This is a genomic window from Haloferax prahovense (assembly GCF_000723845.1).
In the GTDB taxonomy this organism is placed as follows: domain Archaea; phylum Halobacteriota; class Halobacteria; order Halobacteriales; family Haloferacaceae; genus Haloferax; species Haloferax prahovense.
The window spans coordinates 346,029-403,286 of the sequence record NZ_LK053001.1; the positions used below are offsets into that span (position 1 = coordinate 346,029).

Here is a 57,258-nt window from a genome sequence, read left to right on the forward strand (position 1 = left end):
TGTACGGGTGCTGGGGGTTCTTGATAATCTCGTCCGCCGGGCCGATTTCGACGATGCGGCCGAGGTACATGACGGCGATGCGGCCGTCGGCGCGACCGGCGAGGTACCGGGCGTTCGCCATGTTGTGCGAGATGAAGACGAACGAGGTGCTGAACATCTCCTGCAGTTCGAGGAGGAGGTCCATCAGGTTCACCCGCAGCGACACGTCGAGGGCGCTCACGGCCTCGTCGGCGAGGATGAGGTCGGGTTCGAGGAGCATCGACCGGACGATGACGGTCCGCTGGGCCTCCCCACCGCTCAGTTGGTGGGGGTACCGAGAGGCGTAGTCGTCTGCGGGCGTGAGCCCGACCGTGTCGAGCATCTGGTGGACGAGCTCCCGGCGCTCGACGAGGTTGAGTTCCGGCCGCCACTTCTTCAGCGCCGGGTTGAGGTTCTTGAATATCGTCCGGTTGGGGTCCAGCGAGTTCCCGGCGTCCTGGTGGACCATCTGGAGCGACTTCCGAATCTCCTTGTACGGGATGTCGCCGGGTTCGAGGTCGGACTTCCAGATGTCCTGTCCGCGGAAGCGGACCGTCCCCGAGGTGGGGCGCTGGAGGCCGATCATGGCCTTTCCGAGCGTCGTCTTGCCACAGCCGGACTCGCCGACGAGCGCGACCACGTCGTTCTCGCCGATGTCGAGCGAGACGTTGTCGACGGCGCGGACGACGCCCTTGTCGTCGCCGAGGAAGCGGTCGAGGATGCCCTCGTTGCCGCCGAAGTGGACGCTCAGGTCGTCGACGCGGAGCAGGGGGTCGTCGCTCATTTCGAGACCTCCTTCTTGAGGGGAATCGTCTCGCGGGCTTCGTCCGTGTAGAAGCACGCGGCCCCGTGGTCCTCGGACACCTCGATGAGGTCCGGGTTCGTCGCCCGGCACTGCTCGTCGGCGAGCGGGCATCGCGTGTGGTACGAACAGCCCTTCGGGACGTTCAGCGGGTCGGGGCTCGTCCCCTCGATGGACGCCATCTCGTCGAGGTCGGCGTCGATGTCGGGTATCGAGTTGAGTAGCTCCCGCGTGTAGGGGTGGGCGGGGTCCATGACGATATCTTGGACCGGGCCGAGTTCGAGCAGTTCGAAGGCGTACATCACCGCGAGGCGGTCGGAGATGCGCGCGACGTGGCTCAGGTCGTGCGTCACGATGACGATAGTGAGGTCGTACTCGGCTTTCAGCTCCGAGAGGAGCTTCAGAATCGACTGCTGCATCAGGAGGTCGAGCGCGGCGGTCGGCTCGTCCATCACGAGCACGTCGGGGTCGAGGATGAGACTCAGCGCGATGAGCGCGCGCTGTTTCATCCCGCCGGACAGCTCGTGGGGGTACGCGTCGAGGACGCGGTCGGGTTCGAGGTGCACGTCGGAGATGAGCTGTCGGGCGCGTTCCATCCCCTCTTGGATGTCGTAGTCGTGCGCGCGGAGCGTCTCGACGAAGTGGTCGCCGATGCTGAGCGTCGGGTTGAACGAGTCGAGCGCCCCTTGGACCACCATCGAGACGCGCTCCCAGCGGAACCGGCGAAGCTCCTCCTTGCTCAGGTCGTTGACCTTGATGGGCTCGCCGCCCTCCGGCGGGTTGAACACCACGTCGCCGGTGAGCGTCCCCGGCGAGTCGATGGCGTCGAGCATGGAGTCCGCCAGCATCGACTTGCCGGAGCCCGACTCGCCGACGACGCCGAGGACTTCTCCCCGCCGGACGTTTATCGACACGTCGTCGAGGACTCGGGCGTCCCCGCGTTCCATCGCGAACGCGACGCTCGCGTTCGTTATCTCTAGCACGTTGTGCTCGGCCGTCGGCTCGTCTGGCATCTTCTGTTTGGTGTGTTGTGTCGCCATGGTCAGTCCCTCTCGTCGGTTCGTACGGCGGGCGAGCGACCCCACCCGTCACGCGTGCCTATCGTCAACATGTGACCGTAGTAGGAATCTATCACGTTCAATACTACTTAATACTTTCCGCCAGCGCAGTCCATGCGCGTCGATATCGGGGTCTTCGGGCGGTTCGGCTGCCGATACCGGCAAACTATAAGTTCGTCCGCGATGTCCGTGCTGACATGGCGCAAGCGCAAACGCGACAGAACGTGCTGTGGACAGTTCGCTCCAAAATCGGCGGTGTCACCTCGACGGTGGTTTTCCTCGGCGCGCTGTTGATTCTCTTCGGTGCCGCCCTTCAGACCGGCGTCTGGGCGGGAATGTTCGGAATAATCGGTGGATTGCTGGTGTTCGTCGCCGTCGCGTTCCGGGTACTGCTCTGGGCGTACCGACTGTTCTGATCACATCATGGTGAATCCGTAGTACACCCCGATGAGCAGGATTACGAGTATCACGAGGCCGAGCAGGTACCGCGTCGTATTTCCTTCTTTCTCCACTTTCATGGTTGAAGTCCGTTTCGTAGGTCGATAGCGCGTGTGTTAACCTTTTCCCTGAGACAGCGTGGCACGACCGCTCTCGGGTCGAGATAATCGAAAAAAGCAGCGACGCGAAACGGACCGGCTGGTCCGGTTGGTTAGTCCGCGGCCGATGCGGCACCGTCGCCGCCTTCCGAGCCGCCGCGACCGCCTTCCATGTCGTCGGTCGAGACGGTGGCCGCGTGCCGCGCGCGGAGGCGGGGGTTGAACAGTCGGTCCGTCCCCTGCGCGAACAGCTGGAGGCCGTACGTCATCGTGACGATGAACAGTATCGGCGCGAGCAGCCAGTGGAAGCGGTCCATGCCGGACAGCGCGCCGCCGTTGCGGGCGATGTTGAGGACGACGCCCCAGTTGCTCGTCGTGAACGGCAGCACGCCGATGAAGTACAGGCCGACGGACTCCATCAGGATGTTCCGCATGGAGCCGACAGTCCCCATCGTCAGCATCGGCATGAGCCGGGACATGACGTTCTTCGAGAGGATGCTCGACGTTGGCAGTCCGAGCACCCGCGAGGCCTCGACGTGGGACTCACTGCGGATAGTGAGCACCTGCGAGCGGAGCTGTCGGGCCAACCGTGGCCAGTTGTCGATGGCCAGCACGACCCCGACGAACACTGGGCTCTTCGGTTCGAGAATCACGGCGAGGACGATGACCAGCGCCAGGCCGGGGATGTTCATCATCACGTCCGTCACCGTCATGAGCACCTTGTCGATGACGCCGCCGAGGTAGCCGGCCGTGACGCCGAGAAGGATGGCCAGGCCGAGCGTCACCGCCGCGCCCGACAGCATCATGATGAGCATCGGGCGGGTCGCGAGCACCTGCTGTGCGAGGAGGTCGCGCCCGATGTCGTCGGTGCCGAGCGGGTAGCGCATGTTCTCCAGCGGTTGCAGGAGAATCGGCCCCTGCATCGGCCTGACCTCGGGGACGAGGAACTGCCCGAACAGCCCGAGGAAGCCGAAGATACCGAGGATTATCGCGCCGACCCGCGCCCGTGGCGAGGTCCAGATGATGCGGAACGGGGTCAGGAGGCTCTGGTCGATTCGCTCTCTGATGTACTCTCCGCGCGAGAAGTCGGAGCTATCGACGTCGAAGCTCATCGCGCCGCTGGCCGAGATGCGGTTCCCTTCGATGCGGTCGTCGATGGTTTCGGTCTCGTCCGCGCCGCCGCCCCGCAGGCGGTTGACGAACCGCTGGAGCGTTTCGCGGTACGACCGCGAGTAGGACTCGCGCTGGGTGTGCCCGGCGCGGGGGTCGATGAAGCCGTAGGTGAAGTCGGCGATGAGCAGGCCGATGACGGTGACGATGGTAAACAGGATGACCGCCGCCATGACCGTCGTGTAGTCCCGCGCCATCGTGGCTTCGTAGAAGTAGAAGCCCATGCCGCGGTAGCGGAATATCTGCTCCATAATGACCGACCCGCCGAACAGGCTGGCGAGGCCGGCCATGAGGCCGGTGTACATCGGCAGCATCGAGTTCCACCCGATGTACCGCAGTTGAATCCGGCTGTCGGGCAGTCCCCTGAGTTCCGCCACGTCGACGTAGTCCTCACCGATGATGCGGGTACAGTGCGCGCGGAACTCGAGGCCGCCCCACGAGGTCAGCGCGAACGACATGATGGGCAGCGCCGCGTGTCGCAGCACGCTGGCCATGAACTCGATGTTGAACCCGGGCGTGAGCGCGTTGTCGTACCGCCCCCCGTTGGGGAAGAACTCGGTACCGAATCCGAGCGTGAAAAGCAGTACGAGCCCGACGATGTAGTACGGGACGGCGTCGGAGAAGATGACGAAGTAACTCCCGACCACGTCCCAGGTGTCGCCCTCGTGGACGGCGAGGAAGCCGCCGATGAGAAACACCATGATGGTGCCGATGACGAGGGCGAAAAGCGAGACGAACATCGTCCACGGGATTGCCGGTCCGAGCACGTTCCAGACCGGGTCCGCGTAGAAGATAGACCGTCCGAAGTCCAGTTGCGCGACCGACACGATGTATTCGACGTACGCCTGCAGCATCGGCTTGTCCGGGTTGATGTTCGAGTACATCTCGACCATCTGGTTGAGGCGGGTCGACGAAACCGCCCCTCCGGACCGCTGTCTGATCTGCGCGGCGATGTAGTCCATCGGCCCGCCGGGAATGAGCCGAACCGTCACGAACGAGAACGTGATCGCCGCCCAGACCGTTATCAGGGCCTGCGCTATCCGGCGCACGTAGTAATTTTTCTCGACCATCCTTGCTAGTTCTTACCTCTCATGTGGGTACTTAATCATTATGAATAGGGCTACTTTCGTCCGCACTCGACCGAACCGACCTCGCCGTCGTCGCGTCCGGAGGCGGCGCGTTGCGCCTCCGGACGGGGAGTTCACCGTATGGCTGATACGTTCTGACTGACTCGGTGAGACGACGGTTTCTCGTTCAGGTGGCGGCGCTCGGCGCGGTTACTGGCCTCCCTCCGCCGGGTGGAAGTATTCGGTTCCCATCTTGGCCATGTACTGGCAGTAGGAGTACTGACCGATCTCGACGATCTCGTAGCGGTATGCCGGGTTCAGGTTGTCGTTCGGGGGCTTCGTCGCCCAGTTGTCGTGATTCAGCCAGTAGCCGCCCGTGCCGCCCTCCTCGTTGATGAGCATCATCGGCAGCGACTGGTTGAATATCCACGAGACTTCCGCGACCTTCTGTCTGCGCTCTTCGTCCGACATCTGCGTCCGGAGCTCGTTGAGCTTGTCGATGACGTCGACTTCCTGGAGGTCACCGGCCGGGTCGCCGATGGGGTACGGAACCTCGACGACGCGGTCCATCGCCCAGCTGTCGTTGCTCGGAAGCGGCTGTCCGGACAGCGACTCCTGGACTCTGAAGGAGTTCGAGAAGCCGAGGAACGGCGGGCCGGACTTCGCACCGCCCCAGTTGTCGAACAGTAACTCCCAGTCGCCGGACTCCATGGTCTTGCCGGCGCGGATGGTCGCTTCCTGTGCGGTCACTTCGGTCTGGAGACCGAAGTCGTCCAGGTAGGACTTCGCGATCTGTGCGAACCGTAGGGCCATCGGCTCCTCGTCGGACGTCGCCGTGTAGAACCGAAGGGTGACGTTCTCCCCGTTCGGGTCCTTCCAGCGGTTGCCCGACTTCGAGAAGCCGGCGGCCTCGAGGAGTTCGGTCGCCCGCTGTTCGTCCACGTCGTCTTCCGTGTGGGCGTACCGCTCGAGCTTCGCGAGGTCGCCGCTCGGCCAGTTCGAGTTCCCGCCGAACCATGGCACTTCCTTGTCCTGCCCGATGCCGGACGGAATGCGGTCTTCGACCCAGTAGGTGCCGTAGTCCGGAACCCACTCGACGAGCGGCTTCCGGGGGACGATGTGGTGAATCGCCTTCCGGACGCGCGGGTCGCCGGTGATGTCGCTCTGACAGTTGAGCAGGACGCCCATCGCCCCGCTGCGCATCTGCGGCGTAATCTGGTCCTCGGAGAGGCTGTCGGCCGGCCCCCACCCGTTCTCCTTGAGCCGGTCACGAGCGGACTGCGACTCCGGCGGGTAGCTCACGTCGATGACGCCCTCCTGCATCGCCTTGGTCCGCTGTTGCTGGTTCGGGTAGCGGTGCCAGTCGAGGCTGTAGTCTATCATGTCGCCCGTAATCTCGCCGTTCGACCACTCGGCGTCGCTGAAGGGGCTGACGTAGTCGTCGTAGGGTTCGAAGTGCGCGACGTTCTCCTCTCCGCTGACGAACTCCCAGACGGAGTTCCCCGGGACGTTCGCGTTGTCCCAGACGTTCTGTTGAACCGCCTGCATCATCTCCTGCTGGGCGGAGGTCCGTTCCGATTCGGTGGTGGCGTCGTCGAACATCTCGGCGTACTTCCCCCAGATGTCTCGGTGCGCCCAGAGCCACGCGCGGCGTTTCATGTGACCGAACTCGAATATCTCCCGGCTGATGTCGGGCTCGACCAGGTCGAACGTGAGTTCGTACTTCCCGGTCGTCTCCACGTTCTCGTACAGCGGTTGCGCGCCGTAGCCCTTGTGGACGGTCTGCATCAGCTTGCCGATTTTGAGCTGGGTCGCCACGTCCTCCGCGGTCAGGTCGTCGCCGTTGTGCCACGTGTAGGTGTCGCGGATGTTCCACGCGACCTGTCCGTTGTCGGCGTACTCCCAGTCCTCGACGACCATCCCTTTCGTCTTGTTCGACACCTTGTCGTGGACGGCCAGTTGGTCGAACATCGCCCAGTACCACCGGAACGAGAAGTTCGCGGCGTTGCCGTACGGATTGAACCGGGCGTTCGTCGGCGCGAGCGAGATGATGTGGTCGAGCGTTCGACCCGACGACTGGCTGGTCGAATCGCCGTCAGTCGTCGTGCTCCCGCCGCCACCGCCTTCGTTCTCGAGCGGCGTCGGCGTATCCTCGTTCCCGCCCTGACTACAGCCAGCCAGCGCAGCGGCGCCGGCCGTGGCACCGAACGCGTTTCGAAGCAGACGACGGCGCGTCTGTGGCGATACGTCTTCCCACTCGTCGTCGCTGATCCACTTGTCGGACTCAGCGCTGCTTTGCGAATCCATCACACAGTACCCATTATGACTATCCCATATATACCCATCGATAATGGTAATTATCTACTGACATTATTTGATTACGCGGCCGCGCCCGTGACTCTCGCGACGCGCGGGGCGGTCCCCCAAAGGACTATTATCCCGTTTTGCGAAATCGCCGGTAATGGGAACCTCAGAACGGTCGTACTTCAAATGTTGGATTTGCCGAAAGAAGATGCTGTGGACGAGCGTGCTCTCGTTTACGCTGCTCATCGTCGTCCTCGGCCTCCTCGCGATGACGGGCATCGAACGCGGGACCGCGTCGTACGTCGTCCTCATGATGGACTTCGCCCTCGCCGGCGTGCTCCTCGCGACCGTCGGCGTCGTCTTCTGGCGGTGCGGCTACCTGAGTGACGCCCTCGACTGAACGCTTTCGGCTTTCTGTTTTCTCCCGTCGTCTCTCCCGACTCGGCTCATCACTGTTCTTCATATCATAGTATCTCTTTCATCGCTATCTCGCCGCTGTCTTCCGATTTTCGTTCCTAATTTGTAATTGAGATGTTAGTTTTTGTTCGCGTATGGGGAACTCAACATCCGAATTCGGTTGGGCGTCCTCGCTGAGTGGCGTCCCAGTCGCCGCCGCGAACATCAGAATCGTGGCATTTGTGGCCTCTACTAGCGGAAATGGGGATTGACTCGGTTCGCCACGCGCCGTGACGACGCTACAACCGTAATGCTCATTCTCCCGATTTCAGGTCGGTTCGTTCTCCATCGAAAACGACCGAAAACCGACGAGTGATGGGTTTTACGCCCGATTTCATTCGCATTTAGGTTTGTTCGCCTACGGGGAACAATCCTCCGATCCGCGACGTCGACACGCACTTGTGAACCCGTTGCGTTCGTCGGAACGACACCGAATGACTGGCTTCGACTACGACGACTGGTTCGACGACGTCCTCCGAGCGACCGACGGCTCGGCCGCGTACGCGGGTGAGACAGGACAGGAATTCGAGGCGTGGCAGGAGTCGTTCCGCGCCGAACTGCGCGACGTGCTCGGATTTCCGGCGGTTCGCGACAGCGCCGTCGAGAACATCGACCCGAGGCGACGGGAGCATCCGGAAGCGACGGTTCGACACCGGAGTTACGAGCGACGGACGTGGAGCGTCCGCACCGAACGGGGGTTCCGCGTCCCGTTCTACCTGCTTCTCCCCGACTCGGTGGACCCGCCGTACCCCGTCGCCGTCGCGCTTCACGGCCACACCGAACACGGCAAAGACCTCGCCGCCGGCGTCGCCGAGGGCGAGGCGGCCGGCCGTCACATCGCCGACGACCGACGAGACATGGCCCGACAGGCGGCCCGGCGGGGCTTCGCCGTCGTCGCTCCCGACATGCGCGCCTTCGGCGAGCTGTCACCCGACACATCCGACGACTCGGACTCGTCCGACGCCGTCAGCGCGTGTACGCGCTGGCAGAAGCGCGCCCAACTCCTCGGCCGGTCGCTCGTCGGCGAGCGCGTGTGGGACGTGCGTCGTCTGGTCGACTTCGTCGAGGGGCACTCCGCGCTCGACGCCGACCGACTGGCCGTCTGCGGCCACTCCGGCGGCGGGACCGTCGCGCTGCTCGCGGGCGCGCTCGACGACCGAATCGGGCACGTCGTCGCCTGCGCGTCGGTCTGTCCGTTCGAGGACTCCATCGTCCCCATCGACCACTGCCTGTGCAACTACGTCCCCGGCCTCCGACGCCTCGGCGAAGTGTGGGATATCGCCGGCCTCGTCGCTCCGCGGTCGCTCCGCATCGTCGCGGGCGAATCCGACCCCATCTTCCCGATAGCCGGGACGAGACGGGCGTTCGACCGCATCCAGGGTCGGTACCGCGCTGCGGACGCCGAGGGAGAGTGCAGCCTCTTCGTCGGCGACGGCGGCCACCGCTTCTTCGAGGCCGGCGCGTGGCCCTTCCTGCGCGACCGACTCTGAGTCGGCGTGCTCTCTCCGCCCCCGCTTCCGTCTCTCGTCTCGCCTCTCGTCGCCGATTTCGGTGCGTCGTGGTACCTCGGCACAACGTTTATGAACGCGCTCGCGGATGCTTCAGGCGTGACTCTCGAACAGCGGAACGTGCGCGACTACGGTATCGAAGACGACGATTCGCTCGACACGGCGGCGATTCAGGCGGCGCTCGACGACTGCGCCGGCGAGGGCGGCGAGGTGTATCTCCCGCCCGGGACGTACCGCAGCGCCCCGCTCCGCGTCGGCGACGACACGACCTTCAGACTGGCAAACGGGGCGGAACTCCGGTTCGTCCAGGACTTCACCGAGTTCCCGACGGTCGAGAGCCGCTGGGAGGGGTGGGACCAAGACGGCTTCCACCCGTGTCTCCACGTGGCCGACGCCTCGAACGTCACCATCACCGGCGAGGGCGTCATCGACGGCGGCGGCTCCTACTGGTGGGAGTTCGTGTCGTTACCGCCCGAGCAGTACCCCTCCGAACTCGCCGCGCGACTCGAGGAGATTCGAAGCGGCAACCAGCAGGACGAGGTGAGCACGTTCACGGTGCGCCCGCCGCTGCTCCAGATAGACGGCTGTGAGAACGTGACCGTCTCCGGCGTGACGCTCCGGAACTCCCCGTTCTGGAACACGCACGTCGTCTACTCCGACGACGTGACGATTCACGACGTCTCGATTCAGAACCCGCCGGACGCCCCGAACGGCGACGGCATCGACATCGACTCCTCGCGCTTTGTCAGGGTCAGCGACACCCACATCGACGCCGGCGACGACGCCATCTGCCTGAAGTCCGGCAAGGACGAGCAGGGCCGCGAGGTCGGACGCCCGACCGAGAACGTCGTCGTAACCAACTGTACGGTCGAACACGGCCACGGCGGCGTCGTCATCGGGAGCGAGACTGCCGGCGACGTGCGGCACGTCACCGTCACGAACTGCACCTTCACCGACACCGACCGCGGCATCCGCATCAAGTCCAAGCGCGGCCGCGGCGGGACGGTCGAGGACCTCCGGTTCGACACCATCATCATGCGCCGCGTCGCCTGCCCGTTCGTCATCAACGGCTACTACCAGACGGACATCGACAGCGACCCCAAGCCCGTCACCGAGGCGACGCCGAACGTCCGAAACGTCGACTTCCACCACATCACCGCCGAGGAGGTCGAGTCGGCGGCGTTCCTCGCCGGCCTCCCCGAACAGCGGTTCGAGGGAATCTCCTTTACCGACGTGGACATCGACGCGACCCGCCCGTTCGACGCCTCGGACCTCTCGCCGGCGATGGCGAAGGGGTACGACCAGCGACACGGCGTCTTCTGTAAGTCGCTCGGTCGCGTCTCGTTCAAAGACGTTCGCGTGACGGTCCCCGACGGGAGCGGGACCCCGCTGACCGCGGAAGCGAGTTCGACCGTCGTCCTCGACGGTTTCGAGGCCGAGGCGGACGAGGGGCCGGCAGTCGAGGCAGACGGCGTCGAGAACCTCCGAATCGGCGGCTGCGTCGCCCCCGACGACGGCGAGCCGTTCGCCCGCGTCCGCGGCGAGAGCGACGGCGAGTCCTCGGTACTCCTCGCCGGCAACTACGGCGACATGGACGAGGCCGTCGTCTCGGTGCAGCCAGAAACGGTCGAGCGGTAGGCGACGCCCGACGCACTCGTTTTTCCGAAAAAGACGCGCTCGCGTTCTTCAGTCCCGGAGTGACGGCGCGGCGAACTGGCCGTCCTCGAACGCTATCGGTGTGGGATCTTCGACCACGCGCAGGTCGTCTCGCTCGCGGGCCTCCTCGACGAGCGCCGGCGAGGCGTACAGCCGGTGGAGATGCATGGTGTCGGCCGCGCGGACGACCCGGACCGTGTCGGGCTCGACGACGCCGATTGTCGACAGCGCGGCGACCACGCCCGCGCGGTCGGTCTCGACGACGGGCGGGAGTTTCACGCCGCGGATGGTGCTCGCGGTGAGCGCGTTGATGAGCGTCGTCTGCGCGTCCAACTCGGCGACGATGTCCTCGTGAATCACGTCGGCCGACCCGACGCCCATCGCGTTGCCGTGGGTCTTCTCGGTCAGCCCGTGGGTGTAGATGCGCTTGATGTTCGGCTTCTCGGGCGCGGGCTCGTTGATGGAAAACGGTCGGCGGCCGATGACGTTCGTGTCCATCCCCTGCCCGCTAATCTCCTTGCCCTGTCGGTCGAACACGACCAAATCGAGCTCCTCGAACGGGAGCTTCGGCATCAGTTCGTACGCGGTTTCGAGCAGTTCGCGCTCGCGGTCGAGGAATCCCGACGGGGGGACGCCCTCGATGAGCGTGGTGTCGTCGTGCTGGTCTTCCACGATGGCGACGCCGCCCACGATGGGAAGCGAGTCCAGCAGTTGCTCGGTTATCTCGGGAATCATCCGTCGGAACGACCAGTCGACGGCCCACTTGTGGGCGATTTGCGCGCCGCGCTGTTTGCCCATGCCGATGACGAGCATCTTCGACAGCCCGCTTTCGACCTCGCCGTCGAAGTCTGTGTGGGGCTTGACGCGGTTGATGGGGATGATGGCGTCCGCGCCCGCGGCGTTGGCGTCGGCGACGACGGGCACGTCGCGGTCCGGCGTGCGCCCGACCTCCACGACCTCCATACTGGACCGAATCTCGCAGCCGATTCGCTCCTCGGTGATGCCGAGTTCGTTCAGCATCTCCCGCTGTCCGTCGCCGGTCGCGCCGCCGTGGCTCCCCATCGCGGGGAAGACGAACGGCTCGTAGCCCGCCTCGGAGACGGCGTCGACGACGCCCGCGACGATGTCGGGTATGTTCGCGATACCGCGGCTCCCGACGCCGAGCGCGACCTCGCCACCCTCGGGAACAGCCGCGAACGACAGCGCGGCGACGGCCTTCGCGGCCGCCTCCGGAACGTCGGCCGCCGGAATCGGATTCGTCTCCCAGACCTGTTCGATGATACCTAACTCGGGGAGAGAGGGGTTACCGCACGCTTCGAGGATAACGTCTTCCGGGACTGAGAGCCAGTCTACGGGGTTCTCGTCGCCATCTGTGTGCATGCGGAACTCGACGGCCGAGTTCGACATAAAACTGTTCGTCGGGGGCCTTTCTACACGCTGAGGTCGTCGAGGACGACGCGGCGGCCCTCCTCTGAGGACCGATAGCTCGCCTCGGTGAGCTGGACGCCGCGCGCCCCGGCGGTGAAGTCCCACGGGAACGGTTCGTCGGCGACGACGTGCCGGATGAACTTCTCCCACTGGAGCTTGAACGCGTTCTCGAACACCTGATTGTTCGGGACGCCCGTCCAGTCCTCGTAGAAGTCGTGTTCCTTCGGCGTGTCGGGGTTCCACTCCGGCTTCGGCGTGTTCGCGTGGCCCTGCGTCTTGCAGTCGCGCAGGCCGGCGACCGCGCTTCCCTCGGTCCCGTCGACCTGAATCTCGAGGAGGTCGTCGCGGTTGACGCGGACGGTCCACGAGGAGTTGAGCTGGGCGACGATGTCGTCTTCCAGCTCCATGATGGCGTAGGCGGCGTCGTCCGCGGTCGCCTCGTAGGGCTCGCCGTCCTCGTCGATTCGCTCGTCGATGTGGGTCTTCTGGAGACAGCGGACGGACTCCACCTCGCCGAAGAGGTTCTCCAGCACGTAGCTCCAATGGGAGAACATGTCGTCGACGATACCGCCGCCGTCCTCGGCGCGGTAGTTCCACGAGGGGCGCTGTGCCTCCTGGCCGTGGCCGGTGAACACCCAGTAGCCGAACTCGACGCGCACCGAAAGGATGTCGCCGAAGAAGTCCTGTTCGATGAGTCGCTGGAGCTTCAACAGCCCCGGGAGCCAGAGTTTGTCTTGGACGATACCGTGTTTCACGTCGCTCTCTTCGGCCATCCCGGCCACGTCGAGCGCGGCGCTGAGGTCGCTCGCCAGCGGTTTCTCGCAGTAGACGTGCTTTCCGGCGTCGATGGCCTTCATGACGCTGTCCGGGCGGCGGGGGGTTATCTGCGAGTCGAAGTACACCTCGTCGTCGCCGTCGAGACACGTCTCGAGGTCGGGGTCGACGGTCCATCGGTCGATACCGTGTTCCTCGCTCAGTTCGCGGAGTTTGCGTTCGTTACGGCCGACGAGAAGCGGGTCGGGCATTACTCGTTCCCCGCTGGGAAGTTCCACGCCGCCCTCCTCGCGCAGCGCGACGATGGAGCGGATGAGATGCTGATTCGTTCCCATCCGGCCGGTCACGCCGTTCATGATGATACCTAGCTCTTGCATGTGCTGACTCGTTGCACCAATCTGCTGGTCGGAGTGTAATAACCTTTTGCATGGTTTCGGTTTCCGCCGGAACGATTCGCGCGCCTGACCGTCGCCTGCATCCGCGAACCGTCGATTACGACGATGTCCGACAGAGCGTAATCGAGGACGTGTGTGAGTGAACGCCTCTATTCGAATATCCCGAATTTTATAAGGAATAGGCGATGTGTTACAAACATATTGGTGTAATATCTCATGTCTCATCTCGTCATTTCGAACCAGCGCCGGCGTCATTCGTTCGACACTCTCGAACTTTATATGCTGTGTCGGCCTCGGTCCAGACTGCCATAAATTATAACAATCGTTGAATATGTTGTCTGTTCGAGTGATGCACTCATGAGACCCGACAGACGGACGTTCCTCCGCGTGCTCGGAGCAGGAAGTATCGGTGCGGCGACGACTGGCCTCTTCGGTGGCAGCGCCGCGGCCGCGACCGTGATTTCGATGCAGGGCGGCGGCGACGACATCTGGGGCACCGCCGACGCGTTTCACTACTACTATACGGAGCTGAGCGGCGATTTCGACGTCGCCGTCCAGAACACCGGCATCGACAACGTCGAAAGCTGGACGAAGGCGGGCCCGATGGTCCGCGAGTCGCTCGACCCCGACTCGAAGAACGTCATGGTCCGTCGCCGGCCCAACGGCGAGGCGTCGATGCAGTATCGGCCCGAAGACGGCGCTGAGACGGATAGCGTCGGCGGCACACCGGCCGACTGGCTCCGTCTCAAGCGAAGCGGAGACACGATAGAGACCTACCACTCCACGGACGGCGAGACGTGGACGTCGATTAACACGCTCGACGCCGCCGACATCTCGCTGGGCGACAGCGTCTACGTCGGACTGGCCGTCACCAGCCACCTCTCGGGGACGCTCGCGACGGCGACGTTCCAGAGTCTCTCGGGGGTCGACCCCGACCGGAGCCGCGATATCGGCGACGTCGAAGTCGCGGGGAGCGTGGAGAACACGACGGGCGTCCCGCTCGTCTCGACCGGCGACGTGACCGACATCGGCCCCGGGTCCGCCACGCTCACCGGCGACCTCGGCGACCTCGGCGGTGCCGATTCCGCAGAGTGTTACTTCGAGTACCGGGAGGTACCCACCGAGTCGTGGAAGACCACGGATTCGACGGAACTCACCTCGTCGGGAGCGTTCAGCGTCGACGCCGACGACCTGACGCGGCGTCGCTACTACGAGGTTCGCGCGGTGGCGGACACGGCCGACGGCGACACCGCTCGGGGTTCGGTTTCCACGTTCAGCACCACGAACCCGTCGAACAGCAAGGTTCCGGCCCACGCCGGCCCGGACAGCGTGTCCCACTTCGGACCGAGCGACGGGTTCGCCGAGGCCGCACCGTGGCTCGACGACGACACCCCGATCATCGTGATAACCGAACCGACCCGCCGCCAACTGGAAAAGGCGGTCACCATCGACGGCGAGCGACTGGTCGTCTTCGAGACCAGCGGAACAATCGACCTCGGCGTGCGCGACCTCCCGATTCCGTACGACAAGTGCTACATCGCGGGCCAGACCGCGCCCTCGCCGGGCGTCACCCTGGTCAAGGGTCGCGTGAATATCGGGGCGAGCGACTGCGTCCTCCAGCACGTTCGAGTCCGACTCGGCGACGCGGGCATCGAGGACGCGACCGAGGACTGGGCGCTCGACACGGTCAACACGGCCGACGAGACGACGAACAACGTCATCGACCACGTCTCCGCCTCGTGGAGCGTCGACGAGTGCCTCTCGGTCGGCTACGAGACCGCGGAGACGACCGTCTCGAACTGCCTCGTCGCCGAGGCGCTCGACGACTCGGTCCACCCGAAGGGCGAACACGGCTACGGGTCGCTCATCGGCAACGACGCGAAGAACGTCGCCATGCTGGGGAACGTCTGGGCGTTCAATACCGACCGCCATCCCAGACTCAAGGAGGGAACCGAGAGCGTCGTCGTCAACAACGTGATGTACGACTTCGAAGACGGCACCTGGCTTGACCCCGACACCGAGGCGAGCATCGTCGGCAACGCCTACCTCCGACCCAACTCGGACAAGGCGAACGTCTTCACCGAGGACGACGTGGACACCGCCGTGGCGTACCTCGAAGACAACCTCACCGACGGCGACGTGGCGATGGTCGACGAGAACGTGACTGTCGTCGATGAACGGCCGCTGTGGCCCGACGGACTGGCGGCGATGTCGTCGGACCGGACGTTCGACCACAACCTCGCGAACGTCGGCGCGCGCCCGGCCGACCGGACGGCGACCGACGAACGCATTCTCGAAAACGTCGAAGGCGGGGAGAGCTACCTCGTCGACAGTCAGGAACAGGTCGGCGGCTACCCGGACCTCCCGGTCAACAGCCACGAGCTGAACGTCCCCAACGGCGGGACTCGCCCGTGGCTCCGGTCGTGGTCTCGTCGGGTTGAGACGCCGCAGCGCTAACCGCACGAGGCCGACGCACCGTCTGCCACCGCACCGTCCGCCCCCGATTACCTTGCTTGTACCCGAACATTTTTAAATCACTTTCGGTGAACTACGTGTATGGGTACGAATATCGGATACATCGGTATCGACCACCACCACCGGGACCCCTACTTCGCGGTCGCGAGCGAGTTGGACGCGACGATTACCGCGGTCTGCGAGCCCGGCCGGCGGGTCGACGTGGAGAACATCGCGGCGATGGACGACCGGCCCGACGAAATCACGACCGAGGGACAGGACATGGCGGACCTCGTCGGCGGCGCGGCGGTCTACGAGGACCCACACGAACTCGTCTCCGACGCCGACGTCGACGTGGCGTGGATAACCTACCGGAGCGACGAGACGCCGGAAATCATCGAGAGCGCCGTCGAGAACGGCGTTCACGTCGTCAGCGAGAAACCCATCGCTCGGACCGCCGCCGACCTCGAAGACATCGCCGAGCGGGCCAACGAGCTCGGCGTGACCGTCTCGCCGACGATGTACTACCGGCGCAACCCCGTCGCGATGGCGCTCCGCGACCGAGTTTCGGAGGGCTTCTTCGGCGACGTGTGGACGCTCGACGGCCGCTTCAACGCCAGCCAGCTCTCCTACCGGGACACCGACCACTACCTCTACGACCGGGAGACGAGTCGCGGCGGCGCGCTCCAGTGGATTGGCCCGCACTGGGTCGACGTGATGCCGTGGATTCTCGACGACCCCATCGCGCGGGTGAACGCCCGGTTCCACGACGCGGTCGAGGCTGACGTGGAAGCCGGAGCAGTCCTCCAGTTCGAGACCGAAAGCGGGACGCTCGGGACGTACCACACCGGCTACTACCTGAGCGACCGCGGCAAGGACACGCACCTCGGGCTCTACGGCACCGAGGGGCAGGCGCTGACGCCGCTGCACCACGACTCGCTGCAGCACGAACCCACGGTCCCGCTCGACATCACCTCGGAACACCCCGACTGGACCGCCGCGCCCAAGCGGACCGTCGAGTTCGAGTTCACCTACGACCGGTTCCCGGCGTGGGGCGACTTCGTGCAGGACTACTTCGAGGACTACTTCGCGGGCTACGAGACCGGCGACGTGCCCGCGACGGCCGACGACGCCGTGCAGCTGCTTCGCGTCCTCGATGCGGCCTACGAGTCCGGCGAGCGCGGCGGCTGGGTCGAAGTCGAGGGGTGAACGCGCCCGACGACGCCGCGCCCGCCGGGCCACCCTGCGCCGCGGGGTCGACCAGCTGTTCGACTATCCTGAACTTTAAATGTATAGCCGAAAATATTGAGTCATGCCAACGGATGACTCGACCAAGACGCTCCGGACGACCGCCACCTCGATAGAGATTCTGAAGCAACTCGAAGCGATAGACGGCGCGCGAGTCTCCGAAATCGCCGAGCGGATGGACAAGCCCAAGAGCACGATTCACGGCCACCTCGCGACGCTCAAGCAGGAGCAGTTCATCATCAAGGAGGGCGATTTCTACTTCATCGGCCCGGAACTGCTCCGATTGGGGAACCAAGTCCGGACGCGAGAGCCGGCGTTCGTCCTCGCGCGGCAGTTCACGGAGCGACTGTTCGAAGAGACCCGCCTCCGGTCGATTTTCACCGTCGAGATGGGGGGAAAGGCCGTCTTCCTGCACACCGCGTCGGGGAGTAAGATGGGGTGGTCCCACGAGCAACTCGGCAACCGACTGTTCCTGCACAACACCGCCGTCGGAAAGGCGATTCTCGCGGAACTCCCGGAGCCGCGCATCGAACAGATAATCGACCGATGGGGCCTCCCGCAGGAGACGGAAAACACCACCACCGACCGCGAGGCGCTGTTCGAGGAGTTAGAGCGCGTCCGCGAGCAGGGCTACGCCGTCAACCGCGCCGAGAACTTCAACGAACTCTACGCTATCGGTGTCGCCGCGACGCGCCGCTCGGGCGACGTTATCGGCGGGTTCAGTGTCACGGGGCCGGCCCACTCGGTGACCGGCGAGGACAGGAAAGCCGAGCTCGCGCACACGGTCAAAGACATCGTCAGCGAGTTCGAACTGGAACTCGCGCTCGCGTGACTCGGGTGGGACCGACTCGCGTCACTCGCCGCCGGCGACCGTTCTTCGGACGTTCGGAACTGCCGAACATTATATACTTACGATAGTTACAGCTGCTCTCTCCGCTGTATTATTACTGCGAATCAACAAATTACGCTCGTACGTCTGTAATATATTTTCGTAACGCGCCACCGTGGTGAGCGAGCGTTCGGACGCAGTGACTGCACGTGCTCGATTACGCCCGGCGCAATCTTACTATCGGATACTATACCAATTAACAATTTCATCAGAATAAATTCATTTCGGAGCCCCGAGGCGCTATCTATCGACTCGCGTTCGACGGCATCCGAGAAATCACTACTCGGTCGCTGAAACGGCGAAAATTACTAGATGGCCCGCTCGGACCGATTTTTGGCTCGGGCTTTCGGCACCAGTCGACACTGCCCCGAATCGCCACAGTTCGCCATCGAGAACAATCCGTGAACGCCGATCAAACGGTCATTACGGCTCGTTCGCCTCTCTCCGTTGTCTCCCTGTACTTCCGAACTACGAATCGGGGTTCGAGACGTCGCCTCGTGAAATAACACTTCTGAATATATAACGAATAATTTACTATTCTTTCGGTGTCTGCTCTCGGAATCCGCTGTGTTCGTTCGACGGCCGCCACCTTTTCTTCCGAGGAGTCGTTATCTCTGATGCTATGGGCGTGATGAGCAAGCTTCGACGGCTGCTCGGCCTCGTAGAGGGACACGAAGACGACGTCGCCAAGCAGATCGGAAAGCGAACGAAGGTGAGCGAGGAGAAGGCCAAGAAAGGCATCGAGAAGGCGACTGACGCGGTTGAAAGCGGCTCTGACGGCGGCTCGGGAGACCGGAGTAGCTACTGACCGACGGTGGCGTGACGGGCCGTGACGGGCGGCCGGCCGGGAGGGTGCCCGCACCTGCACACGTTTCGGCGAACCACTCATACCGTTCGGCCGCCCACACGGATTATGCCCGAATCTCGCACGCCGTCGCTCGACAGACGAGTTTTCAAGTCGGTCGCCAACGCCGAGGGCGGCGACGTCGGCGGCGACACCTACTTCTGGTTCGACCAGTCCGACGACCTGATTCACGCGACGTACCGCGGCGGAACCGTCAGGCTGGGCCACCTCGTCGGTCTCCGCCTCGACGACACGCTCGACTTCCGGTACTCCCACGTCACCGAGGACGGGACGACCGCGACCGGCCACTCGACCGACCGCATCGAGCGACTGGGCGACGGTCGCCTCCGCCTCCACGAGGACTGGTCGTGGGACTCGAAACCGGGCTCCGGGACGAGCGTTCTCGAAGAGCTCACCGACGAGGAGCGGGCGGGGCTGGACCTGTCGCCTGACCCCTTCGACGGACAGTAGTGACGGGGTCCGTGCCCACCTCGCCCTCGTCAATCTGCTAGGGCGCTCTCGGTCTCCTGCTCGGGTACAGACGAGTGGTACACGGCGTCGCCGTCCGAATCGAACAGGTGGAGTCGGTCCGTATCGACGGCGAGTTCGACGGTGTCCCCGGCCGCAATTCGGCTCCGCGGCTCGACCTTGACTCGAATCTCCTCGTCGCCGAGGCGACAGTGCAAAAGCAGTAGCTCTCCGAGCGGTTCGGTGACCGTCACCTCGGCGGTGAACGACTCTGACACCCCGGCGCGGTTCGAGACGAGGGACACGTCTTCGGGCCTGACGCCGAGCGTGAGTCCGTCGTCGTCGATACCGTCGAGTCCCGAGCCGGCGGGAAGTGTGAGCGAAAGCCCCGGTGCCGTTGCGACGTGTTCATCCCCTCGCTGTCGGACCGACGCGGGGATGAAGTTCATCGCGGGCTCGCCGACGAACCCCGCGACGAACTGGTTCGTCGGGTAGTCGTACAGCTCCTGGGGCGCAGCGACCTGCTGGAGCCTCCCGTCTTCGAGTACGGCGACCCTGTCGCCGAGCGTCATCGCCTCCGTCTGGTCGTGGGTGACGTAGACGGTCGTCGTTTCGAGGTCGCGGTGGAGCTTGAGTAACTCGGCGCGCATCTGGACCCGCAGTTTCGCGTCGAGGTTCGAAAGCGGCTCGTCCATCAGGAACACGTCCGGTTCGCGGACGAGCGCGCGGCCGATAGCGACCCGCTGTCGCTCCCCGCCCGAGAGTTCCTTCGGTTTTCGGTCGCGGAGATGCGCGATGTCGAGCGTCTCGGTGGCATCTTCGACGCGTCGCTCGATTTCGTCGCGGGAGAACTCGCTCGCCGATTTCATGCCGAACTTCATGTTCTCGGCCGCCGTCATATGGGGGTACAGCGCGTAGTTCTGAAACACCATCGCAATGCGTCGGTCCTTCGGCGGCACCTCGTTGACGACGCGGTCGCCGATGGCGATAGAACCGTCCGTCACCGATTCGAGGCCGGCGAGCATCCGGAGCGTCGTGGATTTCCCGCATCCCGAGGGGCCGACGACGACGAGGAACTCGCCGTCGTCGATTTCGAGGTCGATACCCTTCACGGCGCGCACGTCGTCGTACGTCTTCCGTAGGTTCTGAATCGTGATGTCTGACATGGTGAGTTCGCTATTTCTGTTGGATGGTGAGTGTCCGCAGGAGCGGTCGGTGCAGCACGACGAGCACCACGAGCGGCGGGAGCAATGCGAGGACCGCACCGGCCATGATGAGCCCCCACTGCGTCAGCCCCGCCTGCGCGGAACCCTGGAGGTACCGAATCCCGACCTGGACGACTTGACTGCTCTTGTCGGTCACGACGACCAGCGGCCAGAGGAACTGGTTCCACGTGTAGATGAACGTGATAACGCACACCCCGGCTATCATCCCCCTCGACATCGGGATGAGCACCCTGAACAGGAAGGTGAGCGGGCCGACGCCGTCGAGGCGCGCGACCTCGACGAGTGAGGCCGAGATTCCCATGAACTGCTGGCGAAAGAGGAAGACGGCCGTCGCGCTCGCGATGTACGGCCCGGTCAACGCCAGGAGTGAGTTCGTCCAGCCGAGGTCGGCCATCAACTGGAACAGCGGGACGATTCGAACCGGCACCGGCAACAACAGCGTCAGCAGGATGAACATGAACACCGCCCGCTCGTACGGGAAGCGGTAGTAGACGAGCGCGAGCGCCGCGAAAAGCGAGAGCGTGACCTTCCCGACGACGACGATGACGCTCATCACGAACGAGTTCAGCATGTACGTGCTGAAGTCGTAGTTCACGAGTGCGTCCGAGTAGTTCGAAAGCCCCTTCGACCCGAGGCCGAGGTTCGTCACCTGATACACCTCCGTCGTCGACTGCGTGCTCATGATAACCGCGAGCAACAGCGGCGACGCCATCAGGAGAATCGAGAAGACGATGCCGCCGTGCAGCAGCACATCGTCGGGTAGTCGGTGGACGAGCCGTCTCGCGTCGATGTTCGTGGTGTCTGTTTCTGTTGCCATCTCGTTATCCTCCGTACCGCCCGTACCCCGACGCGAACCGAAGTTGGAGGTACATCAGAATCGACACGACGACGAACAGAATCACGGACTGCGCGGACGCCAGCCCGAGGCTGTTGAACTGGAAGGCGTCGCGGTAGAGCTTGAATATCAGGAAGTTCGTGGCGTCGCTGGGACCGCCGCTCGTCATCAGGTCCACGAGCGGGAACGTCGAGAAGAACGCGTATATCGTGTTCATGATGACGAGGAACGTCATGGTCGGTGCGATCATCGGCACGTACACCTTGTACAGCATCCTGAACCGACCGACACCGTCGATACGGGCGTTCTCAGTCAGTATCTCGGGGATGTTGTTCAGCGCGGCGACGATGAAGATGATGTTGTAGCCGAGCTGCTTCCAGACCGCGACGACCGCGAGTATCGCAAACGCCTGCGGGCCGTCGTTAAACCAGTCCAGCGTAAAGGGCGTCAGAAGCTCGAGGTAGTGGGTGAAGATGCCGAGGTTCGGGTGCAGGATGAAGTTCAGGAGAATCGCGGCGACCGCCGGCGGGAGTGCGTACGGCCAAATCGCGGCGACGAGATACACGGACGACCGGACGTCGACGGAGAATATCAGGTAGCCTATCAGCAGCGAGACGCCGAGCGTTCCGAAGACGACGACCGCCGCGAACGCGACCGTGACGAGGAAGCTGTACTGGTAGACGTCCGAGGTGAGCAGGCTGACGAAGTTCCCGAGCCCGGTCCACGTCTGTCGCTGTCCGAGGAACAGCGTCTCGTAGAGGCTGAGACGGAACGTCTCGAGCGCGGGGTAGTACAGGAACGCGACGAGGACCGCCGCCGTCGGGAGTAACAACAGCGCCGCCTGAAGCGTCGAATCGTACGGTTTTGTGGCAGTAGACATGTAAATAACGTGTCGGGGGAGCCTACTCGCTCCCGTCGTAGTTGCCGTTGTAGCCGGCGAGCGCCTCGCCGACCTGCGTGTCCATCCGCGACAGCCCCTCCTCGACGCCGAGTTGGTCGTTGATGATGCTGACCGATATCTCCTCGTTGATGGACCGGGTCTTGGGGAAGACGCCCATCACCGCGCCGCGCGTCGCGGGCGTATCCTCGGTGTCCTGTAGCTGGTCGAACGCCGTGCTGAAGTTGGGGTTGTTCTCGAACCAGCCGTCGTTCGTGAGTCGGTCGATGGCGCTCTGCCGAACCGGGAAATAGCCGCTGTTGCGATGCCAGCGCGCCTGTTGTTCGGGCTGTGTGACGTAGGCGATGAACTCGCCCGCGGCCTGCTTCTTCTCGTCGGCGAGGGCGTCGGGAACCCACAGCGACCCCCCGCCGATGACGACGCCGGTGTTCGCGCCGTCGGGCGTCGGCAGGTAGCCGGTGCCGAGTTCGAAGCCGTTCTCCTTCGCGCCGGACTGCATCGAGACGATGTTCGACGTGGAATCCCACAGCATCGGCACCTTCTGGGTGAGAAACGCCTGTCGCGCCTCTCCCCACGCCTCGATGCCGGGGTTGAGATAGAGGCCGTCTTGGGCCATCTGCTTCCACCAGGAGTAGACGCTGCGCCCCGCCTCGGAGTTGAAGAACGTCTGGTCGGGTCGACCGTCGCGGCCGTTTTCCTGGTTCACGAGCACTTGGTCCTGCTTCGCGAACTGCTGTTCGATCTGCATCCACGTGTGGTTCGGCCAGCTGATTCCGCTCTCCATGTCGGTCTGGTCGACGATGGTCTGTGCGGCCTGCCGGACTTCCGCGAGGCTCCGCGGCGGGCTTTCGGGGTCGAGGCCGGCCGCCTCGAACGCACTCTTGTTGTAGAGCATGATGGTGTTCGAGGAGTTGAACGGCATCGAGTTCAGCGTCCCGTCCATGCGGTAGTAGTTCAAGACCGACGGCAGGAAGTCGTCGAGGTCGATTTTGTCTTCGGGCAGAATCTCCTCGACTGGCGTGAACGAACCGCTGTCGAGCGCGAGTCGCGTCCCGACCTCGAATATCTGGACGATTCCCGGCGGGTCGCCGGCCCGCGACGCTTGCAGCGACTGATTGAGATTCTGTCGGTAACCGCCGTTGTTGACCGCCTCGATGGTGATTCCGTCGTGCTGCTGTGAGAACTCGCTGGCCATGTCTTCTAGCGTCTGGCCGAGTTCTCCCCCGAAGATATGCCAGAACGAGACGCTCACGTCTTGAGCGCCCGACGAGCCGGCCGTCGTTCCCGACTGTTCGGCGCTCCCGCCCCCGGTCTGGGTGGGTGAATCGCCTCCGCCGGAACAGCCCGCGAGTCCCGCGACGCCGACGGCCCCCGCCGTTGCGAGGAATCCGCGCCGACTGGTTGTGCGTCCGATAGCTCGGTTCGTCATTTCGGCTCGTTCGCCGTCAGGGCCATTTTCAGGCATGTATCGGAACATATCCGAACACATAATTTAAATTTTACTATTATATCCCAAATAATTAGACATATGTTGTTCTCTGGTGTGACTCGTACCGCTCTGATTGGGGTATAAAAACCACGTCGGCATCGAGCGTCGAGTCGGAATCACGGACACGGCCCCGTGGTGACGACGTCCCATCGGTCGACGGTGAGGGCGTCGACGCCGACCGACCGGAGGGTCGTCGCAGTCGATTCGTCGTCGACGGTCCACGCGTCGACGAGCAGGCCGGCGTCGTGCGCGCGCTCCACGAGGTCCGTGGAGGTGCACAGGCCGTGTTCGACGTGAACGAACTCGCAGCCCCGCTCGGCCGCCCACGCCAACTCCGCGGAAACCTCGTCGCGGAACGAGTAGCCGATATCAGCCGCTGACGGCGTCTCCAGGGCGATGCCGACCGCTTCGCGCGACGGGGACGAAAAGACGACCCGCTCGTCGAGCGTCTCGACGGCCGCTAAGGCGTCTTCGACGAGCCCCGGGTCACGGGTATCGAGGTTCATGCCGGTGCCCGCGGGCCACTCGTCGACCACCCGCTCGAAGCGCGGAATCGTCGCTTCCGACCCGCCGACTCGAAGCGCTGTGAGGTCGTCGACGGCGGTTTCGGCGAGTTTCCCCGAGACCGTCGTCAGCCGCGACAGGTCGTCGTCGTGAAACGCCACCAGTTCCCCCGAGCCACAGCGCATCACGTCGACCTCGACGAGGTCGACGTGGGGGGCAGACTGCTTGACCGCGGGAATCGTGTTCTCTGGATACTGGCCCGCACAGCCTCGATGCCCGATAGTGAGCATACGATACGTCACCGGCAACGACTTATCAACCGTGCTATGATAGCAACGTACTGAACAGATTACTATTGAGACAACATAGCAGTCACAATATACGAGTCCCGGCCAAGCCGGTGTATGGTTGACGACCGTTACCTGTGGACCGCGATTCGGGCGGCCGAGGTCGCCGGCGACGAGTTACGGGCCCGCTTCCGGTCGGGGTCTCGCGGGCGGTCTCGCGACCGCCCGGCGGACGAGGCCGCCGAAGAGCGCATCATCGACGTGATAGCAACCGCGTTTCCGGACGACAACGTCGTCTCCGAGGAGTGCTCTCCGGAGTTCCGCCCGAAGCCGCGTTGGGTCATCGACCCGCTCGACGGAACGGTCAATTTCCACAACGGCGTGCCGCACTTCTCCGTCTCTGTCATGTACGAGGGTGCGACACGGCCCGACGTCGGCGTCGTCAACTACGTTCCGGCGGACCAGCTGTACGTCGCAATCGAGGGCGAAGGCGCGTTCGTCAACGGACGGAAGCTCTCGGTCTCGAACGCCGCGGAGCTATCGGACGCGCTTGTCGTGACCGGATTCGACTCGCTGGCCCGAGCGAACGGCGACGGCGCGTATCTCGAGGCGCTCTGCGAGTCGACGCGAGGTGTTCGCCGGATGGGATCGGCCGCCGCGGAGTTGGCGCTCGTCGCCGCCGGCCGCTTCGACGTGTACTTCGAGCAGAACCTCGATATGTGGGACACGAGAACTGGCCCGCTCCTCGTCCGCGAGGCCGGCGGCGAGGTGACACACGTCGAAGCGATAGACGACGTGACCGGCGACACCGTCGTCGCGTCCAATCAGGCGCTCCACCGACAGGTCATCTCGCTCATGTCTCGGCACAGCGCCCTCGGGTGAGTGACGCGTCTCGGGCGGCGATTCGGTAGGTTGGCGGTTTGTGTTGGCTGTTTGGTGGTTCGGTGGTTCGGCGGTTTATCCACACTCTCAGTCGTCTCTCGCCTCCCGCCGTTTGACGGCCTCCGGGTCGAAGTCGTTGACCGCGCGGTTCGGTTCGAGGCCCGCCCGCTCGACGACCTCGATGTCGGCCGCCGGCGACTGGCCGTCGGTCGTCAGGTAGTCGCCGGTGAGGACGCCGTCCGCGCCGGCCTCGAACGGCAGGTGTTGCTCGTCGGGCGCGAGATTCGCCTCCCGGCCGCCGGTCAAGCGGACGCGCGCGTCGGGGTGGAGCAGTCGGTAGACTGCGACGGTCTTGACGAGTTCCGTCGTCGTGATGTCGGCGTGGTCGGCGTCGCCGAGCGGCGTCCCGGGGACGGGGTTGAGCACGTTCACCGGGAGCGACTCGACGCCGATTCTCTGGAGTTCGATAGCGGCGTCGACGCGGTCGGCCGGCGTCTCGCCCATCCCGAGGATGACGCCGGCACAGAGGTCCATTCCCGCGTCTTTCGCCCGGCGGAGCGTCACGAGTCGGTCCTCGAAGTCGTGGGTTCCGACCACCTCGTCGAAGTACCGCGGCGAGGTCTCGATGTTGTGGTTGTAGTGGTTCACGCCCTCGTCGGCGAGGATTCGCGCTTCCTCCTCGGTGAGCAGGCCGAGCGAGGCGTCGATTTCGACGCTCGTCTCGTCGCGGACGAGTCGAATCGCCTCCAGCACGTCCGCCCACTCGTCGGGCCGGCGCTCCTTCGAGACGCCCTTCTCGGCGACGACGATGCCGAACCGCTGTGCGCCGTCGCGTTCGGCCCGCCGCGCGGCGTCCAACACCGACTCCGGTCCGAGAAAGCTGTGCGTTTCGACGCCGGTGTCGAAGTGCGCCGACTGCGCGCAGAAGCCGCAGTCCTCGGCGCAGTCACCGGCCTTGGCGTTGACGATGGAACAGGCGTCGACGGTCCCGTCGGAGCGGACGGAACGGACGTAGTCGGCCCCCGCCGCGAGGGGCTCGACCGGCTGCGCGATGAGCGCTACCCCGTCGGTCCGGTCGAGTTCCTCGCCGCCGAGCACTCGCCGCACCGCGTCGTCGACAGTCGGGTTTCCAGTCTCGTAAACCATATCTCATCTCTAAGTTGACGAGTTCAAAAACCCGTTGCCTCGTCGACATTCACTGCCCCGGTCGTCGACTCTCCGACAAGGTGCCTTCCCTGCTGGCATCACAACACTATTCGAGCCACTGGCGAAACTCGTACTAGTTCTATGGCTCTCTCGGATACCGACGTCTCCGACGTGGTCGACTCGCTCTCCCTCGACGAGAAGTGCTCGCTCGTGCGCGGCGCGGCGGACCCCGAGGGGACGGCGACGGGCTACGTCCCCGGAGTCCCCCGACTCGACATCCCCGAGCTTCGTCTCGCCGACGGGCCGCTCGGGATTCGTATCCCCGGTCGCTCGTCGACCGCCTTTCCGGCTTCTATCGCCGTGGCGTCGACGTTCGACCCCGAACTCGCGCGGCGACAGGGCGTCGCGATGGCCCGCGAGGCCAAAGCCAGCGGCCAGCACGCGGTTCTCGGTCCCGGGCTGAACCTCGTTCGCGTCCCCAACTGCGGGCGCAACTTCGAGTACTACTCCGAGGACCCGGTCGTGACGGCCGATTTCGCCGCCGCGGCCGTGGAGGGCCTCCAGTCAGAGGACGTCATCGCCACGCCGAAGCACTACGTCGCCAACAACCAGGAGACGAAGCGACTCGTCGTCAGCGCCGAGGTCGGCGAGCGGGCGCTCCGAGAGCTCTATCTCCCCGGATTCGAGGCGGCCGTCGAGGCCGGCGCGGGGTCGGTCATGACCGCGTACAACCGCGTCAACGGGACGCACATGAGCGACCACCGGCGGCTCGTCACCGAGGTACTGAAAGACGAGTGGGGCTTCGACGGCTACGTCGTCTCCGACTGGTTCGGAACCGCGAGCGCCGTCGGTGCGGCCACCGCCGGCCTCGACCTCGAAATGCCGGGTATCTCGCTCGAAGCGCTCCACGAGGCGTTCGGGATCGACCCCGACGCCGAGATGCTGGCGGAGGGCGACGACGAGAGCATCCCGGCCGGCGAGACCACGACGCCCAAGTTCGCGACCGAACTGAAACCGGCGGTCGAGTCCGGTGCGGTCCCGGCCGACCGCCTCGACGATATGGTCGCGCGAATCCTCGGGCAGATGGCCCGTATCGGCCTCCTCGACGGCGAGTGGGGCGACGGCGGCGCGCTCGACACGGCCGAACACCGCGACCTCGCCGCGACGCTCGCCGCCCGCGGCACCGTTCTCCTGAAGAACGACGACGGGGCACTTCCGCTTTCCGACGACGCCGACGTCGCGCTCGTCGGCCCCGGTGTCGCGGAGGCGATGCTCGGTGGCGGCGGCTCCTCCGAGGTCACCCCCGCCCGCGAGGTCTCGGCGCTCGAAGGAATCCGCGCCCGGACCGACGGCTCGGTCGCGTTCGAGCCCGGCGTCGAGCGCGTCGTCACGCCCTCGTTCTTCGACGGCGGGGACGCCGACTCCGATGGCGACGCCGACGACTTCCCCGGCGGGAAGACGCCCGACATCGACGCGGCGGCCGACTGCGCCCGCGAGGCCGACGTCGCGGTCGTCGTCGTCAGGGACGCGACCACGGAGGGCGCGGACCGCGAGTCGCTCCGACTCCCCGGCGGACAGGACGAACTCGTCGCGGCCGTCGCCGACGCCGCCGACCGGACCGTCGTCGTCGTCCAGTCCGGCGGCCCGGTCGAACTGCCGTGGCGCGACTCGGTCGATGCTATCGTCGAGTCGTGGTACCCCGGACAGGCCGACGGCGACGCGCTCGCGTCGGTCCTCTACGGCGACGCCGACCCCTCGGGCCGCCTCCCGGTCACGTTCGCGCCCGAGGGGTCGTATCCCGCGGCCTCCGAGGTACGATACCCCGGCGTCGACGACGAGGCGCGGTACGACGAGGGCGTCTTCGTCGGTTACCGACACTTCGACGCCGCCGACGCGGACGACGAGCCGACCTACCCCTTCGGCCACGGGCTCTCGTATGCGACCTTCGAGTACGGCGAGGCGGAGGTGCGCGGCGACGACGCAGTCGCGGTCGAGGTGACGAACGCGTCCGACCGCGACGGGAGAGAGGTCGTCCAGGCGTACGTCCGGCCGCCGACCGTCGCGGGCGTCGAGCGCCCGACGCGAGAACTCGCCGGCTACGCGGCCGTCGAACTCGCCGCCGGCGCGACCGAGACGGTCGAACTCACCCTGTCCGAGCACGCGTTCCGAAGATACGACGACTCCGAGGGGTGGACTGTCGACGCCGGCGACTACGTCATCGAGGTCGGTCGCTCGTCTCGCGACGTTCGAGCCGAGACGACGGTGTCACGATAGACTGCCGAACGAGCTATTCGGTGCGCTTCAACCGTTCGCGCCGCCGTTCGAACTCGTCGTCCGAGAGTTCGCCCCGCGCGTAGCGGGTTCGGAGGACCGACAGCGGCCGTTCGTTGGGTTCGGTCTCCCGCCGCTTCCCGAGGGCGAAGACGAGGTACAGCGGAACCGCGAGCAGTAGCCCCATCCAGAGGAGTCCCCAGAGGCCCATCCCGCCGCCGAAGAGCCCCCACCCGCCACCCATCATGCCGCCGCCGTACCCGCCGCCCATGGCGGCGGCCGTGCCGGTCGCCGCGACCAGTAGCGGGACCGCGAGCATCGCGAGTCGGCGAGCAGTACGTCCGAGGTGCGTGTCACATTGTGTCATATTTCGAATCGGTGAGTTGCGGTGTTCTGTCGAGGCGATTCAGCCGGTCAGAGCCGTCAGCAGTGGCCCTGTCCGTACATTCCGCCGTTCTGCCCGTACATTCCGCCGTTCTGTCCGTACCTTCCGTGGTCGTGGTCGCCGTCAGCCATGTCCCGGGCCATCTCGTCGACGGTCACGCCCATGTGCGACTCCATCCACTCGACGCTCTCCGGTCCCATGTGTTCGGTCATCTGCGACTCCATCCACGCCGCCCACTCGGCGGCGGTTCCGCCGGCCGGGGCCGCGTCGTCGACAGCCGTTTCGTCGCCGTGTGCGCTGACCGCGGGCGCGGCGACCGCGAGTCCGACGATTGCGAGCACCGCGAGCAGCCAGCGGCCGAGTTTGACGTTGGTCATTGTGTTTCTCCTCGGTTGGTCGTAGGGTCGCTCCGGGGTTATCGGGATGGGTGTGAAAACTGCGCTGAGAGCGTTCGAGAACGTTTATACTGCGCTCTAATCGTTTTTCAGAAACGAGACCGTTCATCCGCGCCGAATTCGTCGGTGTCGGGTTTCTCCGCGTACTCTCCCGTACCGGTTCGGGCACCCCGCGGGAGAAGAGACGCCGCGGCGGTCGGCTACGGCGCTTGGTTCTGCTGTAACTCGTCGCTCGGATAGATTCGATACGTCCGCCCCTGTCGCTCGCGGTACAGCAACCCGCGTTTTTCGAGGGCGCTCACCGTCTGGCTCACCTTGCTCTTCGAGAAGTCAGAGCGGTCCCGGAGTTCTATCTGCGTGATACCGGGCGAGGTGAGAACCGGTTCGAGCACCCGGCGCTCGTCCTCCGGCAGGAGGTCCAGCACGCGAGTTCGCGGGTGCGACGCCGAGGGACTCGTTTCCTCCGATTCCTCGGCTTCCGCCGGCGGTTCGGACCGCTCTCGCTCGGTCGGATTCACCGTCTGGTCCTGAACGCGCTCGCTCGCGTCCGCACCGTCGAGCGCGTCTCGAACCGCGAGATACCCGCCGCCGATGACGGTCGCGGCGAGGACTGTCCCGAGGACGTACCACAGCGGGTTCGTTCCGTGAACGGCCCCCATCGACGTTCCCATATCCATCATCGAGCCCATCTGCTCGAACGCTTGCTGTCGCTGGTACGCCTGCCAACTGAGCGCCCCACCGATGAGAACGGTGCCAGCGACGAGCGCGCCGACGACCGCGTCGGCCCGTCGCCGATTCATCCGTCCCGCCTCGGTTCGCCGTGGTGCTCGTTCATGCACGGTGATTGGAGCGACACCGGTGTACCAGTTGTGATTGCCTCGTCCACTCCTGCGTGCGCTCGGTGGGGTCCGGGATGACCCGCGATGTTTTCGATTCCAAGATACCGACCGTCTCAGAGCCGATGTTTCGAAGGGAAAATCCGCATAAGGTCGGAGAGCGTACGTTTCTGTGTACGTCGGCGACTGTCTCCGTCGAGGGATACCCGCTGACCGTGAACAGAGAGCCGAAGTCGCGTGATACGATGCGCTTCTCGCGTCTGCGAGAACCTAGACGGTTCGAGGACCGCATGCCGCTCGACGACCGCCTCGCCGCCCGCTCCCGAATCTCCTTCGCCTGACCGCGCCGCGCTGTTTCAGGCACCGGACAAGATACGGGGAACGGCACCACCCACCAATCCATGAGCACCCACCCAGACCACGACCACGACGCTTCGTCGCACCACCATCGCCAGGCTCACACCGACCATTCGGGCCACGAACAGATGTTTCGGCGGCGGTTCTGGGTGTCGCTCGCGCTGTCGTTGCCGGTCGTCTACTTCAGCGAGTTCGTCCAAGGTGTCTTCGGCTACACCGCACCGACGTTCCCCGGAAGCGTCTGGATTACGCCCGTCCTCTCTATCGTCGTCTTCGCCTACGGCGGTGTGCCGTTCCTCTCGATGGCTCGGACCGAACTGGAAAGCCGCGAACCGGGGATGATGATGCTCATCTCGCTGGCGATTACCGTCGCGTTCGTCTACTCGATTGCGAGCCTGTTCATCGAGGGGACGACGCCGTTTTTCTGGGAACTCGTCACGCTCATCGACGTCATGCTCCTCGGTCACTGGATGGAGATGCGGTCGGTCCGGCAGGCTTCCGGGGCGCTCGACGAACTGGCCAAACTCATGCCCGACACCGCCGAGCGCGTCACCGAGCGTGGAGACACAGAGGAAGTCCCCGTCTCCGCGCTCTCGGAAGGCGACGTCGTGCTCGCCCGGCCCGGCGCGTCGGTTCCCGCCGACGGCGAAGTCGTCGAAGGCGAGTCGTCGGTCGACGAGTCGATGATTACGGGCGAGTCCCGCCCCGTCGACAAGGACGCCGGTTCGGAGGTCATCGCCGGCACGGTCAATCAGGACGGGAGCCTCCGCGTGAGGGTCACGAAGACGGGAGACGAGACGGCGCTGGCGGGCATCATGCGTCTGGTCGAGGACGCCCAGCAGTCCAAATCCCGCACGCAACTCCTTGCGGACCGCGCGGCGGGGTGGCTGTTCTACGCCGCGCTCGCCGTCGCGGGAGTCACGGCGGTCGCGTGGGTTCTCGCGGTCGGGTTCAGCGTCGGCGTCCTCGAACGCGTCGTGACGGTTCTCGTCATCGCGTGTCCGCACGCGCTCGGTCTGGCGGTCCCGCTCGTGGTCGCAATCAACACCTCGACGGCCGCCCGGAACGGGATGCTCGTCCGCGACCGAATCGCCATGGAAGAAGCCAGACGCCTCGACACCGTCGTCTTCGACAAGACGGGCACGCTCACGAAGGGCGAACAGGGGGTCGTCGGCGTCGAGACCGCGGGCGACTGGGACGAGACGCGGGCGTTCGAGGTCGCCGCGGGCGTCGAGGGCGACTCGGAGCACATGATCGCCCGCGCGATTCGGAACGCCGCCGCCGACCGCGACGTTCGACGGGCCACGGTGTCGGACTTCGAGAACCTCCGCGGACTCGGCGTCCGGGCGACCGTCGACGTTCGACAGAGCGGCGCTCTGTCGAGCCAACCAGAACCCGAATCGGGTTCTGGCGACGGCGAGACGGTGCACCTCGGCGGCCCCAACCTGCTGGAGAGACTCGGTATCGAGCGTCCCGACGAAATCGCGTCGTTCGCCGACGAGGCCGGCTCGAACGCGCAGACCGTCATCTATCTGATTCGCGACGAGTCGGAGGTCGTCGCGGCGTTCGCGCTCGCCGACGTCGTCCGCGAGGAGAGCCGGCGGGCCATCGAGGCGCTGCACGCGATGGGAATCGAGGTGGCGATGCTGACCGGCGACTCCGAGGACGTCGCGCGCGCCGTCTCTGCGGAACTCGGCATCGACCAGTATTTCGCGGAGGTCCTGCCCGAGGAGAAAGACACCAAAATAGCGCGGCTCCAGTCCGAGGGGAAACGGGTCGCGATGGTCGGTGACGGGGTCAACGACGCACCGGCGCTCGCGAGGGCGGACGTCGGCATCGCCATCGGCTCCGGCACCGACGTCGCCATCGAATCGGGCGATATCATCCTCGTCGACAACGACCCCGTAGACGTGGTTCGGCTCGTCAAGCTCTCGAAGGCGAGCTACCGAAAGATGCAGGAGAACCTCGTCTGGGCAACCGGCTACAACGTGTTCGCGCTCCCGCTCGCTGCCGGCGTCCTCGCGCCCGTCGGTATCCTCCTGTCGCCGGCGGTCGGCGCAGTGTTCATGTCCCTGTCGACGATTATCGTCGCTATCAACGCCCGCCGGCTCCGGGGCGTCGACCTCTCGGCCTGATGGGAGGCCGTCTGTGCTATAGCCTCCGGTTGACGGCTCGTACATATCTCCCATTCCGCGTGCTTTCACACGTAGGGTACACGTTCATTAGCCGCCGCGGCGAGTCACGATTGCCATGTTTTCACGTGACAATACTTCGCGGACCGCTGTGCCCCGGATGCCGGTGCTCGTCCTCATCGGAGGCCCCTAACGATGGTTGCCCGAACCGACCCGTACCGACAACTTCGGTTCGTGCTCGAAATCGAGGGACTCGTGACCGCCGGGTTCAGCCGCTGTGACCTCCCGTCTGCGACCTCGGCGGTCGTCGAGTACCGCGAAGGGGCAGACCAGCCGACGCCGCGGAAGCTTCCCGGACTGAACGAGTACGGGCCGCTCGTGCTCGAAGTCGGCGTGACCGACCGGTCGCTCGAACTGTCCGAGTGGCGGACGCTCGTCGAGCAGGGCAAGATGACCGAAGCCCGGCGCGACGCCGCGGTCGTGTTGCTGGACGCGACAGGCAACCCCGCCGCTCGCTGGGTCTTCCGCGAGGCGTGGCCTTCGCGGTACGACGCGCCCCGATTGGACGCGATGACCTCCGAAGTCGCCGTCGAACGCCTCGTCGTCGTCCACGAGGGATTCGCTCGCGTCGCGGTCGAAACCGGTGACGACGAGGACGACACCGAGAGCGACGGCGGCTCGACCCCGTCGCTCCCGGACCTCGACTTCCCGGTCGGCGAGGGACTGCCGCAGGGAATCGACGAACCGCGACTGAAGACGAGCCGCGCCGGCGACGAGGAGCCCGACGAGACGTGACCGCGGCTGAGTCGACTCCCTACGGTGCACACCGCTTTCGGGTTCGGTGCGACGCGCTCCCGAAACTGGGGTTCTCCGAGGTTCGCGGGCTCTCGGTGGCGGTCGAGTCCACGAACGGAGACGCGGCGCGGTCCGACTCGCCGCCGCCCGAGACCGACCGCTACGACCGCCGCGCGCGGAAGCGACCGGGTCCGCGACCGCGGCCTCCCTCGCCGTCGCGCCGAGCGACCAGTTCGCCGCCGCTCGAACTCCGCCGAGGCGTCACCGACGACCGGTCGCTGTGGGCGTGGTTCCGGTCGTGGGTCGACGGCGAGACGACCCCGCAGGACGTTCGCATCTGCCTGCTCGACGCGACCGGCGAACCGGTCCGCGGGTGGGTCTGCCGGTCGGCGACGCCGGTCAGGTGGACCGGGCCGCACCTCGTCGCCGACGCGGCCGCGGTGGCGACGGAGTCGCTCGAACTGAGCCACGAAGGAATCGACTCGCTCTCCGACCTCGACGAGTGCGCCGACTGAACTGGTGGTTGGCGCGCCGGCCTACCGGGCGGAGTCGCTCAACTGTCCTTTGGGGCCGCTGTCTTCCGGTTCCAGCACCGCCTCGTATTTGCCGCGGTAGTACAGCCACCCGAAGACGAGCAGCGTCAGGGGAAAGAACACGAGGGCGACGAGCGCGGCCGGCGGGAACAGGACGAACAGCGCGAACGTCTGCCACGAAACGAGCGTGTCGCGTGCCATACTCGAAATTCAAACCACGTTGTCATGTGTCTTCGGGCGCGCCCGAGGTCCGTCGCAAGTCGGGTCTCGGTAGGTTCCACTGGTCTCTGTCGCCCGAGACGAGTGCGGTATTTTCACCACCTTTTATTTGGTTTGACGCGAAGTAGGGGGAAGTGACTGATATCTCAGATTCTCTTCGGCTCCTTTTCGAGACTTCGGTCGAGCGAGACGGCGACCGTTACGTGGTGTCGATTCCGAGCGAACTCGTCGAAAACGGGTCGATTTCGACGGAGGAACTGTACCGCGTCGCGCTGTTGACGAGTCCGGGCACCGCGTCGACGACCGAGGTTTCGGCCGAACCGACGGCAGCGAAGACGACCGACGGCCGCGGCATCAGTTCGGACGGCGAGCGGGAACCGGAGGCCTCGGCGTCGGATTCCCGCGAGGCGCGTTCACAGCCGCGAAAACCGCCCGTCGCGGAGGGCGACGTCCGAGCCGTCATCATCGACACGCTCGGCGACCAGGGCGACGGCATCGCGAAGGTCGAACGCGGCTTCGTCATCATCGTCCCCGGCACGGAGCCCGGCGACCGCGTCGAGGTCGAAATCACCGACGTGAAACAGACCGTCGCGTTCGCGGAACCGGTCGACGGCGCGGGCGCCAACTGACCCGTCGAGACCGACCGCGGCTTTCGCCCCGCGGTGTTGGCATATTCCAACCGGGGCCCCATTAGGTTCCGAGCCGTAGCCGTCGGTACCACCGCATGTCCGAACGAACGCTCCGTCACGCCTCTTCTCCACGCGACGACACACGAACCGAGTCTCCCCGAGCCGACCGCCCGGCGTTCGAATCGAGCGTCGACGTCGACGCCGCCGCCGACGCTGACGGCGGCCCAGGCGCGCGGGCGCAGTCGACGCCCGCGAACCAATGGCGCCCGACCGTCCGACAGGGCATCGCGCTGTGGGCGCTTATCGCGGTCGGCTGGGCGGTCGTTCCCGACGACCATCCGCTACAGATTGCCGTCGCCGTCAGCGGCGTGTACGCCTCGCTTCTCCTGCCGACGGCGCTCTACTTCGACTTCCGGGAGCGACGCCCCGAATCGAGCCTCCGGCGGGCAGTCCGCGGGACTGCGAGCGCGTTCGCCGCCCGCGCCCGCGGCGCTCTGCCGGGACGCGGCGGTGCGACTCGCTCGTCGTGCACGTGCAATCGCTGACGGGTCCGAGAACGTTACTGCGTCCTCGCGGCCGAGCCCGAACGGTTTGAACGCCCGGCTGAAAACGAAACGGACCGAATCGAAGAGAAAAGCGGCTTTTAGCGCCCGAAATCCCGCGTTACGCGGTCGAACCCACGGTCATCTCGCCCGACTTCTGGGTCGCTTCGAGGAGTTCGCGGTAGCGGTTCCTGATTGTCACTTCGCTGATGTCGGTCACCTCGCTCACCTCGGACTGCGTCAGTTCCTCGTCGGCGAGCAGCCCGCCGGCGTAGATGGCCGCCGCCGCGAGGCCGACGGGGCTCTTGCCGCTGTGGATACCCTGTCGCTTCGCGTTGTCGAGGAGCGACCGAGCGCGGCGCTCCACGTCGTCCGTCACGTCGAGTTCGGAGACGAACCGCGGGAGGTACTGCGCCGGGTCGGCCGGCTTCATGTCCAAGCCCAGCTCGCGGGAGACGTAGCGGTACGTCCGGGTGAGTTCCATCTTGTCGACGCGGGAGACGCGTCGGACCTCGTCGAGCGAGCGCGGGACGCCGGCCTGTCGGGCCGCGGCGTAGATGGCGGCCGTGGCGACGCCTTCGATGGAGCGGCCGGGGAGCAGGTCGTCGTCGAGGGCGCGGCGGTAGATGACCGAGGCGGTCTCGCGGACGGTGTCCGGAAGCCCGAGCGCCGAGCCCATCCGCTCGACCTCGCCGAGCGCCTGCTTGAGGTTGCGCTCCTTGGAGTCGCGGGTGCGGAACCGCTCGTTCCACGTGCGGAGCCGCTGCATCTTCTGACGCTGTCCCGACGACAGGGAGTTGCCGTAGGCGTCTTTGTTCTGCCAGCCGATGTTGGTCGACAGCCCCTTGTCGTGCATCATGTTCGTCGTCGGCGACCCGACGCGGGACTTCTGATCGCGCTCCGCGGCGTCGAACGCGCGCCACTCGGGGCCGCGGTCGATTTCGTCCTCGCGGAGGATTTCGCCCGTCTCGGGGTCGACCCACTCGCCGTGTTGCTCGTCGTAGACGAGGTCGGTCCGGTCTGCGACCGCCGCCTCGGACGACTCGGCCTCGTCTTCGTCGCGCTCGTCGCCGGACCGTCGGGCCTCTGGCTCCGCCGTCGGTGCCGACTCGTCCCGCATCGAACGCCAGTCGACGTGTTTCGTATCCATTGAGTATCGGTTTATTCTCTATCGAGGGTAATGGGCCCTCGGTTGGAATATGCCAAATACCTTCGATTCGAGGGGTGACGGCCGGAGAGCGATTCCGACCACTCAGCCCCGGAGCGCGTCGATAGGCCGCTCGTTCGCCGCCCGCCACGCGGGGTACGCGCCGGCGAGCAGGCTGGTCAGGATACCGAACCCGACCGCCCCGGCCAAGTACAGGAGCGCCGACTGCGTGAAGGCGAAGGGGTCGCCGAGGAACAGCGCGTTCGCCACCATCGCCACGACAACGGCGATAGCGAGCCCCATCGCCGATCCGAGCGCGCCCAGGAGCACCGCCTCGACGAGGAGAATCCGGACGATATCGCCTTTCCCGTAGCCGACCGCCCGCAGGACCCCGATCTCCTCGCGGCGCTTGATGACGGCCATCAGCATCGTGTTCGCAATCGAGACGCCGGCGACGAGAAGCGAGATGGAGCCGAGGCCCGCGAGGAACGCGTTGATTCCGTTCACGAGCGTCTTGAGCAGGCGGACGAGCGAGGTGAGTTCGAACACCAACAGCCTGTCTTTCCGGTCGTTGAAGCGGTCTCGGAGCGCCTCGGCGACGGCTTCGGCCCTGTCAGTCGACTCTGTCATCACCTGCACGCGACTGTACTGTCGGTCCCCAGTCTCCTCGATGGGGAGGTACAGCCGACTCCCGCCGAACGACTGGGTCTCGGCCAGCACGGCGACGACGCGGTAGGTGTGTTCGGTCTCGATCGTCCCGGTGGCCGTCTCCGTCTCGGAGACGAACGTGAGGCGCTCACCGAGTTCGACGCCACGGTCGGCCGCGAACTCGTGGGAGACGACGACGCTCTGCCGCCAGTTCAGGGGAATCTCTCCCCGCGCTATCTCGTGTGTCTTCCGGGGGTCGTCGACGTAAGTGACAGTCACCCCCTCGCGGGTGCCGTCGTCCGTTATCAGCTCCATATTCCCGGTCTGCGTCGCCACGACCGCGGCCGCCCCGACCGTCTCGTCTATCGCTTTGACGTCCTCTCTGTCGAAGTGCGACGCCTCCATGTCGGCCCCCGGCGAGACGTAGACGTTCGTCGCGCCCTGGGCTTGGATGCTCTGCAGTTGGCTCTGCTTGAACGCCGCGCCGCCCGCGCCGATTGCGCCGATTGCGACGACGCCGATGAGTATCGAGGCCGCCGCGAGTATCGACCGGACCTTCGCCCGCGAGATGTTCCGCCGGGCGATGACGAGCCGCGGGAACCGCCCGGCGATTCGGTGGCGCAGGCTCATCGTCTCTCGCCCCTCGTTCGCGTCATTCTAACGCCTCCACGGGCCGCTTGTTCGCGGACTTCCACGCGGGGTACACGCCGGCGAACAGCGACGTGAGAACGCCGAACAGCGCCCCGAGACCGACGTATCGAAGCCCCGCGGCCGTGAACGCCAGCGGGTCGCCGACGAGGAACTGGTTGAGCCCCATCCCGATGCCGAGCGCGAGCGGGACGCCGATTGCGGCACCGACGAGCCCGAGGATGGTCGCCTCGGCGAGAAGCAGGCTCACGACCGCCCGCTTGGGATAGCCGACCGCCCGCATGACGCCGATTTCGCGCTCGCGCTCTATCGCCGTCATCAACATCGTGTTCGCGATGGTGACCGCGGCGACGAGGAGCGAAATCGAGCCGACGCCGATGAGGAACTGGTTTATCATCTCGAACGTCTGACTGAAGCGCTCCCGCTGTTCTTGGACCCCCGAGACGGCGATGGTTCGCCTTCGGGTGTTGAACTCCGTCTCGAGGCTCTCGGCCGCCTCGTCTATCGACCCCGTCTGCGGGTCGACCCTGACGATGACCGAGCCGTACTTCGAATCGGAGTCTTCGAGCTGGCTGAGGCGGTCGAACGGGAGGAACACCGAGCGGTCGGCCTGTAGCTGGTCGGCGAACCCCTGCGGTTCGAGCACCGCAGCGACGCGGAACGTCCGCTCGAAGCTCCCGTTTATCGTCACCGTCAGCTGGTCGCCCGTCTCCACGTCGTTGTTGTCGGCGAACCGGGAGCCGACGACGACCTGCTGTCGCCAGCTATCGGGTATCGACCCCGATTGCGCCTCGTAGAACGTCCCGAGGGCCGCCAGTCCCTTCACCTGCGCCGAGGGGGAGGTCTCTCCCGACGACGTGCGGACGACGGTGTCCCAGCGCTCGATGACGGGGTGTACCGTCGCGCCCGAGGTCACCTGTCGCATTCGACTGACGTCCTTGTCCGAGATGCCGCCGACGATGTCCCCGTCGTCGTTCTGGTAGTAGACGGGGCTGACGGTGGCGGTCCCGCCGAACCCCTCGTACGCCTCCATCTGGTCCTGTTTGAACGCCTCGCCGCCCGCGCCGATGGTCCCGATGGCGACGACGCCGATGACGATGGCGACGACGGCCAGCGTGGTCCGCGCGGTGGCGCGCGACAGGTTTCGGCGGGCCAACACGACCGTCGGGAACCGGGCGGTCACCCGGCGGAGCCAACTCACGGGGACGCACCTCGAACAAGAACGGCGCGCGGCCGCCGCTTCGAGACGCTCACGCTCCGTGCCCCCCGTCAGCAGCTGTCTCGCCCGTGTCCTCGATGACGCCGTCGACGAGGTTCACCACGCGGTCGGCCTCCTCGGCGACGTAGGCGTCGTGGGTGACCGTGACGATGGCCACGTCCTCCTCGGCTCGGAGTTCGTCGAACAGGGCGAGGATTTCGTCGCCGGTGTCGCGGTCGAGGTTCCCGGTCGGCTCGTCGGCCAACAGGAGCGCGGGGTTGTTGATGAGCGATCGCGCGATGGCGACGCGCTGTTTCTGTCCCCCCGACAGCTCGTCGGGGTAGTGGTCGAGCCGGTCGCCGAGGCCGACCCGCTGAAGCAGTGTTTTCGCTCGCTCGCGCGTCTTCACCGGGGTCTTGTCGAGCATCCGCGGCATCTCGACGTTCTCCAGCGCCGTCAGCGTCGGAATCAGGTAGAAACTCTGGAACACGAAGCCGATTGCGCGCTTCCGCTTTCGGGTTCGGTCCGCGTCGGAGAACGTCGACACGTCCTGTCCCCGAAGACTGACCGCGCCGTCGGTCGGCACGTCGAGTAGGCCCAGCAGGTTGAGGAGCGTGGACTTCCCGCTCCCCGAGGGGCCGACGATGGCGACGAAGTCGGACGGCGCGATGCCGAAATCGATGCCTTTCAGCGCCCGGACGGTCTGGGTCCCCGTCTGGTACTCCTTCGTGACGTCTTCGCCGCGGAGTATCAGGTCGCCGGCGAGGCTCGCGGCGTCACTCGGGAGGTCCTCGCGGCCGGCCTCCGCCGGCTCTGTCGGCTCCGCCTCCTCGGAGTCGGAGATGTCCCATCTCATCTGTCGTCAGCTCCGCCAGCGATAGACGACCGCACCCACGAGGAGGACCGCGGCGGCACCGCCGACCGGGAGGAGCGGGAGCCCGCCCGCCCCCGAGTCCGGCACGGGGCGACGCATCGTCTGACGGTCGACGCTGACCGACGTGGTGACCGACTTCTCGACGCCGCCGACGCTGTACCGAACCTCGACGGGAACCGAAGAGACGTTGCCCTGTGCGGCGGTTCGGAGGGTGAACGACGAGAAGTCGCTCCCGTCGATGCTCCCGATGAAGTAGTTGCTTCGCTCGACGCTCGACGAGTCCGCGACGGAGACGACGACTCCCTCGACGGCGTCGGAGCCGACGTTCCCGGCGGTCGCCGAGATTTCGAGCGCGCCCCCGGCCTGCGTCGCCTGCACGTCGGTCAGGATGACCTGTCCGGGGTTCGTCGGAGAGCTAAACGCGGGGCGGTACGTGCGGGTGAGTTCGTGTTTCTCGCCGCGGTTCGAGTACTGGAGCGTCACGTTCACCGGGTACGACCCGGCCTCGTCGACCCGCGCGGGGAAGGTGAACGTCGTGGCGTTGCCCGCCTCCAGCCGCGGCTTCACGCGCTCGGTGACGCTGAAGTTCACCTCCGACGAGGAGGAGACGACCCGCAGTTGTCGAATGTCCTCGGTGAGTCCGTTCGAGACGGTGACGTTCACGGACCGAGTGGCACCGGGCACGGCCTCCTCGGTCGAGAGCTCTAGCTGCGGGCGGGAGACCTCCTTCACGTCGACGGTCACCGGGTACCGAACCCGGACGTGCGAGCCGTCGTTCTGTCTGCCGACCAGTACGACGCGGAGGTTTTTCGACCCGGGCTCGTCGAACGAGACGGCGACCGGGATGGTGATGCTCGACCCGATGGTTATCGTTCCCACGTCTTCGATGCGCGCGATGTCGGTGGGGCTTCCCTGTCGGCGGACGTAGACGTCGGTGACGTCGACGACGCTCGGGCTGTTCTCGCCGTTCCGAATCGTCACTTCGAGGTCGGTCTGTTCGCCGGGCGTCGGCTCCGCCGGCGCGACTGTCACGTCGGAGATTCCGATGTGCGCCTCGGCCGCTTTCGCCGGCCCCGTCGCCAGCGGAACGGCGACCGTCGAGAGCACGATGACCGCGACGAAGAGCCACGAGAGAACCGAGCCGACGCCGTCGTTCGGTTCCCGCGGACTCATCTGTTTCTCCTCACGTGATAATGTTGTCTTGCTGCCATCATTGGCTAGTCGAACTAGCCAGCTCCACATAAGTTCCTTGGTTTACATGTCTGTTGCCGAACCAGTCTTCCTGCTGGGTTCGCACTCGGTCGCTTCCCGGGAAAAACGCGGACGGGGTGGCGTGGGGCGAGGTGCAGTAAGGTCAGGTAAGATGGTGGCGACTTCGACGGGCGGCGCCCGGAATCAGGTCTCGACGCCGAAGCCTTCGTTGCGGAGCGCGGCTTCGAGGCGCTCGCCGTGTTCGCCCTGTAGCTCGATGCGTCCGTCGTCGGTCACGGTCCCGCCGACTGCGAGCCGTCGCTTCAGGGTCGACGCGAGGGCGTCCAGTTCGTCGGTCGGGAGGTCGAGGCCGTCGACCACCGTCACGGGCTTACCGTACCGTCGGGTGTCGACGCGAATCGACGCGCGCTGGTCCGCCCGCGCGAGGTCGTCGCCGATTCCGAGGTCGTCCGGCAGGCCGGTGATGTCGCTGAAAGTGTCCTTTCCCACGTATTCGGGTACGCGTCCGCGGCGTATCAGGATGTGGTTGGAATATTCCAACCCTCCTGTGGGCGTGTCCCGCGGGACGTTCGACCCGAGTCGTCGGTCACGCGCTCGCTTCGAGCTTTTCCGGGTCGACGCGCTCTTCGACCTCGGTGCCGAGCGTGCCGGTGACGAACTGCCGGGCCAGCCACGCCTCGGCGCGTGTCAGACGGTACTGGAGCGTCGAGTTCGGGATGTCGAGTTCCTCGGAAATCTCTTGGACGGTGTGCTGGCGCGGCGTCTCGTAGTAGCCGAACTCGACGGCGGCTTCGAGCGCCGCCTGCTGTTCCGGCGGGAGGCCGTCGGCGGAGACGCCCTCTTCGAGCCAGCATTCGGGTTCGCTGATGCGCTGGACGCTCAGCGAGAGGCCGTCGCTGAGGCTGTCTTTGACCTCCTCGTAAATCTCGCTCACCGTGTCGTCGTCGGAGATGAGCAGTCGCCACTGGTTTTGGGCCCCTCGGCGCTCGGCCTGCATCAGGAGACCGTCGCCGATGTGCTTCGCGGCGACGTGCGGAATCGACTGAATCCCGTCGCCCTCCTCGCGGCAGGAGTAGACGATGCGCCCGTTGGGCGTCTCCGAGAGCACCTCGTAGTCCCACTCGACGACCGGCGCGCCGCACATCCCGAGGACGCCGTTGCACCGGGTGGCCTGTTCGATAACCTCGTCGAACGCTTCGAGCGCCTCCGTCGGCCCGGTGAGGCGGTCGAGTCGCCACATCGACTCGCTCGTGGCGTGTATCGCCATGGTCTTGGAGTGTAAGTCCGGGTTCTCGATGAAGAGGTCCATCACCTCGTCGGCACCCCGCTCGTACTCGACGGTGAAGACGAATTCGCGCATGGATTCGAGGTAGTCGCCGAAGGCCTATAGCCTTGGTTGGTATGTTCCAACTTCGGCTCGCCGCCCGGGACCACGGGCTCGGGGCCCGAACTTCGGTCGCTCGCCCCGCTCAGGACTCGTCGAACGGCGACCGGGCGTGTTCGGGCACGTTCTCGGGGCGGGCGATGAGGTTCTCTCGGCCGAGGTTTATCTTGGCGACGCTGCCCTCGTCGGCCATCCGCGAGAGGACGCGGCTCACTTTCGACTTCGACCAGCCCGTTCCCTCGACGACCTTCGACTGTCGGAGTTGACCGCCGTTGTCGTCGAGGAGTTTGAGAATGCGCGTCTCGTCGTCGAGGAGTTCCTCCGGGCCGGGATAGGCGTCGGCGGTCGGCTCCGGGCGAACCGGGCCGTCGCTCCCGCCCGTTTGGACTGCGTCCGCCGCCGCCCCGTCGCGCCGGCCGGCGGTGCGGTCGGTCGCGCGAGAGCGAACGTCCGACAGCAGCGCCCGCACCTCGCTTCCGCGGACTCGCGCGCCGACGGCGACCAGGACGACCGCGACGGCCGCGACCGCGAGGACGAGTAGCCAGCCGTCGCCACCGAGCCCCAGCGACCCGACGACCGACCCCGGCGCGGCGTTCGGGTCCGACCCCGCTTCGACCTCCGCGCCGTCTCCGCGCCCGTCGCCGTCGGTGTCGCCGCGGTTCGGGTCGGTCCCGAGGACGTTGACCTCGCGGCCGTCGTCGAGACCGTCGCTGTCGGTGTCGGCGGCGGTCGGGTTCGTCTCGTATCGGTTGGCTTCGGGGCCGTCTTCGAGGCCGTCGCCGTCGGTGTCGGCGGCGGTCGGGTCCGTCTCGTGGACGTTGACCTCGGGGCCGTCTTCGAGGCCGTCGCCGTCTGTGTCGGCCTCGGTCGGATTCGTCTCGTAATCGTTGACTTCCGCGCCGTCGTCGAGGCCGTCGCCGTCGGTGTCGGCGGTCGTCGGGTCCGTGCCGTGGGTCGTCACTTCCGCGCCGTCGTCGAGACCGTCGCTGTCGGTGTCGGTTTCGGTCGGGTTGCTCCCCTGCTCGTTGACCTCGACGCCGTCGCTGAGTTCGTCGCCGTCGGTGTCCGTGTTCGTCGGGTCGGTCTCGTAGCGGTTCACCTCCTCGCCGTCGGGCACGCCGTCGGTATCGGTGTCGGCGACGAGCACGTCCGTACCGCGGTCGAGTTCGTCCCGGTTGCCGAGGCCGTCGCCGTCGGCGTCCCCGGCCGGCGCGAGCACCGTGACGCCGTGGCTCGCCTGCGCGACCGGCTCGCCGCCCCCGCCGGGTCTGACGACGGCGGTCAGAGTTCGGTCGCCGGTCGCGTTCACCGGCCACGTCGTGAAGGCGAACTCGACGCGCCGCTCATCGCTCGCGTTCGCCCCCGCGCTCCCGAGCGGTTCGCACGCCAACAGCATCGTCGAGCCGTCGTCGAGGTCGGTCTGTAGGCAGACCTCGTAGTCGTCGCTGTCGGATGCGACGGCCACCGAAACCGTCGACGGCTGCCACGAGGCGACGTACGTCCGGCCGTTCTCGGTCGCGACGACGCCCGCGCCGGCGTGGTTGACCGCACCCACCTCGACGCCGTCCGCCGCGACGACGGCGACCGGTGAGAGGCCTGCCGCGACGACGAGCAACGTCACGACGAGCGCCCACCCGACCCGCGAGACGCGTTTGACTGGCATGTGTTCGCTCCTTATCTGTCGACTCTGCTAGTGTATAATGTTTTGTTTATATGTCCATTGGGCATTTTACAACCCTTTTGAAAGTCAATTTACCAAGAATGTTCCCAAATAGTTAATTATACTCCGGTCGTTGCGGTGCGGGTGCGGCGTCGGTCTCGGCCGTCGTCGCTGAGATTCACGGGCGCCTCTCTCGTCTCTCGACGGGCCTCGGTCGCCGCTTGTCGCCGCTCGCACTCGCCCCCTGTCGTCTCTCGCCCGGTCGCCCCTCTGACGTGAGGTAACCGACGTACAGAACCGCTTTCGTCGGCGCTCGCCCCGCCGGAAAACGTTCCGTTAATCCGACTGAAACGGTCGAAACGGCCAGGCGAAACGGTTGCTCGGGAGAGAACGGTCGGGACGACTCTTCCCCATTATCATCCGCCGAGCGATACTGCTGACTGCGATGCGCGAAACCCTCACTCGACGGCAGTTCGGTGCCGGAGTCGCCGCGGCGACCGTCGCCCTCGCCGGCTGTACGGACACGGGCGGGAGCGGCGGCCCGGTGAACGGGACGAACGGTACGGACGCCGAACCCGCGGTCGGCGGCACCGAGACGACCGCAGAGACCGGTGGTGTCGAGGCGACAACCGAAGACGAGACCACGACGGAAGAAACGACGATGGAAACCACCGAGACGACGATGGAGACGACCGACTCGTCGCTCGACAACTCGACGACGGCGAACGAGACGGCCGAAAACGAGACCACGGCGAACGAGACATCGACGAACGAGACGACCGAAAACGAAACGACGACCGACGACTCGGCGTGACGGCCGCGGTCGACCCGATGACCCGCTGACGCCCGCGCCGCGACCGAGGCACGGCACGCTCGACTGGTACACCCGACTGCTCGTGCCCGCACCGGCGCTCACCCTCTCCAGCCCTCCACGGCACACTCGCACCCAGTCACCCCCGCGGGACATCCGAATCCCCCTGACGCACCCCTCCAAATTCGGTCCCCCTGACGCACCCCTCCAAATTCGGTCCCCCTGACGCAGCCCTTCGCCCGTGCCCTCCAGCACGCCTTCACCGCGCCCTCCAGCGCACCCACCCCAGTCGGAGTCACCCGATTTTCGGAACTTCCCCCGCACGTCGTACCGGCGGCGCGCACTCCGCGGAACATTTACCCGCCCGTTCGCTACTCGGGGTATGGACGCAGACGACAACCACCGCGGGTGGGCCGAGCGCTCCGGCGACTTCTCGCCGGAGTACTACGCCCAAATCGGCCCGAACGAGGTCAGCGAGACGCTCGCGACCGTGTTCGAGCACTACGCGGCGGAAGACGCGTCGGTTCTTGAACTCGGCTGTAGTTCCGGTCGCCACCTCGCACACCTGCGCGACCGCGGCTACGAGGACCTCACCGGCATCGACATCAACGACGACTCCTTCGAGGTGATGGCCGAGTACTTCCCCGAACTCGTCGACACCGGCACGTTCCTCACCGGCGCAATCGAGGACCTGCTTCCCGACTTCCCCGACGACAAATTCGACGTTATCTACTCCGTCGAGACGCTCCAGCACGTCCACCCCGACGACACGTGGGTGTTCGAGGAAATCGCCCGCGTCTCGTCGGACCTCGTGATAACCGCCGAGAACGAGGGTAACGGACCGACCCGCGGACGCTCCGGCTCAGAGGTGAGCTACGTCAACGACGACTTCCCGCTGTATCACCGCAACTGGAAGGACGAGTTCTCCGACCTCGGCCTCGCGCAACTCCTCTGCGAACCGGGCAAGCGCGACACGGTTCGCGTCTTTCGGGTTCTCTAACACTGGTCGCCGTCGGTCCCGTCTCAGCGGCCGATACCGCGCCATCGACAGGCCTCCTCTCGCTCGCTTGTCGCACTCACAAATTGTTTCAACCAAGCCGGCGAACTGAGCGTGCTGACCATGTACACGATGTCCAGCGACGACTTCAGCGTTCACCTGCGCGACTGCGACGAGGCCGGCTCCGGGATTCCCATCACCAGCCTCCCGGACGAAGTCACCTCTCTGGACGACCTGCCGTGTTCCTGCTGGGACGAGTTCGACTCGTTCGACGAACTCGAGTGACGGCCGGGGCGCGAGGGCATCGTTCGGTCGTGGTTTCGGACGCCGACGCACCGCGCGCTCGGCGGGGCTCGTTTTGACGGCGACGGTTTCCTGTGAGTCACGAGTCCGGCGAGAGCGCCCAGAGCGTCCCCTCGCCCGTCTGTGCAAACGCCTGCGTCCCGGCCGCGCTGAGGAGATAGCCGTCCGTCGAGAGCGTCGTCTCGAACGGGTCGAAAAACGACGCGCCGCGAGACCAGCGAATCCGGCCCGCACGGGTTCCGACGACGAACGCCTCGTCGGTCGAGGCGGTTCGCTCGACCGGGCTGTCGAAGCGGACTTCGTACCGCTCCGAGCCGTCCCGAACCGCGAGTTCGTACAGCGTCCCGAAGGTGTCCGACGGCGGTTCGTCCGTCCCCTCAGCGACCAGAACCGTCGAGCCCCGCTCGTGGACGCCGACCACCTGCGCGCCGGCCCCGAACGAGGTGCGCCACCGGAGCGACCCGTCGGCCGCGTCGAGCATGGCGATGTCGCCGCCGCCACCGGCGTAGACGCTGCCACCAGCCGGAATCGGCCCCACGTCGGCCCAGTCCCAGCGGTCCGGTCGCCACGCCCACCGGAGGCTCCCGTCCTCGGGCGCCATCGCGAAGACGCCCTCGTCGTCGCCGTAGTAGACCGCCCGCTCGTCGGCGAACAGTTGGTCCTGCGGAGCGATGACGACGGTGAAGCCGACGCCGTCGACCGCCGATTGCTCCCACCGAACCGCGCCGTCGTCGGTCGCGAGCGCCGCGAGCGCCCCGTTCGCCGCGTAGAGAGTGTCGCCCGCGATGGCCATCGCAGAGCCGATGTTCCCGACGGTCTGGGACCACCGTTGATTCCCGTCCGCGGCGTCGAACGCGTAGATTCGCCCGCGGCCCGACCCGAGTCGCTCGCCCGCGTACACCGACCCGCCGTCGGCGAGCAAGCCCGTCGGCCGGCCGAAATCAATGTCCCACAGGCGCTCGCCGCTCTCTCGGTCGAACGCGACGACCCGCCCCTCGTCGATGTCGCCGTCCCGATGGCCGATGACGGCGACGACCCCCTCAGTGACCGACGGTGGGGAGAGGACGCTCGGTTCGGGCACGGACGCAGACCAGTCCGTCCCGTCGGGCGACCGGAACTGTCGGAGCGACGAACAGCCGGCGAGTCCGCTGGCGAGAGCGGTCCCTGCGGCGGCGAGAAACGCGCGACGCGACGGAGAGTCGGAATCGGAGGGAACACGCGATGGAGGGGACGAAGGCGAGGGCATACGTCGGCTTCTCGCAGGTTGCCGATATGTATTGTGGGTCGGTGGGTGGGGCGACGACGCGGTGGCTCCCCAGCGAGCGTCGCTTTTAGAGTCGGTCGAGGTCGAGCGGCTCCGCCGCCTCCCAGTACCGCTCGAACAGTTCGTCGGCCCACGCGAGCACTTCAGGTTCGGTCACGTCGATAGAGGCTTGGAGGATGCCGTTGTCGTCGCGGAGGAACAGGTGGACGGTCGCGTCGGCGATGGTCGCGGCCATCGGAATCGGCTCGTCGGTGATGCGGACGGCGGCCGCGTCGGCGTCGAGGAGGTCGCGGAGCTGTTCGCGCAGTTGGGAGTCGTGGGCGAGCGCGTCGATGGCGTCCGCCGAGAAGACGCCCTCGAACCGCTGGTCGCCGGCGGCGGTCCGCTCCCTGACGATGTCGAGGTTCTGCTCGTTGAACGCGTAGGAGAAGATGCGCACGTCCTCGGCCTCGCTCAGGAGGGACACGGCGCGCTTGACGGGGGCGTTCGGCCGGACCTGACTCGGCGTGGTAATCGTGGCCCCGGTGAGGTGTTCGAGGTCGAACGTGATGGCGTCGGTCGGGAGCCACTCGACGACCGGCCGGAGTTTGGCGTCGGTGTCGAGGATGTCGACGAGGTCGTCGAACCCCCGCGAGACGAGTTCACCGGTCACCGTCGCCCGGTACGCGCCGTCCTCGCGGACGAGCCACGACCGGTCTTCGAAGTCGCTGAGAACCCGACCCATTGTCGGCTGCGACGCCCCGGTCCGCTCGACCAACTCGCGCCGGGAGTGCGGCCGCTCGGCGAGGTATCTGAGCGCGTCGACGCGGTTCTGCGAGAGCGCGAGAAACGCTATTTCGTCTAATGCCGACTCCATGCGGCGGGGTTGTGCGCGCTCGGATATACTTCTTTCGTGGCGCGAAATAATTTCACAGAATGAATCATCCTCGTCCGCCGCGGACTTTTCTTGCTATGAATTGATTTCTGAATCAAACTATACGTGGGGGAGTTGTATGACTCTCTAAGATGCGTTCACTTCACTCTGCGTTCGGTCTCTCGGTCGGTGGTGTCGAATGGTGACGGCGACGCGCCGGCGGTTCGTCCTGTTCGCGTTGACGGCGTTCTTCTTCGGCGGGACGTTCGTCGCCGCGAAGGCGGGCCTTGACTACCTCCCGCCGCTCCTGTTCGTCGCCCTCCGGTTCGACATCGCGGCGGTATTGCTCGTCGGCTACGTCGTCGCGACCCGGCCGCGCGCCGAACTGCTCCCGCGGTCCGTCCGCGACGTGGTCGGCATCCTCGCCACCGGCGTGTTCGTCATCGGCCTCGCCAACGCTCTCCTGTTCGTGGGACAAGAGCACGTCTCCAGCGGCGTCGGGTCGATTATCTTCAGCCTCAACCCGATTCTGACGCCCGTGTTCGCCATGGCGCTTCTCGCCGACGAGCGACTCTCCACGCGGGGCGCGCTCGGGATGCTCATCGGCCTCCTCGGCGTCGGCCTCGTCGTCGGCGTCGACCCCGCGAACCTGCTCGGCGGCGAGGCGCTCTGGAAGGGCGTCGTCTTCCTCGGCGCGGTCAGCGGAGCGCTCGGGACCGTGCTCATCCGCTGGGCCGACACGTCGCTTTCGAGCACCGTCCGAACGGCGTGGGCGCTCCCCGTCAGCGCGGCGCTCACCCACGGCATGAGCGTCGCCTCCGGCGAGTCGTTCGCCGCGGCCACGTGGTCGCCGACGGCCCTCCTCGCGCTCGCCTACGTCGGCGTCTTCGCCGGCGCGGTGGCCTACCTCACCTACTTCGGCTTCCTCGACGACGTGGGTCCGATTCGCGGCAACCTCGTCTTCTACGCCGTGCCCATCGTCGCGACGCTCGGGGGGACGGTGCTCCTCGGCGAGTCGATTTCGACGCTCACCGTCGTCGGCTTCGCGACCATCTTCACCGGCTTCGCCGTCCTCGCGACGGAATCGCTCCTCGGCGAGGTCGCGCGCGTCTACGGGAAAATCGAGTCTCGCGTGGTCAGTCTCGCCGGGCACGGGGCTCCGGGACGCGACTGAGTCGCGGACGGGTCACTCGCGGAAGTAGAACTGAGAGGGGGTAGAGATGTAGGGGCGGACCCATCGAGCGGCGGTCCGAGGGGGCAGGGTCGGAGTACCGTTGGCACGGGATGGGCCGCCTGTCTGTGCTGTTATGTCACCGGTCCGCCGACCAGACAGCATCGAACGGACACGTGAGAATTGTCTGCCACCTAAGTAGTCTTTCTGGCCCGGTTCTCAAAAACGGCCGACTGCGTCGGTTTTCGCTCGTCCGTCCGTGTTATCGATACGAGAGCGCGACCGCTCCGAGCGCGGAAATCAGACAGAAGTTCCCGACGCCGATGAGGAACAGTTCGTTCGAGCCAGACGTGTCGACCACGATGACCGCCGCGAACGCCGCGATGCCGAGGGCGAACAGGGCGACGCCGAGATAGCGGTCGTATCGCGGGTCGTAGTCGAGTTCGGCCAGACGCAAGAGCGGTCCCGGCTCGGGCGACTCGTCGCTCCGAGCGTCGCGGACTTTCCCGCGAAAGTGCAGAAGCACCATGCCGGTCGCGCTGGTCCAGACGACTCCGGCCGCGAGGTCGACCTCCGGGCCGTCGAAGGCGACGACGAGTCCCACGAGGAGCGACGCGGCGGCTATCGCCCCGGCGACGGCGGTCTCGTTCAGCCTCGTCATTCGAAATCGAGCCGAAGATAGCTCGCTCCGTGTCGGTAGTTGTACGCCTCGACGACGACGCCGACCGCCGAGAGGATGGCGAGGACGCCCCACAGGAGATTCGACAGCGCGCCACTGGCGTACCCGCCGGCGAACAGCAGCGTCGTGTACACTGCGGAGGCGAGGGGGAACGCGGGATGCTCGCGGAAGGCATCGATTGCGCCCGTGGCCATGTAGACGAGGGTGAGCAGTCCCATGGCCGCGAGCGCCGGACTGACCGACTCGTCGGTGAGAGACAGTAGAGCGACGAGCACGACGGCGACGACCGCGAAAACGGCCAGTCGCCACCGGCTGACGCCGGCGTGGAGAACGGCGGAGGGCATTCCACTCATATCTCTCTGCTGACCTTTTGAGTGTTGGGACTGTGCGGTCGTCCCGCTCTCAGGCCCTCCGCAGGCGGACGACGAAAACCGCGCCGCGGGGGTCGTTGTCCTCGACCCACACGTCGCCGCCGTAGCCGCTCACGATGGTGTCGACGAGGTAGAGCCCGAGACCGGTTCCGGGGCTTTCGAGGCCCTTCTCGCCGCGGCCGAACACCTCCTCTTTTCGGTCGTCGGGGATGCCCGGTCCGTTGTCGGCGATTCGGACGAGCGCCTCGTCGTCCCGGACCTCGACCGACACGTCGATTTCGGCCGGGTCGGCGTCGTTGTGCCGCACCGCGTTCGTGAGGAGGTTGCGGAAGACGGTCCCCAGCATGTCGTCGGCGACGACGGTCACGTCCGGCGGCTCGCCGGGGAGCGAGACCGCGGCCTCGGACGTTCCGTCGCGAACCGCGCTCGCCTCGGCCCACAGCGGCCCGGCGAGCGTCGTCGGCCGGTTCGTCTCCTCGTCGTCGAGCATCGTGGCCATGAGGTTCCGGACGTTCTCGGTGAGTTCGGTGGCGTGCTCGCCGCTCCTGATTATCGCGTCGAGGCGCTCGCGAACCACCTCGTCGTCGACCGACTCCTCGACCAACTGGGCGTTGCCGAGGATGACGGCCATGTCGTTGCGGATGTCGTGGCGGATTATCTGGTTGAGCAGGGTGAGCTTCTCGTTCTGGGAGAGAATCGTCTGCTTTTGGCGGTGTAATTCGGTCACGTCGCGGAGGACGATGACCCATCCGATGGTCTGGTCGCCCCGATCGAGCCGCTGGGACCGGGCGCTGAGGTACACCGTCTCGCCGTCCGCTCGCGTGGTCCTGACGCTGTCGTTGCTCTCGGTCGTCAGGTCGAGGTCCGGCGAGACCCCCGTGAGCGGGTCGCCGACGGCCGCGCCGAAGCGCTCCAAGAGCGCTGCGCCGCGGTCGTTGACGTGGACGATTCGCTCGTCGGCGTCGAGGACGAACACCCCGTCGGGCGACTCCTCCATCGCGGTCGTGTAGGCGATGGGCGGCAGGTCGAGAAACCGGTAGCGGAAGAGCGCGACGCCGATAGCGGCCGACGTGACGGCCGCCGAAGTTGGCACGAGGTTCACGCCGTCGCTACTGAACGGGGGGATTCCGAACGTGGTGCAGGCCACGAAAACGAACGGGGCGGCGAGGCCGACGCTCACCAGCACCGCCTGCGGGATGTACGGCCGTCCGAGCCGAACCGCCTCGTAGAGGATGAGCGCGACGGCCAGCACGGAGAGCACCGCGTTGTAGAGCAACTGCAACACCACGTGGCCGAGGCCGACGTCGACCCGCATGACGACGACGCCGTTCGTCTCGACGAGGCGCGTCCCCTCGATGGCGAGGTCGTGGGGATTCGCGAACAGGAGCGCCAGAAAGACCACCGGAACGGCCATGAGCGCCGCGACCACTCCGGGCGTGACTCGGCGAATCCGGTCGGTGTGAAGGAGCGTAAAGAGGAGCGCGAGCGCGCCGAGCGGCGCGACGCCGAAGTAGAGGAACCGGTAGAAAAGCAGCTTCAGCGACGGGTCGGTCTGCAGGAGTTTGAGTGCCGAAAACCCGGTCCAGAGGACGAGCCCGACGTTCACGGCGAAGAACGCGCCGAGGTCGGACGACCGCCCGTGGAGCCGCATGTGCCGAAGGCTGTAGACACCTAGCAGCGCCGAGGTAATCATCGCAAAGAGGGTCGGCAGCGCGAAGACGGTGTATTGCCACCCCATCTCTCACCGCCCCCAACCGCCGCTCGCGTCCATCGGTGCGTGTTCTGTTCCCGCTCTGGTATTTAGAAGTACTTGTTCGGAAGCCGATTCCGCCTCGATATCGGCGTAAACCGTCCTAGGGTTCCCAGTTCCCCGATTCCCTCGGGTTCGTCACCCGAACAGTTTATCTCAGTCGCTGTGCCACGGACGGCCGAACCGCCGTGACCGAGACGACAGACGAGACGAGCGCGGACCCCGTCGCGGTCCTCCTCGTCGACGACAACCGCGACTGGCTGACGCTCGTGGTACAGCGACTCCACGAGGAGGCCCCCGACTTCGACGTTCGGGCGGCCAACAGCGTCGACGGGGCGCTCGACCGCCTCACCGACGACGTGGAGTGCGTCGTCAGCGACTACTACATGCCCGGACGAACGGGTATCGAACTGCTGGCGGCGGTCCGCGAAGACCGACCGGACCTCCCGTTTCTCCTCTTTACCGGCGCCGGAAACGAGGGGCTCGCCAGCAGCGCGCTGTCGGCCGGCGCGGACGACTACATCGTCAAGACGAGCGTCGACGACAGCGCCGCAGCGCTCGCCACGCGTGTCCGAACCGCGGTCGACAAGCACCGGACGGAGCGCGCGCTCGCGGAGAGCGAAGCGCGCTACCGGACGCTCGTCGAGAGCGTCCGCGACGCCATCTTCGTCGCTCGCGACGGCGGCGTCGTCCTCGTCAACGATGCGGCGACGACGCTCACCGGCTACGACCGCGCGGCGCTCCTCGCCGACGACATCGTCGAGACGGTTGTCCACCCGGACGACCGGGTCCGCGTCCGCGACGCGCTCGACCTGTCGGCCCCGCAGTCGCTCGACATCCGCATCCGCACCCGCGACGGCGAGACTCGCCACTGCATCCTCGACGTGGACCACGTCGTCGACGACGGCCTGCCCGGCAGTATCGGCGTCCTCCGCGACATCACGGCGCAGGTCCACCACCAGCGCCGACTCGAACGCGAGCGCGACACGAAGGAGGCGATTCGCGAGATTCTCGTCCGACAGTCCTCGCGGGTGGAGGTCGCGGAGGCGTTCTGCCGGTACATCGGGAGCGACCCCGACACCACCGTGGCGTGGGTTGGCGAGCGGACCGCGGGCGGCGGACTCGACCCGCTCGCGGTCGAAGGCGACGGGTCGTACCTCCGGGCCGCCGGCGTGCTCGACGCCGACGCGGCCGCGCGGCGCGACTCGACCGAACCGAGCCTGACCGCCTTCCGCGAGGGGGGAACAACCGTTCGCACAGTCGGTGCAGAAGCGTCACACCCCGGGAGCCCCGACGCTGATTCCGACCGGCGCTGGGTCGAGGCCGCGTCCGCGGCCGGAATCGAAACTGCGGTCGCAGTCTCGCTCCGATACGGCGGCGTCGACTACGGCGTCCTCGGCGTCTACCGCGGCGGTGCCGACGACGACCGCGAGCGCCGGCGGTTCGAAGAACTGGCGGAGACGCTCGGGTACGCCCTCAGCACCGCCGAGAGCCGGGAGGCGCTCGTGGCCGACGAGGTCGTCCGCGTCCGACTCAGCGTCCGCGACGGCGGCGCGGGGGTTCTGGCGGTCGGCGACGCCCTCGGTCGGGACGCGGAACTCGTCGTCCACACGGTGTTGCCCCGCGGCGACAGCGAGCGCTACTTCGTGACGGTTCGCGGGGCGACCGAGGCCGCGGTGACCGACGCGTTGGCGAGTCTCGACGGCGTGACGCCCGGGGGCGTGGTGGCCGAGGACGAAGTTGTCAGGGCGCAGTTCGACACGGCCGCGCCCTCTTTCGGGACGGCCATCGCCGACGCGGGCGGCGTCCTCCAGCGCGTCGTCGTGGCCGCCGGCGAGGCGACGGTCGTCGTCGACCTCCCCCGGCGGCGACCGGCCGGCCCGTTCGTCGAGGCGCTCGCAGCCGGGTTCGACAGCGTCGTCATGACCGCGCGGAACCACCGCTCCGTCGAGTCCGATATCGGGGCCAGCGTGTTGGCCGGACTCACAGACCGACAGCGCGAGTCGCTCGAAGTCGCGTACCGAACGGGCTACTTCGAGCGTCCGAAGCGCCGCAGCGCCGCCGAGGTCGCCGAGGCCATCGGCGTCTCGCGGTCGACGTTCACCCAACACCTCAGGGCGGCCCAGCGGAAGGTCTTCGCCGAGCTGTTCGACGGCGAGCCCGGCGACGTGTAATCCAGTCGAGCCGACACGCCCGGTCGGTCCTCGTCTCATCTCTCCCCTGACGAAGGCTATCACGTCACCCGGTTTTTGCCGGATACCGCATAGTGGTGGTATCGGATTATTGCCGCCTAATCGAGTAGCTATCTCTGAAGGTCACCCCACCCAGAACGTCACGGAAGGGTGGGTGTATGGTGGGCCGCACGGAGAAACCGATGCCAGAGAAAGTATTCAAACTCACACGACGCCGCGCCCTCGGGGGACTCCTCACGATCGGTGCGGGAAGCGCCGCAGCCGGGGTGGGCACGTTCGCCCTCTTCAACGACACCGAATCGAGCACCGAGAACACGCTCCAGGCGGGGACGCTGAGCCTCGCCGACGGAGCCAGTTCCGCGAGCTTCAGCGCCACGGGCCTCGCGCCCGGCGACGAGACCGACACCTTCGAAGTGGACCTCGAAAACGACGGGACGCTCGACGGGAGCCTCGACATCGACCTCGCGCTGACCGAAAACGACAGCGACGCCACGGCCGGCGACGACGGCGACGCGGACGCCTCGGTGGCGGACCTCGCGGGCGTCCTCGACGTGACGACGTTCGAAGTCGGGAGCCTCGACGTGCTCGCCGACCGCTTCGGTGGGTCGGCCACCCTCGCGGACGTGGTCGCCAACAACGCCGGCGAGGACGACGACTCCAACGTCCGAGACATCGCGCTCGCGTCCGGCGAGACCAAGACGTTCTCCTTCGCGCTGGAGATGCAGGAGAGCGCCGGCAACGAGTTCCAGGCCGACGGCCTCGACGTCCAGTTCGACTTCGAGCTGAACCAGCGGGACAGCCAGTAACCACACTCGCGTTCGCGGGCGACGCAGACGACGCACCCGGTCGCAGTCGACCGAGTTCACCTCTTTCGTCCCGACCCGCCGGACGCACTCACCGACGCCACTCGATGCCGAAACAGACACCAACGCTGACGCTCACTCGACGCCGATTCCTCGGCGGCCTCTTCACGATTAGCGCCGGGAGCGCCGCCGCGGGCGTTGGCACGTACTCGGCGTTTTCCGACACCGAGCGCGCCGACGCGTCGTTCGGCGTCGGCACGCTCGACCTGACGGTCGACGGCGACGACGAGCGACTCACGTTCCTCGAAGAGTCCGGCCTCGCGCCCGGCGACAGCGGCACCGCGTCGGTGACGCTCCGCAACCGCGGGTCGCTCCCGGGTTTTCTCGACATCGACGTACTCGGTGTCACCGACGACGAGAACGGCCAGTCGGAGCCCCCGTCGCAGAACGACCCCCGCGTCGGGGACGGCGAACTCGCGCAGGCGCTCGAAGTCCGCGCGTGGCTCGAAGCCCCGGACGGGTCGAAGACGTTCCTCTGCGGCAGTTCCGACTACGCGACCCTCGACTCGATGTTCGTCGCAGACGAGACGTTCGACCTCGACTACGAACTCGCCCCCGGCGAGTCCGTCGAGTTCGTCATCGCGTGGCGGCTCCCGTCGAGCGCCGGCAACGAGGTCGCCTCGGACGTCGCGGGCGTCGACCTCCGGTTCGCGCTCGACCAGCGGGCCGACGACGACGGCGACGCCACTTGCGAGGTCGACGACGACGGTGACGACGATTCGGCGTCCGGTTCCGGCGACGCCCGCGCCGCGATGGGCGGGTGGGACTGGGCGACGCTCGCTCGCTACGGCGACCCCGAAGACGGCTCCACCCCCGGTAACTCGGAGCCGGAGAACTACGAAGTCGCGGTGCTGAAGCGCTCCGGACGCTCCGAGACCCGCGTCCACAAGCAGAACGACCACTGGCAGCACGCGTGGTCCTCGGGACGGACCGAGTCGTTCCGGGTCGACTTCGACGGCAGCAAGGTGACGATGACCATCGGCGGCACCGAGTACCCGGACAAGAACGGGCGGAAGGCGCAGGGCGTCGGCGCGGACGACGTGGTCGCGCTCGGCGTCACGGTCTCCGCCTCGGCCGCCGGGTCGTCGGTCACGGTCTCGGACCTCGAACTCTCCGCGGACGGGGAAACGAGCGCCCTCGCCGACGTCTCGGTCGACGCGACCGGCACGAGCCACGTCCGCATCGACCGCGAGATTGACGGGTCGTTCTCGCTCACGGGGACGCTCCGGTTCTCGTGGGATGCTGACGAAGATATCGACCCCGACGACCTCGTGGTTCGGGTCGACGTCAAGACGGGCGACGATGACGGCGACGACAGTCATCACGACGACAGAGATGGCGACGATGACGACCACGGTCACGACGGTGACGGTGGCTCGGACAGCGATGACGACGACGGTGAAGACGACGACGGTGAAGACGAGGACGGCAACGAGAACGACGACGACGATGACGACGGAGACAGTGATGACGATGAAGCGGATGATGACGACGACGATGACGACGGAGACGACTGACCGATGCACTGGTCCCGTCTCGCCGCGGCGGCTCGCGTCCTTGGCGGCGTCGTCCTCCTCGTCGCCGTCGCCCTCGTCGTCGTGCTCGCTGCCCCGCAGGTATTCGGTGCCGAGGCCAGTTACACCGTCCTCTCGGGGAGCATGTCGCCGACGTTCGACGCCGGCGACGTGGTGGTCGTCCGCGACGTTCCGCCCACGGACATCTCGGAGGGAGATATCATCACCTACCGGGAAGCCGGCAGCGCCATCACCGACGAGCGGACCGACCGCGTGACCCACC

53 protein-coding genes (2 of these 53 running past the window's edge) are annotated in these 57,258 nt (G+C 66.2%); 24 read left to right on the forward strand and 29 right to left on the reverse strand.

What is annotated here, in order from left to right:
* Positions 1–802, reverse strand: the 5' portion of a protein-coding gene (locus tag BN984_RS16580) for an ABC transporter ATP-binding protein (RefSeq protein WP_008097168.1). 314 nt of this gene lie to the left of the window's left edge; only the first 802 of its 1,116 coding nucleotides appear in the window; its start codon is at positions 800–802; the stop codon falls past the left edge of the window.
* Entirely contained in the window at positions 799–1,860 is a 1,062-nt protein-coding gene (locus BN984_RS16585; protein WP_008097169.1) for an ABC transporter ATP-binding protein, read from the reverse strand. Before BN984_RS16585 ends, BN984_RS16580 begins: the two co-directional genes overlap by 4 nt.
* A gap of 215 nt (positions 1,861–2,075) precedes the next feature.
* On the opposite strand from BN984_RS16585, the gene BN984_RS16590 reads away from it, so the two are divergent.
* Complete coding sequence (locus BN984_RS16590) at positions 2,076–2,294, forward strand: hypothetical protein (RefSeq protein ID WP_004041212.1); 219 nt, start codon at positions 2,076–2,078, stop codon at positions 2,292–2,294.
* Between the two features lie 233 nt (positions 2,295–2,527).
* On the opposite strand, the gene BN984_RS16595 is transcribed toward BN984_RS16590, so the two are convergent.
* Positions 2,528–4,654 (reverse strand): ABC transporter permease subunit, encoded by a 2,127-nt coding sequence (locus BN984_RS16595; RefSeq protein ID WP_008097170.1) that lies wholly within the window; start codon positions 4,652–4,654, stop codon positions 2,528–2,530.
* A 207-nt stretch (positions 4,655–4,861) separates the two neighbouring features.
* Positions 4,862–6,958 (reverse strand): ABC transporter substrate-binding protein, encoded by a 2,097-nt coding sequence (locus BN984_RS16600; RefSeq protein ID WP_008097178.1) that lies wholly within the window; start codon positions 6,956–6,958, stop codon positions 4,862–4,864.
* Positions 6,959–7,112: 154 nt separating this feature from the next.
* On the opposite strand from BN984_RS16600, the gene BN984_RS16605 reads away from it, so the two are divergent.
* The 3 genes from BN984_RS16605 to BN984_RS16615 all read left to right on the forward strand — a co-directional run bounded on the left by BN984_RS16605 (position 7,113) and on the right by BN984_RS16615 (position 10,557).
* Positions 7,113–7,355 carry a hypothetical protein gene (locus tag BN984_RS16605; RefSeq protein ID WP_229722663.1) on the forward strand — a complete coding sequence of 81 codons (243 nt, stop codon included), beginning with the start codon at positions 7,113–7,115 and terminating at the stop codon, positions 7,353–7,355.
* 490 nt (positions 7,356–7,845) lie between these two features.
* Positions 7,846–8,901 carry an alpha/beta hydrolase family protein gene (locus tag BN984_RS16610; RefSeq protein WP_049968775.1) on the forward strand — a complete coding sequence of 352 codons (1,056 nt, stop codon included), beginning with the start codon at positions 7,846–7,848 and terminating at the stop codon, positions 8,899–8,901.
* 117 nt (positions 8,902–9,018) lie between these two features.
* The gene (locus BN984_RS16615) at positions 9,019–10,557 is read left to right on the forward strand and encodes a glycoside hydrolase family 28 protein (RefSeq protein ID WP_049968776.1); all 1,539 of its coding nucleotides are present in this window, start codon (positions 9,019–9,021) and stop codon (positions 10,555–10,557) included.
* A gap of 48 nt (positions 10,558–10,605) precedes the next feature.
* Here BN984_RS16615 and BN984_RS16620 read toward each other — a convergent pair whose 3' ends face one another.
* Both BN984_RS16620 and BN984_RS16625 read right to left on the reverse strand, forming a co-directional pair.
* The gene (locus tag BN984_RS16620; RefSeq protein ID WP_004041218.1) at positions 10,606–11,982 is read right to left on the reverse strand and encodes a DUF362 domain-containing protein; all 1,377 of its coding nucleotides are present in this window, start codon (positions 11,980–11,982) and stop codon (positions 10,606–10,608) included.
* 23 nt (positions 11,983–12,005) lie between these two features.
* Complete coding sequence (locus BN984_RS16625) at positions 12,006–13,154, reverse strand: Gfo/Idh/MocA family protein (protein ID WP_049968777.1); 1,149 nt, start codon at positions 13,152–13,154, stop codon at positions 12,006–12,008.
* A 375-nt stretch (positions 13,155–13,529) separates the two neighbouring features.
* Between BN984_RS16625 and BN984_RS16630 the strand changes: the two genes are divergently transcribed.
* From BN984_RS16630 to BN984_RS16650, 5 genes are all read left to right on the forward strand, one after another.
* Positions 13,530–15,629: a DUF1349 domain-containing protein gene (locus BN984_RS16630; protein WP_181950718.1), complete on the forward strand. Its 2,100-nt coding sequence runs from the start codon at positions 13,530–13,532 to the stop codon at positions 15,627–15,629.
* A 99-nt stretch (positions 15,630–15,728) separates the two neighbouring features.
* A complete protein-coding gene (locus BN984_RS16635) occupies positions 15,729–16,835 on the forward strand; it encodes a Gfo/Idh/MocA family protein (protein WP_004041221.1) in 1,107 nt (368 codons plus the stop codon).
* Between the two features lie 103 nt (positions 16,836–16,938).
* Positions 16,939–17,706 (forward strand): IclR family transcriptional regulator, encoded by a 768-nt coding sequence (locus BN984_RS16640; protein ID WP_049968778.1) that lies wholly within the window; start codon positions 16,939–16,941, stop codon positions 17,704–17,706.
* A 679-nt stretch (positions 17,707–18,385) separates the two neighbouring features.
* Positions 18,386–18,571, forward strand: coding sequence for a hypothetical protein (locus BN984_RS16645; protein WP_004971567.1), 186 nt, complete (start codon positions 18,386–18,388; stop codon positions 18,569–18,571).
* 105 nt (positions 18,572–18,676) lie between these two features.
* Complete coding sequence (locus tag BN984_RS16650) at positions 18,677–19,078, forward strand: hypothetical protein (protein WP_049968779.1); 402 nt, start codon at positions 18,677–18,679, stop codon at positions 19,076–19,078.
* A 29-nt stretch (positions 19,079–19,107) separates the two neighbouring features.
* On the opposite strand, the gene BN984_RS16655 is transcribed toward BN984_RS16650, so the two are convergent.
* From BN984_RS16655 to BN984_RS16675, 5 genes are all read right to left on the reverse strand, one after another.
* Positions 19,108–20,241, reverse strand: a complete 1,134-nt coding sequence (locus tag BN984_RS16655) for an ABC transporter ATP-binding protein (RefSeq protein ID WP_008097191.1) — start codon at positions 20,239–20,241, stop codon at positions 19,108–19,110.
* A 10-nt stretch (positions 20,242–20,251) separates the two neighbouring features.
* Entirely contained in the window at positions 20,252–21,118 is an 867-nt protein-coding gene (locus BN984_RS16660) for a carbohydrate ABC transporter permease (protein ID WP_008097192.1), read from the reverse strand.
* A gap of 4 nt (positions 21,119–21,122) precedes the next feature.
* Positions 21,123–22,016, reverse strand: a complete 894-nt coding sequence (locus BN984_RS16665) for a carbohydrate ABC transporter permease (RefSeq protein ID WP_049968780.1) — start codon at positions 22,014–22,016, stop codon at positions 21,123–21,125.
* 22 nt (positions 22,017–22,038) lie between these two features.
* Entirely contained in the window at positions 22,039–23,511 is a 1,473-nt protein-coding gene (locus BN984_RS16670; RefSeq protein WP_081909253.1) for an ABC transporter substrate-binding protein, read from the reverse strand.
* A gap of 128 nt (positions 23,512–23,639) precedes the next feature.
* Positions 23,640–24,317 carry a glycerophosphodiester phosphodiesterase gene (locus BN984_RS16675; protein WP_049968781.1) on the reverse strand — a complete coding sequence of 226 codons (678 nt, stop codon included), beginning with the start codon at positions 24,315–24,317 and terminating at the stop codon, positions 23,640–23,642.
* A 114-nt stretch (positions 24,318–24,431) separates the two neighbouring features.
* Here BN984_RS16675 and BN984_RS16680 point away from each other — a divergent pair, with 114 nt between their 5' ends.
* Positions 24,432–25,196: an inositol monophosphatase family protein gene (locus tag BN984_RS16680; RefSeq protein WP_049968782.1), complete on the forward strand. Its 765-nt coding sequence runs from the start codon at positions 24,432–24,434 to the stop codon at positions 25,194–25,196.
* A gap of 87 nt (positions 25,197–25,283) precedes the next feature.
* Here BN984_RS16680 and bioB read toward each other — a convergent pair whose 3' ends face one another.
* Entirely contained in the window at positions 25,284–26,342 is a 1,059-nt protein-coding gene (gene bioB, locus BN984_RS16685; protein ID WP_049968783.1) for a biotin synthase BioB, read from the reverse strand.
* A gap of 141 nt (positions 26,343–26,483) precedes the next feature.
* Between bioB and BN984_RS16690 the strand changes: the two genes are divergently transcribed.
* Complete coding sequence (locus tag BN984_RS16690) at positions 26,484–28,616, forward strand: beta-glucosidase (protein ID WP_049968784.1); 2,133 nt, start codon at positions 26,484–26,486, stop codon at positions 28,614–28,616.
* 13 nt (positions 28,617–28,629) lie between these two features.
* On the opposite strand, the gene BN984_RS16695 is transcribed toward BN984_RS16690, so the two are convergent.
* The 3 genes from BN984_RS16695 to BN984_RS16705 all read right to left on the reverse strand — a co-directional run bounded on the left by BN984_RS16695 (position 28,630) and on the right by BN984_RS16705 (position 30,193).
* Positions 28,630–28,980, reverse strand: a complete 351-nt coding sequence (locus tag BN984_RS16695; protein ID WP_049968785.1) for an SHOCT domain-containing protein — start codon at positions 28,978–28,980, stop codon at positions 28,630–28,632.
* A 56-nt stretch (positions 28,981–29,036) separates the two neighbouring features.
* Positions 29,037–29,375: a hypothetical protein gene (locus BN984_RS16700; protein ID WP_049968786.1), complete on the reverse strand. Its 339-nt coding sequence runs from the start codon at positions 29,373–29,375 to the stop codon at positions 29,037–29,039.
* A 218-nt stretch (positions 29,376–29,593) separates the two neighbouring features.
* A complete protein-coding gene (locus tag BN984_RS16705; RefSeq protein ID WP_049968787.1) occupies positions 29,594–30,193 on the reverse strand; it encodes a helix-turn-helix transcriptional regulator in 600 nt (199 codons plus the stop codon).
* A 437-nt stretch (positions 30,194–30,630) separates the two neighbouring features.
* Between BN984_RS16705 and BN984_RS16715 the strand changes: the two genes are divergently transcribed.
* From BN984_RS16715 to BN984_RS16725, 3 genes are all read left to right on the forward strand, one after another.
* Complete coding sequence (locus BN984_RS16715; RefSeq protein ID WP_394325026.1) at positions 30,631–32,721, forward strand: heavy metal translocating P-type ATPase; 2,091 nt, start codon at positions 30,631–30,633, stop codon at positions 32,719–32,721.
* 192 nt (positions 32,722–32,913) lie between these two features.
* Entirely contained in the window at positions 32,914–33,513 is a 600-nt protein-coding gene (locus tag BN984_RS16720) for a phage tail protein (protein WP_008097214.1), read from the forward strand.
* Complete coding sequence (locus BN984_RS16725) at positions 33,510–34,028, forward strand: phage tail protein (protein WP_049968788.1); 519 nt, start codon at positions 33,510–33,512, stop codon at positions 34,026–34,028. Before BN984_RS16720 ends, BN984_RS16725 begins: the two co-directional genes overlap by 4 nt.
* Before the next feature lie 21 nt (positions 34,029–34,049).
* On the opposite strand, the gene BN984_RS16730 is transcribed toward BN984_RS16725, so the two are convergent.
* On the reverse strand, positions 34,050–34,247 hold the full coding sequence (locus tag BN984_RS16730) for a hypothetical protein (protein ID WP_008097216.1): 198 nt from the start codon (positions 34,245–34,247) through the stop codon (positions 34,050–34,052).
* A gap of 152 nt (positions 34,248–34,399) precedes the next feature.
* On the opposite strand from BN984_RS16730, the gene BN984_RS16735 reads away from it, so the two are divergent.
* The gene (locus tag BN984_RS16735) at positions 34,400–34,894 is read left to right on the forward strand and encodes a TRAM domain-containing protein (RefSeq protein ID WP_049968789.1); all 495 of its coding nucleotides are present in this window, start codon (positions 34,400–34,402) and stop codon (positions 34,892–34,894) included.
* 95 nt (positions 34,895–34,989) lie between these two features.
* Complete coding sequence (locus BN984_RS16740) at positions 34,990–35,439, forward strand: hypothetical protein (protein ID WP_049968790.1); 450 nt, start codon at positions 34,990–34,992, stop codon at positions 35,437–35,439.
* A 118-nt stretch (positions 35,440–35,557) separates the two neighbouring features.
* Here the strand turns inward: BN984_RS16740 and BN984_RS16745 are convergent, their stop codons facing one another.
* The 8 genes from BN984_RS16745 to BN984_RS16780 all read right to left on the reverse strand — a co-directional run bounded on the left by BN984_RS16745 (position 35,558) and on the right by BN984_RS16780 (position 44,210).
* Positions 35,558–36,586: a transcription initiation factor IIB gene (locus BN984_RS16745; RefSeq protein WP_008097219.1), complete on the reverse strand. Its 1,029-nt coding sequence runs from the start codon at positions 36,584–36,586 to the stop codon at positions 35,558–35,560.
* A 102-nt stretch (positions 36,587–36,688) separates the two neighbouring features.
* Positions 36,689–37,861: an ABC transporter permease gene (locus BN984_RS16750; RefSeq protein WP_049968791.1), complete on the reverse strand. Its 1,173-nt coding sequence runs from the start codon at positions 37,859–37,861 to the stop codon at positions 36,689–36,691.
* A 22-nt stretch (positions 37,862–37,883) separates the two neighbouring features.
* Positions 37,884–39,080 carry an ABC transporter permease gene (locus tag BN984_RS16755; protein WP_049968792.1) on the reverse strand — a complete coding sequence of 399 codons (1,197 nt, stop codon included), beginning with the start codon at positions 39,078–39,080 and terminating at the stop codon, positions 37,884–37,886.
* A 49-nt stretch (positions 39,081–39,129) separates the two neighbouring features.
* Entirely contained in the window at positions 39,130–39,933 is an 804-nt protein-coding gene (locus BN984_RS16760; protein WP_081909249.1) for an ABC transporter ATP-binding protein, read from the reverse strand.
* A gap of 6 nt (positions 39,934–39,939) precedes the next feature.
* Positions 39,940–41,124: a COG1361 family protein gene (locus BN984_RS16765; RefSeq protein ID WP_049968793.1), complete on the reverse strand. Its 1,185-nt coding sequence runs from the start codon at positions 41,122–41,124 to the stop codon at positions 39,940–39,942.
* A gap of 222 nt (positions 41,125–41,346) precedes the next feature.
* Positions 41,347–41,652, reverse strand: a complete 306-nt coding sequence (locus tag BN984_RS16770; RefSeq protein WP_008097228.1) for an SUI1 family translation initiation factor — start codon at positions 41,650–41,652, stop codon at positions 41,347–41,349.
* Between the two features lie 97 nt (positions 41,653–41,749).
* A complete protein-coding gene (locus BN984_RS16775; RefSeq protein WP_004971611.1) occupies positions 41,750–42,523 on the reverse strand; it encodes a helix-turn-helix domain-containing protein in 774 nt (257 codons plus the stop codon).
* 109 nt (positions 42,524–42,632) lie between these two features.
* Entirely contained in the window at positions 42,633–44,210 is a 1,578-nt protein-coding gene (locus BN984_RS16780) for a helix-turn-helix transcriptional regulator (RefSeq protein ID WP_049968794.1), read from the reverse strand.
* Positions 44,211–44,652: 442 nt separating this feature from the next.
* Between BN984_RS16780 and BN984_RS16785 the strand changes: the two genes are divergently transcribed.
* From BN984_RS16785 to BN984_RS19840, 3 genes are all read left to right on the forward strand, one after another.
* Entirely contained in the window at positions 44,653–45,021 is a 369-nt protein-coding gene (locus BN984_RS16785) for a hypothetical protein (protein ID WP_049968795.1), read from the forward strand.
* Positions 45,022–45,400: 379 nt separating this feature from the next.
* Positions 45,401–46,018: a class I SAM-dependent methyltransferase gene (locus tag BN984_RS16790; RefSeq protein WP_004971616.1), complete on the forward strand. Its 618-nt coding sequence runs from the start codon at positions 45,401–45,403 to the stop codon at positions 46,016–46,018.
* A 120-nt stretch (positions 46,019–46,138) separates the two neighbouring features.
* A complete protein-coding gene (locus tag BN984_RS19840; protein ID WP_004971617.1) occupies positions 46,139–46,300 on the forward strand; it encodes a hypothetical protein in 162 nt (53 codons plus the stop codon).
* A 97-nt stretch (positions 46,301–46,397) separates the two neighbouring features.
* Here the strand turns inward: BN984_RS19840 and BN984_RS16795 are convergent, their stop codons facing one another.
* The gene (locus BN984_RS16795) at positions 46,398–47,399 is read right to left on the reverse strand and encodes an outer membrane protein assembly factor BamB family protein (protein ID WP_049968838.1); all 1,002 of its coding nucleotides are present in this window, start codon (positions 47,397–47,399) and stop codon (positions 46,398–46,400) included.
* Between the two features lie 250 nt (positions 47,400–47,649).
* A complete protein-coding gene (locus BN984_RS16800; RefSeq protein ID WP_008097237.1) occupies positions 47,650–48,438 on the reverse strand; it encodes a helix-turn-helix transcriptional regulator in 789 nt (262 codons plus the stop codon).
* Positions 48,439–48,634: 196 nt separating this feature from the next.
* Between BN984_RS16800 and BN984_RS16805 the strand changes: the two genes are divergently transcribed.
* Positions 48,635–49,609, forward strand: a complete 975-nt coding sequence (locus BN984_RS16805) for a DMT family transporter (protein WP_008097238.1) — start codon at positions 48,635–48,637, stop codon at positions 49,607–49,609.
* Positions 49,610–49,868: 259 nt separating this feature from the next.
* On the opposite strand, the gene BN984_RS16810 is transcribed toward BN984_RS16805, so the two are convergent.
* Genes BN984_RS16810 through BN984_RS16820 form a run of 3 tightly spaced genes read right to left on the reverse strand, consistent with a single transcriptional unit; the run spans position 49,869 to position 52,394 of the window.
* A complete protein-coding gene (locus tag BN984_RS16810) occupies positions 49,869–50,267 on the reverse strand; it encodes a hypothetical protein (protein ID WP_049968796.1) in 399 nt (132 codons plus the stop codon).
* A complete protein-coding gene (locus BN984_RS16815) occupies positions 50,264–50,629 on the reverse strand; it encodes a phosphatidate cytidylyltransferase (protein ID WP_181950719.1) in 366 nt (121 codons plus the stop codon). Before BN984_RS16815 ends, BN984_RS16810 begins: the two co-directional genes overlap by 4 nt.
* Positions 50,630–50,687: 58 nt before the next feature.
* Positions 50,688–52,394 (reverse strand): histidine kinase N-terminal 7TM domain-containing protein, encoded by a 1,707-nt coding sequence (locus BN984_RS16820; protein ID WP_049968797.1) that lies wholly within the window; start codon positions 52,392–52,394, stop codon positions 50,688–50,690.
* Positions 52,395–52,594: 200 nt separating this feature from the next.
* Here BN984_RS16820 and BN984_RS16825 point away from each other — a divergent pair, with 200 nt between their 5' ends.
* The 4 genes from BN984_RS16825 to BN984_RS16840 form a co-directional block, all read left to right on the forward strand.
* A complete protein-coding gene (locus tag BN984_RS16825; protein WP_049968798.1) occupies positions 52,595–54,580 on the forward strand; it encodes a helix-turn-helix domain-containing protein in 1,986 nt (661 codons plus the stop codon).
* A 200-nt stretch (positions 54,581–54,780) separates the two neighbouring features.
* Entirely contained in the window at positions 54,781–55,404 is a 624-nt protein-coding gene (locus tag BN984_RS16830) for a TasA family protein (RefSeq protein WP_049968840.1), read from the forward strand.
* 104 nt (positions 55,405–55,508) lie between these two features.
* On the forward strand, positions 55,509–56,978 hold the full coding sequence (locus BN984_RS16835) for a TasA family protein (RefSeq protein ID WP_049968799.1): 1,470 nt from the start codon (positions 55,509–55,511) through the stop codon (positions 56,976–56,978).
* 3 nt (positions 56,979–56,981) lie between these two features.
* A protein-coding gene (locus BN984_RS16840; RefSeq protein ID WP_049968800.1) for a signal peptidase I crosses the window boundary here: on the forward strand, positions 56,982–57,258 show its 5' portion. It continues 560 nt past the right edge of the window; only the first 277 of its 837 coding nucleotides appear in the window; its start codon is at positions 56,982–56,984; the stop codon falls past the right edge of the window.

Bases quoted from the DNA above. Each gene is read 5' to 3' on its own strand.
- BN984_RS16605 (WP_229722663.1), top strand. From the start codon at position 7,113: ATGGGAACCTCAGAACGGTCGTACTTCAAATGTTGGATTTGCCGAAAG.
- BN984_RS16695 (WP_049968785.1), bottom strand. From the start codon at position 28,980: ATGACACAATGTGACACGCACCTCGGACGTACTGCTCGCCGACTCGCG.
- BN984_RS16625 (WP_049968777.1), bottom strand. From the start codon at position 13,154: ATGCAAGAGCTAGGTATCATCATGAACGGCGTGACCGGCCGGATGGGA.
- BN984_RS16610 (WP_049968775.1), top strand. From the start codon at position 7,846: ATGACTGGCTTCGACTACGACGACTGGTTCGACGACGTCCTCCGAGCG.
- BN984_RS16590 (WP_004041212.1), top strand. From the start codon at position 2,076: ATGGCGCAAGCGCAAACGCGACAGAACGTGCTGTGGACAGTTCGCTCC.
- BN984_RS16740 (WP_049968790.1), top strand. From the start codon at position 34,990: ATGTCCGAACGAACGCTCCGTCACGCCTCTTCTCCACGCGACGACACA.
- BN984_RS16640 (WP_049968778.1), top strand. From the start codon at position 16,939: ATGCCAACGGATGACTCGACCAAGACGCTCCGGACGACCGCCACCTCG.
- BN984_RS16815 (WP_181950719.1), bottom strand. From the start codon at position 50,629: ATGCCCTCCGCCGTTCTCCACGCCGGCGTCAGCCGGTGGCGACTGGCC.
- BN984_RS16775 (WP_004971611.1), bottom strand. From the start codon at position 42,523: ATGCGCGAATTCGTCTTCACCGTCGAGTACGAGCGGGGTGCCGACGAG.
- BN984_RS16585 (WP_008097169.1), bottom strand. From the start codon at position 1,860: ATGGCGACACAACACACCAAACAGAAGATGCCAGACGAGCCGACGGCC.
- BN984_RS16715 (WP_394325026.1), top strand. From the start codon at position 30,631: ATGAGCACCCACCCAGACCACGACCACGACGCTTCGTCGCACCACCAT.
- BN984_RS16790 (WP_004971616.1), top strand. From the start codon at position 45,401: ATGGACGCAGACGACAACCACCGCGGGTGGGCCGAGCGCTCCGGCGAC.
- BN984_RS16705 (WP_049968787.1), bottom strand. From the start codon at position 30,193: ATGAATCGGCGACGGGCCGACGCGGTCGTCGGCGCGCTCGTCGCTGGC.
- BN984_RS16655 (WP_008097191.1), bottom strand. From the start codon at position 20,241: ATGTCAGACATCACGATTCAGAACCTACGGAAGACGTACGACGACGTG.
- BN984_RS16700 (WP_049968786.1), bottom strand. From the start codon at position 29,375: ATGACCAACGTCAAACTCGGCCGCTGGCTGCTCGCGGTGCTCGCAATC.
- BN984_RS16820 (WP_049968797.1), bottom strand. From the start codon at position 52,394: ATGGGGTGGCAATACACCGTCTTCGCGCTGCCGACCCTCTTTGCGATG.
- BN984_RS16645 (WP_004971567.1), top strand. From the start codon at position 18,386: ATGGGCGTGATGAGCAAGCTTCGACGGCTGCTCGGCCTCGTAGAGGGA.
- BN984_RS16745 (WP_008097219.1), bottom strand. From the start codon at position 36,586: ATGGATACGAAACACGTCGACTGGCGTTCGATGCGGGACGAGTCGGCA.
- BN984_RS16830 (WP_049968840.1), top strand. From the start codon at position 54,781: ATGCCAGAGAAAGTATTCAAACTCACACGACGCCGCGCCCTCGGGGGA.
- BN984_RS16665 (WP_049968780.1), bottom strand. From the start codon at position 22,016: ATGTCTACTGCCACAAAACCGTACGATTCGACGCTTCAGGCGGCGCTG.
- BN984_RS16760 (WP_081909249.1), bottom strand. From the start codon at position 39,933: ATGAGATGGGACATCTCCGACTCCGAGGAGGCGGAGCCGACAGAGCCG.
- bioB (WP_049968783.1), bottom strand. From the start codon at position 26,342: ATGGTTTACGAGACTGGAAACCCGACTGTCGACGACGCGGTGCGGCGA.
- BN984_RS16730 (WP_008097216.1), bottom strand. From the start codon at position 34,247: ATGGCACGCGACACGCTCGTTTCGTGGCAGACGTTCGCGCTGTTCGTC.
- BN984_RS16720 (WP_008097214.1), top strand. From the start codon at position 32,914: ATGGTTGCCCGAACCGACCCGTACCGACAACTTCGGTTCGTGCTCGAA.
- BN984_RS16600 (WP_008097178.1), bottom strand. From the start codon at position 6,958: ATGGATTCGCAAAGCAGCGCTGAGTCCGACAAGTGGATCAGCGACGAC.
- BN984_RS16805 (WP_008097238.1), top strand. From the start codon at position 48,635: ATGGTGACGGCGACGCGCCGGCGGTTCGTCCTGTTCGCGTTGACGGCG.
- BN984_RS16670 (WP_081909253.1), bottom strand. From the start codon at position 23,511: ATGTTCCGATACATGCCTGAAAATGGCCCTGACGGCGAACGAGCCGAA.
- BN984_RS16595 (WP_008097170.1), bottom strand. From the start codon at position 4,654: ATGGTCGAGAAAAATTACTACGTGCGCCGGATAGCGCAGGCCCTGATA.
- BN984_RS16630 (WP_181950718.1), top strand. From the start codon at position 13,530: ATGAGACCCGACAGACGGACGTTCCTCCGCGTGCTCGGAGCAGGAAGT.
- BN984_RS16750 (WP_049968791.1), bottom strand. From the start codon at position 37,861: ATGAGCCTGCGCCACCGAATCGCCGGGCGGTTCCCGCGGCTCGTCATC.
- BN984_RS16810 (WP_049968796.1), bottom strand. From the start codon at position 50,267: ATGACGAGGCTGAACGAGACCGCCGTCGCCGGGGCGATAGCCGCCGCG.
- BN984_RS16690 (WP_049968784.1), top strand. From the start codon at position 26,484: ATGGCTCTCTCGGATACCGACGTCTCCGACGTGGTCGACTCGCTCTCC.
- BN984_RS16785 (WP_049968795.1), top strand. From the start codon at position 44,653: ATGCGCGAAACCCTCACTCGACGGCAGTTCGGTGCCGGAGTCGCCGCG.
- BN984_RS16765 (WP_049968793.1), bottom strand. From the start codon at position 41,124: ATGAGTCCGCGGGAACCGAACGACGGCGTCGGCTCGGTTCTCTCGTGG.
- BN984_RS16800 (WP_008097237.1), bottom strand. From the start codon at position 48,438: ATGGAGTCGGCATTAGACGAAATAGCGTTTCTCGCGCTCTCGCAGAAC.
- BN984_RS16780 (WP_049968794.1), bottom strand. From the start codon at position 44,210: ATGCCAGTCAAACGCGTCTCGCGGGTCGGGTGGGCGCTCGTCGTGACG.
- BN984_RS16660 (WP_008097192.1), bottom strand. From the start codon at position 21,118: ATGGCAACAGAAACAGACACCACGAACATCGACGCGAGACGGCTCGTC.
- BN984_RS16680 (WP_049968782.1), top strand. From the start codon at position 24,432: ATGGTTGACGACCGTTACCTGTGGACCGCGATTCGGGCGGCCGAGGTC.
- BN984_RS16650 (WP_049968779.1), top strand. From the start codon at position 18,677: ATGCCCGAATCTCGCACGCCGTCGCTCGACAGACGAGTTTTCAAGTCG.
- BN984_RS16835 (WP_049968799.1), top strand. From the start codon at position 55,509: ATGCCGAAACAGACACCAACGCTGACGCTCACTCGACGCCGATTCCTC.
- BN984_RS16635 (WP_004041221.1), top strand. From the start codon at position 15,729: ATGGGTACGAATATCGGATACATCGGTATCGACCACCACCACCGGGAC.
- BN984_RS16675 (WP_049968781.1), bottom strand. From the start codon at position 24,317: ATGCTCACTATCGGGCATCGAGGCTGTGCGGGCCAGTATCCAGAGAAC.
- BN984_RS16620 (WP_004041218.1), bottom strand. From the start codon at position 11,982: ATGTCGAACTCGGCCGTCGAGTTCCGCATGCACACAGATGGCGACGAG.
- BN984_RS19840 (WP_004971617.1), top strand. From the start codon at position 46,139: ATGTACACGATGTCCAGCGACGACTTCAGCGTTCACCTGCGCGACTGC.